Genomic DNA, 56,313 nt, shown 5'->3' with positions numbered 1-56,313 from the left:
AGCAGGTGCTCCATGAACACCGGCGAGTTGGCCCCAAGGGCAACCTGGGGTGCGGCAATCATCTGCGCGGCGTTCCAGGCCGGGGCAAACTGGTCCGGGGAGACCTCCAGATGCAGCTGGACCGAGGTGCAGGCGGCTTCGGGGGCAATGTTCTGGGCATAGAAGGACAGCGGCTCGGGCCCGGAGAGGTCCAGCAGCACGTCTTCGCCGCGCGCCTGCAGCACAGAGGTGTTCAGTGCGGCGTAGCGGCGGCCGCTGCTAAGCCACTCCCAGCCGTCCATAAAGCCGGGAGTGAGCGTGGGCAGGATGCCGACCATCATGATGTCGGCGGCCTCCTGCTCGGCCCGCCGGTCGGCGCGGTTCAGCTGCATCCGCAGGCTGTCCTCAAGCTCCTTCAAACCGAACTGTCCCACGGACATGGCCGGATGGTTCATCTCGATATTGAAGGCGCCGATTTCCGTCTGGAAGGCCGGATCGGCAATCCGCCCGAGGACAGCCTGGTTGCGCAGGGCAGGCGAGAAGTCACGGTTGGTCAGGTTCAGCTCAAGTTCCAGTCCGATGCTGGCCGTGTCCGCAAACTGTGCCGTGGACAGGAAATGGGCAAAATGATCAAGGTTCTCCAGCAGGCGCTGCCGGTATGCCGTTCGCTGCGCCCGGCTGAAGGTCCTGCTTGTGACTTCAGCACCCATGGCCGCTACTTCTTTTTCAGGCCCTCGTAGACATTGATGGGGCGCTGCAGTTCGCCGTGCTGGGCTCCCATCACTATGACGGCACCGGAGAGCGCAGGAATGCTCCACTGGAGGATCTTCAACTGGCGCTGGGCGCTTTTGAGCTCGTCCGAGGCGCCGGCCCGGGGCTCCGTGGCACCCTGGCTGCCCTGTTCAGCGAGCTTCTCCACCTTGCCGCCCAGCAGGCCGGAATACAGGGTTACTGCCGCAGCGATTGCAGTTACTGCGGTCTTGTAGATGGTCAGGCGGCCAACGCCCTCCTGTTCGGCGACACGGGTCTTATTGTCACCGATGAGGGCCAGGCCGGCCAGGAAATGCATGCCGATGGCGGCGGCTTGGACAGGCGCCCACTTCTTCCAGCCCAGCGCGGAAAGCCGGGTCCGTTCGGTGGGATCTTTTGCCTCGGCAGTTGCGCCGTTCAGGCCGACGGCGCCCATCAGGGAGCCGCCAAACCAGGCTGCGGCGGTGAGGTCGTGGACAGAGCGGGTCAGGGTTGCGGCCAATGTAGTGCTCCTGTGGGTTGTAGGTGCAAAAAAGACAACCACGCGCAGTAAGCATTAGCAAGGGCACTTATGATTCTAACACGCTAGGAATCGATAACTAAGTGTGCTTAGTATTGGTTCACCGGTACATCCGATCTTGATCAGTAGTTGGAATGACGAAAGAGAGCGATGATGACAGAGAATTACAGCCCGCGCGACGGAAGCCATGCGGCAAATCCGGCCGGAGGCAGCAATGATTCGGGCGCCGCATCGGCAAAGGCCGACGCCGCCAAGCAGCAGGCCGGTGACCTTGCCCAGCAGGCCAAGGGGAACGCCGCCCAGGTGGCGGACACCGCCAAGTCCGAGGCCGCCGAGGTTGCATCCGAAGTCAAAACCAATGCCAAGGACCTCTTCACCCAGGCTCGTTCAGACCTGACGGAACAGGCAGGTGCCCAGCAGCAGAAGGTGGCGGAGGGGCTGCGCTCCGTTGCCGATGAACTGCATTCCATGGCGCAGTCCGGTCAGTCCGGCGTCGCCACCGACCTCGTCGGCGAAGCCGCAAGCCGTGCCTCCTCCGTGGCCACTTGGCTGGACGGACGGGACCCGGGCTCGCTGCTTGATGAAGTGAAGGGCTTCGCCCGCCAGCGTCCCATGGCCTTCCTTGCCATCGCGGCAGGTGCAGGCTTCCTTGCCGGCCGCTTGAACAAGAGCCTCAGCGCCGGCCGGCCGGCCGAGGGCACGGCGACGGCGGGTTCCAGCGGACAGCACGTCGCACCCCCGGTGCCGCAGGCCCCGGCCACACAGCCGACGGTGGGCACCGGAACCACCGGAGCCACCGGTCCGGCCGCCGGGACGACGGGTGTGGATGATCCGTTCGGCACCGAGCCGGTCCGCCAGGCCGGCGCCGGCCCCGCCTCTTCGCAGACCCTGCCGCCAAGCCCTTCCACAGAGATCCCGGCAGCTGATCCCTACAGCGGTGGTCGGCACTGATGAGTACCGAAATGCCTCCCACCCCCGGACAGGCCAAGGCGGAATCCACGTCCCTGGGCGATCTGCTCGGGCAGGTGACGCAGGACATGTCCACCCTCATGCGCCAGGAAGTGGAGCTGGCCAAGGTCGAGCTGAAACAGTCGGCGTCCCGCGCGGGAAAGGGCGCGGGAATGTTCGGCGGAGCAGCTGTCGCCGGGTACTTTGTGCTCCTCTTCCTTTCGGTGGCTCTGTGGTACGCACTGGGCACCACCGTCATCGGCTTCGGCTGGTCCGCAGTGATCGTGGCCGTTATCTGGGCCATCATTGCCGCCGTTCTGGCAGCACGCGGACGCTCTGAAATGAAGAAGATCAAGGGCATGCCGCAAACGGCCGAAACCCTGCAGGAAATTCCCCCGACCATGAAACCAAGCGAGGAAACACGATGAGTGAAAACCCTGATGAGATCCGCGCCGATATCGAAGCGACCCGCAGGCGCCTGGGAACCAACGTTGACGCCGTCGCGGACAAGGTAACTCCCTCCCACATTGTCCAGCGCCAGACGGACAAGATGCGGGACAAGGTTTTCGGAGTGAAGGACAAGGTGATGGGTGTGGCGGATTCAGTAGGCAACAGCGCGTCAAACGCCGGCAGCAGCGTTTCCGGCAGCGTTTCGGACAGCGTGTCCGCAGCCGGTTCGGCGGTGCAGGATGCTCCGGGCCGTCTGGTGGACAAGGCACAGGGCAACCCGATGGCGGCCGGGCTGATTGCCTTCGGCGCCGGGCTGCTGGCTGCTTCCATCTTCCCGGCCAGCCAGAAGGAACGCCTCGCGGCCGACAACATCAAGACCGCAGCCCAGCCGATGACCGATGAGCTGGCAGGCGCAGCCAAGGAAATGGCGCAGGGACTCAAGGAGCCGGCCCAGGAAGCGATGGAAAACATCAAGTCCACCGCTACCGAGGCCGCGCAGAACGTGAAGTCCGAGGGCCAGGCAGCGGCGTCGGACGTCAAGGAATCTGCAACCGACGCTCCGCAGAACATCCGGAACGCCTAAGGGCATTCGGAACCAAAACAACGACGGCGGTGCCGCACCCGGCCAGGGTGCGGCACCGCCGTCGTGTTAAGGCGTTGCTGACGCAGTCGGGCAGAATCAGCGGAGAGAAATCAGCGGGGGAGGGCCGCTTCGTCATTGCTGTACAGCACGCCCATCTGTGCCCGCGCGGCGTCGAAGAGCCGCATGGTGCGCAGGGAATCTGCCCAGGTCATGGTGGGACTTTCCACCAGCCCGGACTGGATGCAGCGGGTGACTTCGCGCAGCTCGTAGGTATAGCCGTTGCCGACCTGCGGGAAACGCTCCACCCGTGCCTCTCCCATATGCGGAACCACGGTGATTTCCACCGGGTTGTGCAGCGGGGAACCCGTGCGCAGCCAGCCCTTGGTGCCGGAGATAACCGCCGTGCGCGGGCAGGAGGAGACCAGCGAAGAGGTCAGCTGCGCGAGGGCGCCGGAGGCGTAACCCAGGGTGAGGGCGTTCTGCGTATCCACGCCGTCGGCGTTGAGGCTGCCGACCGCATGCACCGTCTCGGGGTAACCGAGGGCGCCCAGGGCGAAGGTGAGCGGGTAGACCGTCAGGTCCAGCAGCGCCCCGCCGCCGGCCGCCGGATCCCAGAGCCGGCTGCCCGGATCGTAGGGGGCCGGGAAGCCGAGGTCCGCCTGGACCCAGTTGATCTCGCCCAGCTCGCCGGAGGCCACCAGTTCCCAGACCCGGTTGATGCAGGGCAGGAAGCGGGTCCAGACCGCTTCCATCAGGAACAGGTTGCGGCTGCGGGCCAGTTCAATGAGCTCCTCCGCCTCGCGGGCGTTGATGGTCATGGACTTCTCGCAGAGCACGTGTTTGCCGGCTTCGAGGGCCCGCCGGGCGATGGCGTAGTGCTGGGCGTGCGGCGAGGCGATGTAGACCACGTCTACGTCGCCGTCGGCAAACAGCCGGTCGTACCCCGCGACGCCCTCGTCGTCGTAGTAGCTGCGGGCGAAACCGAAACGGTTGGCAAAGTCTTCTGCGGAGCCCTGCCGGCGGGAACTGACTGCCTGCAGCACTGCATCTTCGAGCCGGGCAATGTCTTCGGTGACACGCTCGGCGATGTTGCCGGTGGCGACGACGCCCCAGCGCAGGGTACGGCCGGTGGACTGGACCGGACTGGGGGCGCCCGCCTGCACGCACGGCGGGGTGGGGATGTGTTGAAGGTCGGTCATGGTCCTCGTCTTCCGCGTCGTTGGGGGAGTACCCCCACTTTATGGGTGCCCGGTCCCGGAGCCTAGGCCCGGCAACCAAGCAGCTTCAGGAATCGGGCCCCACCGGAACAGCCCGGGTCCCCCACGAAGGGGAACCCGGGCTGTTCCGCCGCGAGGGGCGGATTACTTCAGCAGGCCGTGGGTGCTACTTGACCAGCTTGGAGAGCGTGGGATCGTTGGCGTAGGCCTCGGCAGCGTTTGCCTTGGTCACAATGACCGGCTCCAGCAGGTACGCCGGAACAACCTTGTTGCCGTTGTCGTAGCTCTCGTCGTCGTTGATTTCGATCTCTTCACCGGCGGCCAGGTCCTTGACCATCTCGATGCTGTGGTTCACCAGGTTGGGGGTGTCCTTGTTGATCGTGGAGTACTGCTTGCCTTCCATGATCAGCTTCACGGACTCAACCTCGGAGTCCTGGCCGGTGATGACAGGCAGCGGCTTGCCGGCAGCCTCGATGGAGGTCAGCGCGGCACGGGCCAGCGTGTCATTGGGGGAGAGGACGCCGTCCAGCTCCGCGGAGGCGTAGTTGGCCGAAAGCAGGGTGTCCATGCGCTTCTGGGCGTTTTCGGCCGTCCAGCCCTGGGTAACTACCTGGTTGAACTCGGTCTGGCCCGAGACCACGTTGAGGTTTCCGGATTCGATCTCCGGCTTCAGCACGTCCATGGCGCCGTCGAAGAAGACCTGCGCGTTGGCATCATCCGGGGAACCGGCGATCAGCTCGACGTTGTAGGGGCCCTCGGGCTTCTTTTCCTTCAGCCCGTCCAGCAGGGCCTGGCCCTGCAGCTGGCCGACCTTGAAGTTGTCGTAGGCCACGTAGTAGTCCACGTTCTCGGTGTTGGTCAGCAGGCGGTCATACGCGATGACGGTGATGCCGGCATCCTTGGCATCCTGCAGCTGGGAGCCGAGCTGGCTGCCGTCGATGGCGCCGACAATCAGGACCTCGACGCCGTTGGTGATCATGGAGCTGATCTGGTTCTGCTGTTCGGACACGCCGCCGTTGGCGAACTGCACCTGGCCTTCGAAGCCGGCTTCCTTGAGGCCGTCGTTGAACAGGGATTCCGCGAGGACCCAGTTTTCGGAGGTCTTCTGCGGCAGTGCGACGCCGATTGCGGCGCCTTCACCGAAACCGGATTCGGACTCGGAGGAGGTTTCCTCCGCGCGGCCGCAGGCGGACAGCGACAGTGCTGCGACCGTTGCGACAACGGCGAAGGACTTTGCGAATTTACGCATGGTGTTCTCTTTCTTGATAGCGGGGGTGTAAGTGGAGCGGGTCAGTGGAACGTTCAGGCGTCAGTGGAGATGACGGTTTTGGTGCCGGTGGGCATTTCCGGGGTGGCGTCGACGACGGCGGGAGCCGGCTTCGGCTTGTTGCCGCCGAAGTTGCGCATCAGCAGGCCGGTGATGGAGGGCTTCCCCTGGGTCTTGTTGTAGACATCCAGTGCTACGGCGAGCAGCAGGACCAGGCCCTTGATCATGGAAGTCAGATCCGCGCCTACGCCCAGCAGCTGCAGGCCGTTGTTCAGCACGGCCATCACCAGGCCGCCCACAATGGAGCCCACCACGGTGCCGACGCCGCCCGAGACGGCAGCCCCGCCGATGAAGACAGCGGCGATGGCGTCCAGTTCCCAGCTGGTGCCGTCGAACGGACCCGAAGCGGTGGAGCGGGCCACGAAGATCATGCCGGCCAGGGCAGCCAGGATGGACATGTTCATCATGACCATGAAGTTGACCTTTTTGCCCTGCACGCCGGAGAGCTCGGCTGCGTGCCGGTTGCCGCCCACGGCGTAGACGTGGCGGCCCAGGATGGTCTTGTTGGAGATGAAGCCATAGAACAGGACCAGCACGCCGAGGATGATGCCGGAGACCGGGAAGGACGTGCCGGGACGGCCCGTGGCGAAGAGGTACGTGGCGTAGAGGATGACGGCGCAGAGCAGGCCGATCTTGACCACGGGTACCCAGGCCGGCGGGTTGACGGTGCCCAGCTTGGCGTTGCGGGCGCGCTTGCGCATTTCACCGTAGATCACCGCGGCGCACAGGATCAGGCCGAGCAGCAGGGTGAGGTTGTTGTAGCCGGTGTCCGGGCCAATCTCCGGAAGGTAGCCGGCACCGATGAACCGGAACTCGGAGGGCACCGGTACGGTGTTGGACTGGCCGACCCACTGGTTCGCACCGCGGAAAATCAGCATGCCCGCCAGGGTCACGATAAAGGCCGGAATTCCGACGTAGGCGACCCACAGGCCCTGCCAGGCGCCGATCGCGGCACCCACCAGCAGGCCCAGCACGATGCCGGCGTACCAGGGCAGTCCCCAGTCCCGCATGGCGACCGCGACGACGATGCCGGAGAAGGCGGCCACGGAGCCGACGGAGAGGTCGATGTGGCCGGCAATGATCACGAAGACCATGCCCACGGCGAGGATCAGGATGTAGGAGTTGCCGTTGAACAGGTTGATCATGTTCGTGGACGTGAGTGTCTTGCCCCCGGTGAGGAACTGGAACAGGACAACGAGGATGCCCAGGGCGAAAATCATCCCGAATTGGCGGCCGTTGCCGCCCAGGAGCTGCTTGATGGCGTTCATGAAAGGGTTCCTTGTGCGGCGTAGGTTTTCTTGGCGGGTGAGGTCATGAGCCTCATGAGGCTCTCCTGGTCGGCTTCGCCCTTGGAGAGTTCTCCGGTGATGGCACCTTCGAAGATGGTGTAAATCCGGTCTGACAGGCCCAGCAGTTCGGGCAGCTCCGAGGAGATCACGATGACTCCCTTGCCCTGGTTGGCCAGCTGCTGGATGATCCCGTAGATCTCGTACTTGGCGCCCACGTCGATGCCGCGGGTGGGTTCGTCCAGGATCAGCAGGTCCGGGTCGGTGAACATCCACTTGGCCAGGACAACCTTCTGCTGGTTGCCGCCGGACAGCTTGGACACACCTTCGTCCACGGTCGGCGCCTTGGTGCGCAGGCTCTTTCGGTACTCTTCGGCGTGGCGGAACTCGGCGTCGTCGTCCACCACCAGGCCGTGCGTGATCTTCTTCAGGTCCGCGGAGACGGTGGTGGCCTTGATGTCATCCAGCAGGTTCAGGCCAAGGGTCTTGCGGTCCTCGGTCACGTAGGCCAAACCGTGGTTAATAGCGGAATGCACGTTCTTGAGCGTGATTTCCTTGCCGTCCTTGATGATCTGGCCGGAGATGAAGTTGCCGTAGGAGCGGCCGAAGATGGAACGGGCCAGCTCGGTACGCCCGGCTCCCATGAGTCCGGCGAACCCGACGATTTCGCCGCGCCGGACGTGGAAGTCGGAGCCCTTGCAGACCAGGCGGTCCGCGACGGCCGGGTGGCCCACGGTCCAGCCGCGGACCTCGAAGAAGGTTTCGCCGATGTTCGGGGTGTGGTCCGGGAAGCGGGACTCCAGTGAGCGTCCCACCATGCCGCGGATGATGCGGTCTTCGTCGGCGCCTTCGGCGGCGACGTCGATGCTCTCCACTGAGCGGCCGTCACGGATGATCGTGATGGAGTCGGCGATCTGCTCGATTTCGTTGAGCTTGTGCGAAATCATGATGCAGGAGATGCCCTTGTCGCGCAGCCCGGACATCAGGCCCAGCAGGTGCTGGGAATCGGTTTCGTTGAGCGCTGCGGTCGGCTCGTCCAGGATGAGCAGCTTCACGCTCTTGCTCAGGGCCTTGGCGATTTCCACCAGCTGCTGCTTGCCCACGCCCAGGTCCTTGATGGGGGTGGTGGGGTCTTCCTTCAGCCCCACGCGCTCCATCAGGTCCAGAGTGTCGAAGTTGACCTTGTCCCAGTCGATGACGCCGAACCGGGTGGGTTCGTTGCCCAGGAAGATGTTTTCCGCGATGGACAGTTCCGGGATCAGTGCCAGTTCCTGGTGGATGATCACGATTCCGGCGGCTTCGCTGGACCGGATATCGCGGAACTGGACGGTTTCACCCTGGAAAACAATGTCGCCGGTATACGTGCCGTGCGGGTACACACCGGACAGGACCTTCATCAGGGTGGACTTGCCGGCGCCGTTTTCACCGCAGATGGCGTGGATCTCTCCCGCACGGACCTTCAAGGACACATCCGAGAGCGCTTTGACTCCCGGGAATTCCTTGGTGATGGAGTGCATTTCCAGGATGAACGGGCTAGCCGACATGCGCGTTGTCCCCGCTGTCGGGGCAGTACGCGCTGTGCGCGTGGACTGCGGGAGCTGCTGCTGCTCGCATGAGTGCCTCCATGTGACCTCTTTGTCGTGACATGGCCCACAGGGTGAGCCGATAACGAAGTTAACAGGGTCACAGGCACTGTCGTCAAGTCTTGAACGCAAAGCCCCGGTTTTCCGCCACTTTTCCGAACGGCACCGCTTCGGAAGCCCGCCAGCAGGGGGGAGCTACCGGGCTGTGGCGCCCTGCTCCTGCAGCACAAGCGCCGCAGCACCGAGGGCTTCGGCGCGGTCGCCGAGGGAGGACATCTGCACTGCGGAGGTCTCATCCACCAGGGGGACCGCATGCCGCAGGAGTCCCCGGCGGATGGGGTCAAGGAAACAGTCCCCGAGATCGGTCAGGGAGCCGCCGATGATGATGGTCTCCGGGTTCAGGGTGTTGGCCAGGTTCGCTGCTGCACGGCCCACCGCTACCCCGGCGTCGTCAATGACCCGCAGGGTGGCCGGGTCCTTGGCGGCGGCCCGGTCAATGATGTCCGCGGTGGTCACGGCGCCCTGGGAGGCGCGGCTGAGCAGCTCGATCATGGTCGAGGTTGAAGCGATGGTTTCCAGGCAGCCGCGGTTGCCGCAACGGCAGATGACGCCCTGGTCGAAAATGGTGGCGTGGCCGATCTCCCCGGTGATGCCCACGTGGCCGTAGTACAGCGAGCCGTTGATGATCAGACCGGCGCCGATCCCCGAGGCCACCTTGATGAAAATCAGGTTCCCCGTGCCGCCGTGCGGACCCCAGGTCACTTCGGCCAGCGCGCCCAGGTTGGCGTCGTTGTCGATGAACACGGGCATGCCGAGCCGTTCGGCGAGGTCCTCGCGCATGTTGATGCCCACCCATTCGGGCAGGATGGCGCCCTGCACCACGGTGCCGGTCCGCCGGTCGATGGGGCCCGGGATCCCGACGCCGGCGCCCAGCACGGCATTGCGGCCCACACCCTGCCGGCGGAGCAGCTTGGCCAGCAGTGCGGCCGCGGCATCCATTCCCTCGGCCGCGGTGTGGCCCAGCGGAAGCTGGACGGACTCCTCCTGCAGGATCCGGTAGCCCAGGGAGGCCAGCACCACCCGCACGTGGCGCCGTCCGATGTCGATGCCGGCCGCCACGGCACCCGTGTCATTGAGCCGGACCGAGTGGGCCCGCCGTCCCGAACTGGTGGTGGGTTCGGTGATCACCAGCCGGTCCTCGTGCATCACCTTGACGATGTTGGAGACGGTGGCGCTGGAGAGCCCGGTGGTGCGCGCCAGTTCGGCCTGGGTCTGCGGTCCGGCCAGCAGCGCCGAGACGATGCGCTGGCGGTTCCGTTCGCGCAGAGCGCTCTGGGAACCGGGTTTGGAGCTTTCGGGACCCGTGGTCGGGACAGTCCTCAACGTTGAGGGAGGGTCGGCTGGCATGAATTAAGAGTGCTACATCACACTCTTGCCGTCAAGAATTGAACGCAAGGTCAGGGCTGGGTAGCCAGCGCCTCGCGGTGCGCCGCTGCCGTGCGCCGGTAGTTTTCCGCATTGGCCTGCACCGATGCAAACTCCTCATCCGTCAGTGTGCGGCGCACCTTGGCCGGCATCCCGGCCACGAGCGAGCGCGGCGGAACCACGGTGCCTTCCAGGACGAGCGCACCGGCGGCCACCAGCGACCCGGCTCCGATCACCGCGCCGTTCATGATGGTGGCGCTCATGCCGATCAGGCAGTCATCCTCCACGGTGCAGCCGTGGACCACCGCGTTGTGGCCGACACTGACCCGGTTCCCCACCGACGTCGGGAATCCGGGGTCCGCATGCAGCACCACGTTGTCCTGCAGGTTGGTGCCCTCGCCAACCCGGATGCTGTTGGAATCCCCGCGGACGCAGACGCCGTAGAACGCGCTGGAGTCCGGCCCCATCACTACGTCCCCGATCAGCGAGGCGGTGGGCGCAAGGAAAACACTGGGGTCAACGGAAGGGGCGGAGCCCCGCAGTTCAATGATGTGTGCCATGGCACCCAAGAGTAGTCCCGAACCCCTCCGGGGTCCGGGAAGGAACGGCTACGTGAAGACGATGGTGCGTTTGCCGTCCAGCAGTACCCGGTGCTCGGCGTGCCACTGCACTGCCTTGGACAGTGCCCGCCCCTCGACGTCGCTGCCCAGGGCGGCGAGCTGCGCGGCGGAGCGGGAGTGGTCCACCCGGATGACCTCCTGCTCGATGATCGGCCCCTCGTCCAGGTCCGCCGTGACGTAATGCGCGGTGGCGCCGATCAGTTTCACGCCGCGGGCGTGGGCCTGGTGGTAGGGCCGGGCGCCCTTGAAGGACGGCAGGAAGGAGTGGTGGATGTTGATGGCGCGTCCGGCCAGCTCGCTGCAGAGGCTGTCGCTGAGGATCTGCATGTACCGGGCCAGCACCACCAGTTCAATGTCCAGCTCCGCCATCAGCTCCCGCAGCCGGTCTTCGGCCTCCAGCTTGGTGTCGGGCGTGACCGGGATGTGGTGGAAGGGAACGCCGTAGAAATCCGCCAGCGATTCCAGCTCCCGGTGGTTGGACACGATGGCCGGGATCTCGATGGGCAGGGTCCCGGCCCGCTGCTGGAACAGCAGGTCATTGAGGCAGTGACCGGAGGTGGATGCCATGATCAGCGTGCGGACACGGCGGCCCGTCACGTGCAGCTCCCAGCTCATGGCAAACGCGTCCGCCACAGCCGCCAGCTCCGCGCGGACCTCGTTATAGGAGCGCGGCGACGTGAATTCCACCCGCATGAAAAAGGAGCCGGTTTCCGGGCTGCCGTACTGCGCGGACTCCGTGATGTTGCCCCCGGCGGCTACCAGCGAGGCGCTGACGGCGTGGACGATGCCCGGGCGGTCGGGGCAGGACAGCGTCAGTGTGTAGGTGGCGGTTTCCGGGCGGGGGCCGGCGTCTTCGGGAAGGCTGGGGATCAGGTGCGTCACCCTTGCTAGGTTACCGGTTAGGGCGCCCTGGCTTAGGGTTGGGCACATGGATGTGACGTTCCTGCCGCTTTCCGACAAAGACGAGGAAGAGCTTGTACGGTTCCTCACGACCAACAGGTTTCCGTACCACCGGATTACCGCGCCCTCGGAGGGCCTGGTGCGCCGGCTGCTGATCGAGGGCCGGTTCGACGGCGACGGGGTACGCACCTACTGGGTCTTCGGCGACAACCACCGTATGGGGCTGGTGATCCTGGAGGAACTGGACACCGACACCCCGGTCCTGGACCTTCGCCTGGTGGAGCGGTTCCGCGGCCGGGGGAACGCCGTGCCGGTGCTGAAGGCGCTGACCGCCAAGGTCTTTGAGGAATACCCCGGCGTCCACCGCTTTGCCGGCCGCACCCGCGAGGACAACATCGCGATGCGCAAGACCCTGCTGCGCTCCGGCTTCCTCAAGGAGGCCCATTACCGGGAGTCCTGGCCATTGGAGGACGGACGCCGGGTGGCCACGGTGGTGTACGCCATCCTGCGCCGGGACTTCGACCGCGGGGTAGTTACGCGTTTCGAGTGGGAAGAGCTGGAGCAACCCCGCTAGCCGTGACAGCAGCACCGGCGGCCTGCTCGCGGGCGGCAAGCAGCTGGACGGCCGCCAGCGCTGCTGCCCGTCCGGCCCGGGTGGCGCCCAGGGTGGAGGAAGACTCGCCGTAGCCCACCATCAGCAGCCGCGGTTCGCGCACCACCCGCACACCGTCCATCCGGATGCCGCCGCCGGGCTCGCGCAGGTGCAGCGGCGCAAGGTGGTCCAGGGCGGCACGGAAGCCGGTGGCCCACAGCACCGTGTCCACCTGCTCGGTGGAACCGTCGCTGAATACCGCCGCGTCCTCCCTCAGCGCGGACAGTGGTCCGCGGGACACCAGGACGCCGTCCTCGATGCCCCTGCGGTATTCCGGGGTCAGCGGCAGGCCGGTGGCCGAAACCACGCTCCGCGGCGGCAGACCGGCGCGGGTGCGTGCGCTGACCCGCGCTTCCACCGCCCGGCCCCACTCGGCGTCGAACGGGCGGCGGGTGAACTCCGGCGGGCGCCGCGTGGACCAGAGCGTCCGGACGCCGGCGCGGTCCAGCTGCAGCAGGAACTGCACTGCCGAGGTGCCCCCGCCCACCACGAGCACCCGCTGTCCGGCGAATTCGGCGACGCTGCGGAAGTCGCGGGTATGCAGCTGCCGTCCGCGGAAGAGTTCCCGGCCGGGGTAATAGGGCCAGTAGGGCCGGTCCCACGTTCCGGTGGCATTGATGACCGTCAGCCCCTGCCACGTCCGGCCGTCTGCCGCGTGCACGGCCAGCCGCCCGGCGTCGCCCTCCGTTACGGAGGCCACGGGTACCGGCCGGACGACGTCGAACCCGAACTGCTGTTCATAGCGTCCGTAATACCGGGTCACGACGGCGGAGGCAGGCTCCGCGGGGTCGGGCGAGCCCAGCGGCATGCCGGGCAGGTCATGCAGGGCGTGGGCGGCGCCGAAGGTCAGTGAATCCCAGCGGTGCCGCCACGCGCCGCCGGGCCCGGGGTTCGCGTCCAGGACGGTGAAGCCGCTCCCGGCGGCCAGGCCGCGCCGGCGCAGATGGAACGCGGCGCTGAGCCCGGCCTGTCCGGCCCCGATGACCACTACATCCGTCTGCACTGCTTCCGCTGCCTGCACTGCCTCACCGCCTTCACCGCTTCGCCCGGATTCCATTGAAGAACTCTAACCGTCCCCGGATGACGGCTATTCCTGCCGGCAGGGCCGCGGGGAGGCTAGGATGGGACAAGTCGCGACTGGCGTCGGGTGGGTTACCACCAGGGAGCGGCACGGCACCTCAGCCAACTGGGCGGAGGTGTTTGCACGACCACGGATCGCACGCCTGGGCCGCGGGTCACGTTGAGCTGTTTGCCATGCCCGGACCGGTTGTCATCCACGGTTTGCGGGCGTGCCGGACAGGTAGCCTGACCTATAGAGAACCCCGTCCCCAGGAGATCCACGTGAGAGTATCCACCCAGCCCGTCACCAACGCGCCCCTAGCGGATGTCGATCCCGAAATCGCGGCCGTCCTCCATGACGAGCTGTCCCGCCAGCGCAGCACGCTCGAAATGATTGCCTCGGAGAACTTCGCCCCGCGGGCAGTCCTGGAAACCCAGGGCTCCGTGCTCACCAACAAGTATGCCGAGGGGTACCCGGGACGCCGGTATTACGGCGGCTGCGAATACGTGGACGTGGCGGAGAACCTGGCCATCGACCGGGTGAAGGCGCTCTTCGGTGCCGAGTTCGCCAACGTCCAGCCGCACTCCGGCGCGCAGGCCAACGCCGCCGCGCTCGCCGCCCTGATGCAGCCGGGCGAAAAGCTGATGGGGCTGAACCTGGCCCACGGCGGGCACCTGACCCACGGCATGAAGCTGAACTTCTCCGGCAAGCTCTACGAGGTGGCCGCCTACGGGGTGGATGAGCAGAGCTACCGGGTGGACATGGACAAGGTACGGGAGCAGGCGCTCGCCGAACGTCCGCAGGTCATTGTCGCCGGCTGGTCCGCCTACCCCCGTCACCTGGACTTCGACGCGTTCCGGTCCATTGCAGACGAAGTGGGTGCCTACCTCTGGACGGACATGGCGCACTTCGCCGGCCTGGTGGCCGCCGGACTGCACCCGAACCCGGTGCCGGCGTCCGACGTCGTTACGTCCACCGTGCATAAGACCCTCGCCGGACCCCGCTCGGGCATGATCCTGGCCAAGCAGGACTACGCGAAGAAGCTCAACTCCGCGGTCTTCCCGGGCCAGCAGGGCGGCCCGCTGATGCACGTGATCGCGGCCAAGGCCGTGGCATTCAAGATCGCCGGATCCGAGGAATTCCGCGAACGGCAGGAGCGGGTGCTTGAGGGTGCCCGGATCATCGCGGACCGCCTGGCTGCCGCCGACGTCGCCGAACACGGCGTCTCCGTGCTGACCGGCGGCACCGACGTGCACCTGATCCTGGTGGACCTGCGGCACTCGGCGCTGGACGGCAAGCAGGCCGAAGACCTGCTGCACTCGGTGGGCATCACGGTGAACCGCAACTCCGTCCCGTTCGACCCGCGTCCGCCGATGGTCACCTCGGGGCTGCGGATCGGCACCCCGGCACTGGCCACCCGTGGTTTCGGTGCAGCCGAATTCACCGAAGTCGCCGAAATCATCGCCGCCGCGCTGAAGCCGGCCCCCGACGTCGACGCACTGCGCGCCCGGGTGGCCGCCCTGGCGGAGAACTTCCCGCTCTACCCCGGACAGGAGGAATGGTAACCATGGAGAAAGGAACCAACATGGAGGGCAGCGTGGCCAAGGCCGCCGTTTCCGAAACCCCCGAAGACGCCGGGGTGAACCTGGGCTGGGAGGTCAAGGACAAGACGGAATTCGGCACCCCGGTGGCCGCGAAGATCCTGGACGGCCGCGCCGCCGCGAAGGAAATCAAGGATGAGCTGCGCGAACGGGTGCAGGTGCTGAAGGACGAACACGGCATCACCCCCGGCCTGGGCACCGTGCTGGTGGGCGACGACCCGGCCAGCCACTCCTACGTGGGCGGCAAGCACAAGGACTGCAAGCAGGTGGGCATTAATTCCATCCGCCGCGACCTGCCCGCCGACATCAGCCAGGCCGACCTCGAAAAGGTCATTGACGAGCTGAACGAGGACCCGGCCACCACCGGATACATCGTGCAGCTGCCGCTGCCGGCCCACATCGACACCAACGCCGTGCTGGAGCGGATTGCGCCGGAAAAGGACGCAGACGGGCTGCACCCGGTCAACCTGGGCCGGTTGGTGCTCAACGTCAGCGAACCGATGGCCTCGCCGCTGCCGTGCACCCCGCACGGGATTGTGCAGCTGCTGGTCCGCAACGGAATCGCCCTGACCGGCAAGCGGGTGCTGGTGGTAGGCCGCGGCGTCACCGTCGGCCGACCCCTGGGGCTGCTGCTGACCCGCCGGCCGATCAACGCAACGGTCACCCTGGCCCACACCGGAACGGTGGACCTCTTCGAGCACCTGCGTGAAGCGGACGTGGTGGTTGCCGCCGCCGGGTTCCCCGAGATGATCAAGGCCGAGGATCTTAAGCCCGGCGCCATTGTGCTGGACGTCGGGGTCACCCGGGTCACCGATCCGGAAACAGGCAAAACCACACTGACCGGCGACGTGGATCCGGCAGCCGCAGATGTAGCCTCGTGGATTTCGCCCAACCCGGGCGGAGTGGGTCCGATGACCCGTGCCATGCTGCTGGCCAACGTGGTGGAAGCGGCCGAGCGGAAGGCCGGAATCCTGGCCTAGGGAGCGTTTCCTTCGCAATGAGACGGGCCGGCGCCGCAGATGGGCGCCGGCCCGCGGCGCGTCCACTACACTGTCTCAAGTGCCGCAGATCACAGTAAGCAAAACTGTCCCCGAAACCCGCTCCGATTTTGTTATATCCGCACGGGACCTGACCAAGTCCTACGGCGACTTCACCGCCGTCCGCGGCATCTCCTTCGACGTTCCGCCGGGGGAGTCCTTCGGCCTCCTGGGACCGAACGGCGCCGGCAAATCCACCACCATGAAAATGATCGGCGGAGTGTCCCAGCGCACCTCCGGCGAGCTGAGCATCATGGGACTGGACCCCAACAGCTACGGCCCGGAGGTCCGGGCACACCTGGGCGTGGTGCCGCAGCAGGACAACCTGGACGAGGATTTGCGGGTCCGGGACAACCTGCTGGCCTACGGCCGGTATTTCGGGCTGCCCAAAAGCTACCTGCAGCCCAAGGCCGACGAACTGCTCGAGTTTGCGCAGCTGACCGACAAGGCCAAGGCACGCGTGGACTCCCTCTCCGGCGGGATGAAGCGCCGGCTGACCATCGCCCGGTCCCTGATCAATGATCCGAAGATCCTGCTGCTGGATGAACCCACCACCGGCCTGGACCCGCAGGCCCGGCACATCCTCTGGGACCGGCTTTTCCGGCTCAAGGAGGCCGGAGTGACCCTGATCCTCACTACGCATTACATGGATGAAGCCGAACAGCTCTGCGACCGGCTGATTGTGGTGGACAAGGGCACGATCATGGCGGAGGGATCCCCGGCGGCCCTGATCCGGGAGCATTCCACCCGCGAAGTGGTGGAACTGCGCTTCGGCTCCGAACGCAACACCACCGTGGCGGCGGAACTGGAAGGCATCGGCGAGCGGCTCGAGACCCTTCCGGACCGGGTGCTGATCTACGCCAACGACGGCGAGGACGCCCTGGAAGCCGTGACGGCGCGTGGGCTGAGGCCCATCACCTCGCTGGTCCGCCGGTCCTCCCTGGAAGACGTTTTCCTGCGGCTTACCGGCAGGAGCCTCATTGACTAAGCTCCCAGCCGGAGAATCCCAGCACGCGGTACTGGGGCTGCGGTCCCCGCTGACGCCGCTGCAGACAGCGGCCAAGGCGCGCCGCTTCGGTGCCTTCTATTACGCGGACATGTGGATCCGTCGGATGCGCGGCTACCAGTGGACCGTGCTGATGACCGCCGTGGGCACCCCGCTGGTCTACCTGCTGGGCATGGGCACGGGCCTGGCGGTGTTGATTGATGGCAACTCGGATGCAGGTTTCCCCGGCGGTGACGGATCAACCGTTTCCTACCTGGTGTTCCTGGCTCCGGCGCTGGTGGCCACTGCCGCCCTGATGGTCTCCAGCGAGGAGAACACGTACACGGTGATGGGCGGGTTCAAATGGCACCGCACCTACTACGGTCCCAACGCCTCCCCGCTCTCCAGCGGGCAGATTGCGTCCGGACACGTCCTGGGCCTGATGTTCCGGCTCCTGCTGACCACCGGCATCTACTACGTCTTCCTGCTGCTGTTCGGGGCCGTCCCTCATCCGGGCACCGGCTGGCTGATGGTCTTTACCGCAATGCTGGCAGGCATGGCGTTCGGTATGCCGCTGCTGGCCTTCAGTGCCACGCTGAAGGAGGACAAGGGACAATTTGCCATGGTCCAGCGGTTCGTTGTGATGCCGTTGTTCCTCTTCTCCGGAACCTTCTTCCCGTTGGAGACCCTTCCCCTGGGCGTCCGGTGGATCGGCTGGGTTTCGCCGCTGTGGCATTCCACCGAGCTGGGCAGGGTCCTTAGCTACGGGCATCCCGAACCCGCGGGACTGACCGCCGTCCACCTGGTCTATCTGGTGGCGCTGGCCGTCATCGGCCTGGTCCTGGCCCGCCGCAACTTCACTCGGAGGCTGGACGGATGAGCACCCATAATGCGACGGCGCCCACGGCGCTGGTACCAAAGGACCGCTTCCTCGGCTCCCTCTACGGCCGCAATACCCGGTCCGTGATTGCCCGCGGATTGAAGGCCACGTGGGGCACCAACTGGAGCATCATGATCAGCGGGTTCGTGGAGCCCGTGCTCTACCTGGTGGCCATGGGCATCGGGCTGGGCGCACTGGTGGGAACCGTCGCCGGTCCCGGGGGAGCGGAGATGGGTTATGCGAATTACATCGCGCCCGCACTGCTGGCCGTGTCCGCCATGAACGGTGCGGTGTACGACTCCACCATGAACGTGTTCTTCAAGCTGAATTACGCCCGGCTGTACGAGGGGATGCTCTCCACTCCGCTGGGTCCGCTGGACGTTGCCATGGGGGAGATCTTCCTGGCCCTGCTGCGCGGGGCGATGTACGCCACCGGGTTTACCGCCGTTATGGGCGCGATGGGCCTGATCACCTCGCCCTGGGCGCTGCTGATGATCCCCGCCGCCGTGGTCATCGCCTTCGGGTTCGCGTCCTTCGGGATGGCCATCACCAGTTACATGAAGACCTTCCAGCAGTTGGACTGGGTGAACATGATCATGCTGCCCATGTTCCTGCTCTCGGCCACCTTCTACCCGCTCAGTGTGTACCCCGAAGCGGTGCAGTCCGTGATCCAGGCGCTGCCGCTGTGGCACGGCGTGGAAATGCTGCGGCAGATCAGCGTGGGGATCTTCAGCTGGGGGACCGCCGGGCACCTGCTGTACTTCGTGGTGATGATTGCCGTGGGCCTGACCGTGACCACCGGCCGGCTGCGGGCGCTCTTTCTGAAGTGACACCAAAATGAGGCAGGCCTAGGCGTCCAGCTGCTCCAGCCGGCGGCGGAAGATGTCCGTCAGGCGTTCGGAAAACAGCACGAACTCGGCGCGCTGCAGGCTGCCCGGGCTGTGCTCCAGGACCTCCTGCAGGCCGATGTCCGCGACGGTTTCCGGGTCCCAGCCGTAGATCCCTGCGCTGACCGCGGGGAAGGCGATGCTTTGCGCTCCCAGTTCCTCGGCGGCCGCCAGCGCGGTGCGGAAGCATGAGCGCAGCAGCTCGGGATCCGTTTCCCCGGCGCCTGCATTCGGGCCAACGGTGTGGACTACCCAGCGCGCGGGCAGCTCATAGCCCCCGGTGGCTACGGACTGTCCGGTGGGCAGGCCCTCCGGGAGCGAGGTGTTCCGCAGTTCCCGGCACGCTGCCAGCAGTTCCGGACCGGCCGCACGGTGGATGGCCCCGTCCACGCCCCCTCCGCCCAGGAGCGAGGAGTTGGCTGCGTTCACAATGACGTCGGTGTCCCGCTCCGTAATGTCGCCGGTACGGATCTCAATCTGCATCCGGCCAGTTTTGCACCGTACGGCGCCGGGCACCAGCGCGGGGTGCCCGCCCCGGTACCGTCTGCGCCGGGACCGTCCGTATTCCTTGTCCGTGCCGAGGCACGGGCAGAGGATGGGACCAGCCGCGCAAAAGCGCGGACCAGCAGAGGAAGAGGTACAGCCATGGCCGGAAGATTCGATGCGAAAACCGCCCTCGTGACGGGTGCAGGCTCCGGGATCGGCATGGCCGCGGCCATGGCCCTCGCTGCGGAAGGAGCCAACGTGGTGGTCAATGACCTCGACCTGCAGGCAGCCCGGGACGTAGTGGAGAAAATCACCGAAAAGGGCGGCAGCGCCGTCGCCTCCGCCGGCGATGTGGCCAACCCCGAAGACGTCGCCGGATCCGTCCAGCTGGCTGTCAGCGAATTCGGCGCACTGAACCTGGCCTTCAACAACGCAGGAATCTCCGGCCCGCTGGGCCCGCTCGCGGACATTGACCTCGAGGGGTACCGCCGCGTGATCGACGTCAACCTCAATTCCGTGTTCTACAGCATGTACTACGAGATCCCGCAGATGCTGCAGGCCGGCGGCGGCGCCATTGTGAACAACTCCTCCATCCTCGGACTGGTGGGGGACGCCAACGCGGTGCCGTATGTGACGGCGAAGCACGGCGTCGTCGGGATGACCAAGTCGGCGGCACTGGGCTACGCCGGGCAGGGCATCCGGATCAACTCGGTCCAGCCCGGCTATATTGACACCCCGCTGCTCGGGAACCTGCCGCGGGAGGTTTACGAGGGCCTGGTGGGCCTGCATCCGGCCGGACGGCTGGGCACCGTGGAGGAAGTTGCCGCCGTCGTCCTGTTCCTGCTCTCGGACGCGGCCGCCTTTGTTACCGGCTCGCAGTATGCGGTAGACGGGGCCTACACCACCCAGTAAACCGCTGCAGGCTTAACCGGCTCCGGGGACCGCGCGGAGTTTGAGAGAATAGATCCATGCAGTCGATCCGAAACGGCAAGACGCCGTCGTCCCCCTCCACGCCCGGCCGCGGCATCACCCGCAAGATGGGCACCACCGGCATTACCGTGATGCTGATTGTCTTCCTCGTGGCAGTGGTTTTTGCCGCCAACCAGAACGACGTGATCGGCTGGCTTGTGGTGATTGTCTCCCTGGGGTGGCTGCTGCTGGCTGCCTTCGTGGTGTTCTCGGTGCGCAGCGCCACGCGCAAGGCCACCGCGAAGCTCGCCGATGCCACTGCCCAGCGGGCTCCCCGCGGCGGCGTGCAGGTGGTGGACGAGAGCACCTCTGTCCGCGACCAGAAGCTGGACCACAGCTTCAAGATCATCCAGGTCCAGTCCAAAGTCATCCGCGAGAACCTGGACACAGACCGCGGCATGGTGGACCGGGCCCTGGAGACCATCGAGATCACCGCGCACAACGGCCGTGGCATGATCAAGAAGGACGACGGCGGCACGGTAGAGGGCACCGTCGTCGACTAACCTTGTCCGCACCGCTCCGGGACGCAGCCGACGCTTCGGCGTGCCCGGGGCACGGTTCGGGTTGGGCAACTACTGAGGAGTATGGTTATTCGCGTGAGTTCGGCATCAGAGGAAACAGCAGCCGTGGAAACGGCGCAGCGTCCCGGAACAGCACTGCGCATCGCGTCCGTGAACGTCAACGGCATCCGTGCGGCCTACAAGCGCGGCATGGCCGACTGGCTCGCGGAACGCGATGTAGACATCCTGTGCCTGCAGGAGGTCCGTGCCCCCGATGCCATCCTGCGTGAGCTGCTGGGGGAGACCTGGCACGTCCAGCACGCCGAGTGCATGGAGGCCAAGGGCCGGGCCGGTGTTGCGATCGCTTCACGCACCGCACCGGTTGCCGTCCGCGAGCACATCGGCGACGAATATTTCGCCCTCTCCGGCCGGTGGGTGGAAGCCGACTACAAGGTCAGCGTGGACGGGGCGGAGAAAATCCTTACCGTGGTGAGCGCCTACGTGCACTCCGGCGAGGTGGACACCCCCAAGCAGGTGGACAAATACCGGTTCCTCGACACGATGTGCGTCCGGCTCCCCGCCCTGGCACAGACCAGCGATTTTGTCCTGGTGGTGGGAGACCTGAATGTGGGCCACACGCCCCTGGACATCAAGAACTGGAAGGGCAACGTCAAGCGCGCCGGCTTCCTGCCGGAGGAGCGCGCCTACTTCGACCGGTTCTTCGGCGAGGAGATCGGCTACACCGACGTCCACCGCCGGCTCGCCGGAGACGTCAACGGCCCCTACACCTGGTGGTCCTGGCGCGGACAGGCCTTCGACAACGATTCCGGTTGGCGGATCGACTACCACATGGCCACCCCGGAGCTGGCAGCCCGTGCCGCCAACGCCGTCGTGGACCGTGCCGCCACCTACGATGCCCGCTTCTCAGACCACGCCCCCGTAGTGATCGACTACCACTTCTAAGGTTTCCCCATGAATTCGAACTCTTCCAGCGGCCGCCAGCGCATCCTTTCCGGGATGCAGCCCTCCGCCGACTCCCTCCACCTGGGCAACTATCTTGGCGCCCTGGTGAACTGGGTGCGGCTCCAGGACGAGTACGACGCCTACTTCTTTATCCCAGACCTGCATGCGATCACGGTTCCGCAGGATCCGTCGGATCTGCGCAAGCGCACCCGTGTGACCGCCGCGCAGTACATTGCCGGTGGCGTCGACGTCGAAAAGGCCACGCTGTTTGTGCAGTCGCAGGTGCCCGAGCACGCCCAGCTGGCCTGGGTGCTCAACTGCCTGACGGGCTTCGGCGAAGCGTCCCGCATGACCCAGTTCAAGGACAAGCAGCAGCGCTTCGGGGCCGATTCCGCCAGCGTGGGATTGTTCACCTATCCGATCCTGCAGGTGGCGGACATCCTGCTTTACCAGCCGCACGGCGTGCCCGTCGGTGAGGACCAGCGCCAGCACGTGGAACTCAGCCGGGACCTGGCCAAGCGCTTCAACAGCCGCTTCGGGGACACCTTCGTGATCCCCGAGGTGTTTGTGCAGAAGGAAGCCGCGAAGATCTACGACCTGCAGAACCCCGCGGCCAAGATGTCCAAGTCCGCCGCATCACCGGCAGGGCTCATCAACCTGCTTGATGAGGACAAAGTGATTGCCAAGCGCATCAAGTCGGCCGTGACCGACGACGGCAGCGAGATCCGCTTTGACCGCGAGGCCAAGCCCGGTGTCTCCAACCTGCTGTCGATATACTCCCTGATCAGCGGCCGCAGCGTCGAAACACTTGAAAAGGAGTACGAAGGCAAGATGTACGGACACCTGAAGGTGGACCTCGCAGAGGTGGTCACCGAGCACATCCGGCCCATCCGCGAACGTGCCCTGTACCTGCTGGATGATCCGGCGGAGCTGGACCGCCTCCTGGCCGTGGGAGCAGCCAAGGCACGCGAGATGGCCTCGGTCACCCTCGCGGACGTGTACAACAAGGTCGGCTTCCTGCCGCTGGGCAGCACTACGGCGTAGCCCATGGAAACCTCCGAATCCATCGACCAGGCCCGCTCCGGCGGAGCGGACACCCCCGGGGAGGGGTGCGACGCCCGCTGCGTGGGAATCGTCATTGCCGTTCCGGAGCCGATGGCCGGGGAACTGCAGGCCGCCCGTGCGTCCTTCGGAGACCCGATGGCTGCGGTGATCCCGGCCCACATCACGCTGGTGACCACCACCGAAACCAGTGATTGGGACGCCACCCTTCAGCACGTCCGCGAAGTAGCGGCCTCGCAGGCACCGTTCCGCGTGACGTTGGAAGGAACCTCGTCGTTCCGGCCCGTGTCGCCGGTGGTCTACCTCAACGTGGCCGACGGCTTTGACGAATGCATTGCCCTGCACAAGGAGTTCCAGAGCGGCCCGCTGGAACGGGACCTGGCATTCCCGTTCCACCCGCACGTCACCGTGGCCCACGACGTCAGCGAGCAAAGCATGGATGAGGCCGTCCGACGGCTCGAAAGCTACTCCGCCAGCTTCACCGTCGACTGTGTGGGGCTGTACGAACACGACGCCACCGGGCTCTGGAAGCTGCACGAGCACGTGCAGCTCGGCGGAGGCCGCTAGGGTCAGTCCGGCTGCGCGGGGCCGTCAGGCCGCCGGCTGCGAAGGTCAGGCCGGCTGCCCGGACCCGTCCAGGTCCAGGTAGGTTCCTGCCCACGCCGCGATAATTGCCGCCGCACGGCCGGTCTGTGCGCGCTCCACCATCAGGTGGTCGCTTCCCTCCAGCGAAATGAAATTACGCGGATGGCGGGCTGCGGAGAAGATCTCGCTCGCATTGTCGATCCCCACCGTGTTGTCCGTGGGGGAGTGCATCACCAGCAGCGGCAGGTGCAGGTTGTGAATGCTCTCCGTAAGGTCATGGGACTGCAGGTCCTCAATCAGGTGGCGCCGGATTTCCCGTTCCCCGCCGCCCAGGTCAACGGGCGCCGAACCCTCCTGCTCAATCCGGTCAAGCTCGGACTCGAACAGGTGGACCACGTGTGCGGGCCGGAAGGGCGCTGCAACGGTCACCACGGCCTTCAGCCCGTCCAGGCCGCCGGCAGCCGCGAGGACCGCGGCTCCGCCGAGTGAGTGGCCGATGAGCAGGGACACCGGGCGGCCGGAGCCGGCCATAAAAGCCGCAGCGCTGTGTACATCCGCCACCTTGGTGCTGAAGCTGCCGTCTTCCCAGTTGCCGGAGGAGCCGCCCAACCCGGCCGCGTCGTAGCGCAGCACTCCTATTCCATGGGCCGCCAGGGCCTTGGAGATCCTGGACGCCGCGGCACTGTTCTTGCCCAGCGTGAACCCGTGGCAGAAGAGCGCCCAGGCGCGGGCACCGCCGTCGGGCACGTCCAAGGTGCCGGCGAGCGTGGTTCCGTTAACGCCGGGGAAGGAGACGGATTCAAACGTGGGTGCGGACTCGACAGACATGGTTCCACTCTATCCAGAACGCAAAAGGCGCCTGCCCGGGCGGAATACCGCCGGACAGGCGCCTGTGGCGCAGGGCCTTAGAGGGAGCGGGCCAGGATGGCCTGCTTGACCTCGGAGATGGCCTTGGTGACCTGAATGCCGCGGGGGCAGGCTTCCGAGCAGTTGAAGGTGGTGCGGCAGCGCCACACGCCTTCCTTGTCATTCAGGATCTCCAGGCGCATGTCGCCGGCATCATCACGGGAATCGAAGATGAAGCGGTGGGCGTTCACGATGGCGGCCGGGCCGAAGTACTGGCCGTCGGTCCAGAACACCGGGCAGGAGGACGTGCACGCAGCGCACAGGATGCACTTGGTGGTGTCATCGAAACGCTCGCGGTCCTCGGCGGACTGCAGGCGCTCCTTGGTGGGCTCGTGGCCCTTGGTGACCAGGAACGGCATGATCTCGCGGTAGGACTGGAAGAACGGCTCCATGTCCACGATCAGGTCCTTTTCCACCGGCAGGCCCTTGATGGGCTCAACCAGGATGGGCTTGGACGTGTCCAGGTCCTTAAGCAGCGTCTTGCAGGCCAGGCGGTTGCGGCCGTTGATGCGCATGGCATCGGAGCCGCAGACACCGTGGGCGCAGGAACGGCGGAACGAAACCGAACCGTCGTGCTCCCACTTGACCTTGTGCAGGGCGTCCAGCACGCGGTCGGTGCCGTACATGGTCAGCTTCCACTCGTCCCAGTAGGCTTCGTCGGAAACCTCGGGGTTGTAGCGGCGGACCTTGAGGGTGATCTCAAAGGAGGGGATCTCTCCGCCGATCGACTCGGGGAGCTCCACCTTGGAGGCCGGCTCGGCGATTTCCGTTGTCATTAGTACTTCCTCACCATCGGCTCGTAGCGCGTGAAAATGACCGGCTTGGTGTCCAGCCGGATGCCGGCGGTGTGCTCGGCATTCTCGGCTTCATCGACCTTGTAGGCCATTGAATGCTTCATGAAGTTTTCGTCGTCGCGCTCCGGGAAGTCCTCGCGGAAGTGTCCGCCGCGGGATTCGGTGCGGTGCAGGGCGGCTACGCTCATGACCTTTGCCAGCTCCAGCAGGAAGCCCAGCTCCACGGCCTCAAGGAGGTCGAGGTTGAAGCGCTTGCCCTTGTCCTGGACGCTGATCTTCTGGTACCGCTCCTCGAAGGAAGCGATGTCCGTCAGGACCTTTTCGATGGTCTCGGCGGTGCGGAACACCTGCATGTTCATGTCCATGGTGTTCTGCAGATCCCGGCGGATTTCCGAGACGCGCTCGGTTCCTTCGGAGTTGCGGACGTGGTCCAGCAGGGCCACGGTGTCTGCCTCCGGGTTTTCCGGCAGGTCGACAAAGTCGGCGGTCAGCGCGTACTCGGCGGCGTAGATGCCGGCACGCTTGCCGAAGACGTTGATGTCCAGCAGGGAGTTGGTGCCCAGGCGGTTGGAACCGTGTACGGACACGCAGGCCACCTCGCCGGCTGCGTACAGGCCGGGGATCACGGTGTCGTTGTCCTGGAGGACCTCGCCCTTGATGTTGGTGGGGATGCCGCCCATGACGTAGTGCGCCGTGGGGAAGACGGGCACCGGTTCCGTGTACGGTTCCACACCCAGGTAGGTGCGGGCAAACTCGGTGATATCCGGCAGCTTGGCATCAATGTGTGCCGGCTCCAGGTGCGTCAGGTCCAGCAGCACGTAGTCCTTGTTCGGGCCGCAGCCGCGGCCTTCACGCACCTCGTTGGCCATGGAGCGGGCAACGATGTCACGCGGTGCAAGGTCCTTGATGGTGGGGGCGTAGCGCTCCATAAAGCGCTCACCCTCGGAGTTACGGAGGATGGCGCCTTCGCCGCGGGCCGCCTCGGACAGCAGGATGCCCAGGCCGGCCAGGCCGGTCGGGTGGAACTGGATGAACTCCATGTCCTCCAGGGGGATGCCCCGGCGGAACGCAATGCCCATGCCGTCGCCGGTCAGGGTATGTGCGTTGGAAGTGGTCTTGAAGACCTTGCCGGCACCGCCGGAAGCGAAGACCACGGACTTGGCCTGGAAGATGTGCAGTTCGCCGGTTGCCAGGTCATAGGAGATGACGCCGGAAACGCGCTTCTGGCCGTCGGGATCCACCACAACGATGAGGTCCAGGACGTAGTACTCGTTGTAGAACTCGACGTTGTGCTTGACGCAGTTTTGGTACAGCGTCTGCAGGATCATGTGGCCCGTACGGTCTGCTGCATAGCAGGCGCGGCGGACCGGAGCCTTGCCGTGGTCACGCGTGTGGCCGCCGAAGCGGCGCTGGTCGATGCGTCCTTCGGGTGTGCGGTTGAAGGGCAGGCCCATCTTTTCCAGGTCCAGCACGGCGTCAATGGCTTCCTTTGCCATGACCTCGGCTGCATCCTGGTCCACCAGGTAGTCACCGCCCTTGACGGTGTCAAAGGTGTGCCATTCCCAGTTGTCTTCCTCGACATTGGCCAGTGCCGCGCACATGCCGCCCTGCGCTGCACCCGTGTGGGAACGGGTGGGGTACAGCTTGGTCAGTACCGCCGTCCGCGCGCGCTGACCGGATTCGATGGCGGCACGCATACCGGCGCCGCCGGCGCCGACAATGACGACGTCGTACTTGTGGACCTGCATACCAGATGCTCTTTCTGTTGAAACTGCTAAAAAACTCTAGGACTGCGGTGCTTCCGCTAGACGGAGCAGTATTCCGCCAGCGTCTCGGCCGTAGCGCCGTCGAGGCAGGGATCGAAGGTGAAGATCACCAGGGTGCCCAGCAGGACGATGACGAAGGTGGCCACGTAGAGGACGCCCTTGAGCCACATGCGGGTGGACTTCTTGTCCGCGTAGTCGTTGATGATGGTGCGCACGCCGTTGGCGCCGTGGAGCATGGCCAGCCACAGCATGACCAGGTCCCAGACCTGCCACAGGGGATTTGCCCACTTGCCGGCGACAAAACCGAAATCGACGGCGTGGATGCCGTCGCCTACCACCAGGTTCACGAACAGGTGGGTGAAGATCAGCACCACAAGGATGACGCCGGAGACGCGCATAAAGAGCCAGGCGAACATTTCAAAGTTGCCGCGGCTGGAGCCGTTCCGGGTGTACTTGGGAGCGATGCGTCCCGAGCGGGGTGCTTCGAGGGCGTGGGCTTCGTTGGTTGATGTAGTCATTGCGTGCTAACCCCCGAAGACGTTGGGAATGTGGCGAATGGAGAAGCCGATGAGCGTCACGGCCCAAAGAGCTACTACGGCCCAGAGCATCTGACGCTGGTACTTGGGCCCCTTCTTCCAGAAGTCAATCAGGACAACGCGTATGCCGTTGAAGGCGTGGAACACGATGGCGGCAACAAGTCCAAGTTCACCGAGCCCCATAATCGGGTTCTTGTAGGCACCGATCACGACGTCGTAGGCCTCGGGCGAAACCCGCACCAACGAGGTATCCAGAACATGGACCAAAAGGAAGAAGAAGATCACCACGCCAGTGATGCGGTGGGCTACCCACGACCATTGGCCCTCGCGGCCACGGTAGAGAGTGCCTGCTGGTAACTTCGACACTGAATTTTCCTCCCTGCATCGCAGCGGCGTTAGCGCGTCTTCCACGCAGTGATGACGCCGGTGCGACAGCGCTATAAGCTCTACCATAATCTAGGCCGACGTGATGGGCGTTTCAATTTAGGTTGCCCTATGGTGTGACCCTCATTACATTGAATCCGTTGTCTGCAGGGTGTATGAAAAAGCGCGGAAATCCGCCGATCCGGGGGCGCTCCGGGCTCCCCTCGGCTAGTCTTGGCAGTGATGAGTACGCAAAAGGCACCCGCCACCTCCGAGTCCGCAGTCCTCGACCGTTTCTACGGGGTCATCCCGGCCGGCGGCGTCGGCACGCGGCTGTGGCCCCTGTCCCGGGCCGCTGCACCCAAGTTCCTGCACGACCTGACGGGGTCCGGATCCACGCTGATCCGCGCCACCTATGACCGGCTGCGCCCGCTCAGCGGGGACCGGGTCATGGTGGTGACCGGCGCGCTGCACCGCCAGGCGGTGCGCCAGCAGCTGCCGGAGATCTCCAACAAGAACCTGGTGCTGGAGCTTGAACCCAAGGACTCGGCGGCGGCCATCGGCCTTGCCGCCGCCATCCTCTATAAGAGGGATCCGCACATCATCATGGGTTCCTTTGCCGCGGACCAGGTGATTGCCCCCGTGGATGTCTTCCAGGCAGCGGTGCGGGAAGCGGTGCACACTGCGGCTCAGGGCTACATCGTGACCATCGGCATCCAGCCCACGCATCCCTCCACCGGTTTCGGCTATATCCGCGCCGGCGAACCGCTGAAGGTGGCCGGAGCTCCCAGCGCTGCCTCCGTGGTGGAGTTTGTCGAAAAGCCCTCCGCGGAAGTTGCACAGACGTACCTGGACAGTGGCAGCTACAGCTGGAACGCCGGTATGTTCGTGGCACCGGTGGACCTGATGCTCAAGCATCTGGAGGCCAATGAGCCGGCCCTCCACGCCGGGCTGATGGAAATCGCGGAGGCCTGGGACACCACCAGGCGCCGGGAAGTGGTGCGGCGTGTCTGGCCCACCCTGCCCAAGACGGCCATTGACTACGCCGTGGCGGAACCCGCGGCTGCCGCCGGCGACGTCGCCATGATTCCGGGCGCCTTCAGTTGGGATGACGTGGGGGACTTCGCCGCTATCGGGCGGCTGAATCCGGCCGAGGAAAACAGCGACCTCACGGTGATGGGTGAAGGCGCCCGCGTCTACTCCGAGAACGCCACCGGCATCGTGGTGTCGGACACCAAGCGTGTGATTGCGCTGATCGGCATCGAAGACGTCGTCGTTGTGGACACCCCGGATGCGCTGTTGGTCACCACCAAGGAGCACGCCCAGGAAGTCAAGAAGGCCGTGGAGCACCTGAGAGCCAGCGGCGACACAGACGTCCTCTAGGACGCCCTGCCGGAGCACCGCAAGCGGCCGCGGAGCTCCGGTGATGTCATGCGGGGTCGTTTACGCCCGCGCATTCCCGCAATCAAAGCGGAATTGGCTAACCTTGAAGTTGTGCAGACTATCCCACTGAGCAATTCACCGATCCCGTCGATACGGGGAAGCGTGGCTCCGCTCCTGGGCGAGTTGATCGATTTCCGGCGGGACCTCCACTCGCATCCCGAACTGTCCCTGAAGGAATTCCGAACCACCGACCGCATCGTGGAGTCCCTCGAGCACGCCGGCCTTGCGCCCAAACGGCTGGAAGGTACCGGCGCCGTCGTGGACATTGGTGACGGACCCCTCCGGCTGGCACTGCGCGCAGACATTGACGCCCTGCCGGTCCTGGAAGAGACGGGGCTGCCCTACGCCTCCGTGAACACCGGCATCGCCCATGCCTGCGGGCACGACATCCACACCACTGTCATGCTCGGCGTCGCCCGCGTGCTGGCGAAGTTCGACGCCGCCGGCCAGCTGGGCGGACGCGTGCGGGTGATCTTCCAGCCCGCGGAGGAAGTCATGCCCGGCGGCGCACTGTCCGTCATCGAGCAGGGCGCCCTGGACGGGGTGCCCCGTATCCTGGCGCTGCACTGCGATCCCCGAGTGGACGTGGGACAGGTGGGCACCCGGATCGGCGCCATCACCTCGGCATCGGACACCATCCGGATTGAACTCAGCGGACGCGGCGGCCACACCTCCCGCCCGCACCTGACCGAGGACCTGGTCTTCGCGCTGGCGGAAATTGCCGTCAGCGTGCCGGCCGTACTGTCCCGCCGCATCGATGTCCGCAGCGGCGTCTCCGTGGTGTGGGGCCAGATGCATGCCGGTTCTGCCCCGAACGCCATCCCCGGCCACGGGTTCATGGCCGGCACCATGCGCTGCCTCGACGCCGAGGCCTGGCATGCGGCCGGTGAACTGCTGGACAAGGTGGTCCGCGAGATCGCCGCGCCCTACGGCGTCGACGTGGCCCTCGAACACATCCGCGGCGTGCCGCCCGTTATCAATGCCGACGCCGAAATCAGCCTGATCGAAGCGGCTGCCCGCGCCGAACTGGGGGAGGACGCCGTGGTCCTGGCTCCGCAGTCAATGGGCGGCGAGGATTTCGCCTGGATGACCCAGGCCGTGCCCGGTGCCCTGATGCGCCTCGGGACCCGTGCCCCGGGCGGGGAAACCTACGACCTCCACCGGGGGGACTACAACCCCGACGAACGCGCCATCAACTGCGGCGTCAGCGTTATGGCGGCAGCCGCCCTGCGCGCGGCCCGCGGGCAGCGGCACTGACTCCGCACTAACTCCGCACTGACTCCCGGCACTGACCCGGAGTACTGCCGGCAACTCTGGGCCGCGGCACTGGCCGGCGGATCCACCGGACGCATCGGCTGCGCCCGCAATACCGCAAGGGCGCCCCACACGGAGCCGGACCCTATCAGCCCGTTACGTGCGGGGTGCCGTCATTTGATAACAACATGTAAACAATCCTTCCCCAGCCCCTGATTTGGCCGGAGTGTCGTCCGCGACACATTATGGTTATCTTGCTGCGGTCCAACGACGGACGGAGCGCTGCATCACACCGGGCACCGGTGCGTTCCTTCCCCGCCGGGGGCCGGGAGAAGCGCCGACTGCCTCCTTGAGGGTGAAACCCATTTCTTTTCTGGAGGAACATTGAAGAATTTCCCGCGCAGCTTTAAGCGCAACGCAGGCGTCTCCGCCGCCATGCTCGGCGTTTCGGCGCTCCTGCTCTCCGGCTGCGGCGCGGCCCCCGAGGAAGAAGGCGGCTCCGCTGACGGCGCCACTGATTTCCTCGGCTGCATGGTCTCCGACTCCGGTGGATTCGATGACAACTCGTTCAACGAGTCGACCTACAACGGCATGATGAAGGCTAAGGAAGACCTGGGCATCGAGGTCAAGACCGCCGAATCCCAGTCCGAGACCGACTTCACCCCGAACGTGGACAGCATGGTCCAGGCCGGCTGCGACATCACCGTCACCGTTGGCTTCCTGCTCGCCGACACCACCAAGGAAGCAGCTGCCGCCAACCCGGACAGTCACTTCGCCATTGTCGATGACCAGTCCATCGAGGCTGACAACGTCAAGCCGATCATCTACGACACGGCCCAGGCTGCGTTCCTGGCCGGCTATGTTGCCGCCGGTACCTCCCAGACCGGAAAGGTTGCCACCTACGGCGGCCTCGACATCCCCACGGTGACCATCTTCATGGACGGTTTCCAGCAGGGCGTTGAGTACTACAACGAAGAGAACGGCAAGGATGTCCAGGTCCTGGGCATGGATTCCTTCACCGGCGGCTTCGATGACGTCTCCGCAGGCAAGACCACCACGCAGAACTTCCTGAACGAAGGCGCCGACATCATCATGCCCGTCGCCGGCCCCGTTGGTGCAGGCACCATCGACGCCGTTGTGGCAGCCAACGCTGCCGGCAAGGACGCCAAGGTCATCTGGGTTGACTCCGACGGCTACGAGTCCGTGACCACGGGCAAGGAAGTTATCCTCACCTCCGTCATGAAGCTCATGGGCGAGGCAGTGGAAGACGTCGTGAAGAGCGACGTCGACGGCAACTTCGACAACTCCCCGTACGTGGGCACCCTCGAAAACGGCGGCGTGGCAATTGCCCCGTTCCACGACCAGGAAGCCAACGTTCCGGATGAGGTGAAGCAGGCCGTCGAGGACATCAAGGCCAAGATCATCTCCGGTGAAATCAAGGTCGAGTCCGCTTCGAGCCCGAAGTAGCCACCGGCCGCTAGTCCAGTGTCCGGACCGTTGTCCGGAGACTGAAAGCACCGAATGCACCACAACGACCGCCGTTTTCCCGGCAGCCTTGCGCGGCCGGGAAAACGGCGTTTGTTCTGTCATCGGTAGTGTTCTCCTTTATTTACCCAAGAACAGATTGGTTGGGGTTTTGAAACTCGAACTCAAGGGCATCACCAAGCGCTTTGGCACGCTGGTGGCCAATGACCACATTGATTTGGTGGTTGAACCGGGGCAGGTCCACAGCCTGCTGGGCGAAAACGGCGCCGGCAAGTCAACCCTGATGAACGTGCTGTACGGACTGTACGAGCCCACCGAGGGCGAAATCCTGGTTGACGACCGTCCGGTCACCTTCGCCGGTCCCGGTGACGCGATGGCCGCGGGCATCGGCATGGTGCACCAGCACTTTATGCTGGTCCCGGTCTTTACGGTCGCCGAAAACGTCGCGCTCGGCGATGAGAAAACCAAGTTCGCAGGCATGCTGAACCTGGACCAGACCCGCCGCCGCATCCGCGAGATCTCCGACCAGTACGGGTTCGACGTTGATCCCGACGCCGTCGTGGAGGACCTGCCGGTGGGTGTGCAGCAGCGCGTGGAGATCATCAAGGCGCTGATCCGGGATGCCCGGGTGCTGATCCTCGACGAGCCCACCGCCGTGCTGACCCCGCGGGAAACGGACGAGCTGCTGGGCATCATGCGCCAGCTCACCGAGGACGGGAAGTCCGTGGTCTTCATTTCGCACAAGCTGCGCGAAGTGAAGGCTGTCTCGGACGTCATCACGGTGATCCGCCGCGGCAAGGTGGTCGGTTCCGCCGAACCCAGCGCCTCCACCACGGAACTGGCGTCCCTTATGGTGGGCCGGTCCGTGAGCCTGAACCTGAACAAGGAACCGGCCAAGCCCGGCGAGGAAACGTTCGTGGTGGAAAACCTCACGGTCGCCTCCGCCAGCGGTCCGTCCGTCCTCGATTCGGTCAGCTTCGGCATCCGGCGCGGGGAGATCCTCGCCCTCGCCGGTGTCCAGGGCAACGGGCAGACCGAACTGACCGAGGCCATCATGGGGCTGCAGGAACACGTCACCGGCTCCATCCGCCTCAACGGCGAGGAACTGGTAGGCAGGAAAACCCGCGACATCATCAACAGCGGCGTCGGGTTCGTGCCCGAGGACCGCAACGTGGAGGGTCTCGTCGGCACCTTCTCCGTGGCCGAAAACCTGGTCCTTAACCGGTACGACACTGCTCCCTTCGCGCGGGGCCTGTCCATGCGTCCCGCGGTCGTCGAGGCCAACGCGGTGGAGAAGATCTCGGAGTTCGACATCCGCACGCAGTCCGCTTCCGCGGCTGCCGGCACGCTTTCGGGCGGAAACCAGCAGAAAGTGGTGATGGCCCGCGAGCTGTCCCGCCCGCTGCAGCTTTTTATTGCGTCCCAGCCCACGCGCGGCGTGGACGTGGGATCCATCGAGTTCCTGCACCGCCGGATCATTTCGGAGCGCGACGTCGGCACCCCGGTGCTGATTGTGTCCACCGAACTGGATGAAGTACTTGAACTGGCCGACCGGATTGCCGTGCTCTACGGCGGACGGCTCATGGGCATTGTCCCGGCCAACACCTCCCGCGACGTGCTCGGCCTGATGATGGCCGGCATGGACGCGGACGAAGCAATGCAGCACCACACAGATTCCAAGGGAGGGGCCCAGTGAGCCCGGACGACGCCACCAAGCAGGACCCGCCGGGGGAGGCCGGCATAGCCGCAGCCGAAGCCGTGCGGCTCGAGACTGCAGCAGATACGCCCGGCACGGCGGCAGCGCCGCCGACCATACCCCCGAAGGCCCCCGGCGCCGGGGGCCAGGACCAGTCTGCCCTGCGCCGGGTCATGTCCTCGCACGCCATGGTCTCGGTCCTGTCCGTCCTGCTGGCCCTCATTGTGGGCGGCATCCTGATTGCCGCCACGGACGAGGAAGTGGGCGCCGCGGCGTCGTACTTCTTCTCCCGGCCCACCGACCTCCTCTCGGCTGCATGGTCGGCTGCCTCGGGCGCCTACGTTGCCCTGTTCCAGGGCTCGGTCCTGAACTTCGAGGCTGAGACAACGGCACGCTTCTTCTACCCGCTGACCCAGACCCTCACGGTGGCGACACCGCTGATCCTGGCCGGCCTCGGCGTCGCCGTGGCGTTCCGCACCGGGCTGTTCAACATCGGTGCCCAGGGACAGATCCTCATCGGTGCGGCCATGGCCGCGTATGTCGGCTTCGCCGTCCACCTGCCGGCTGGGCTGCACCTGCTGCTGGTGATCATTGCGGGCATGCTGGGCGGAGCCATCTGGGCCGGCATTGCCGGCGCACTCAAGGCCAAGACCGGCGCGCACGAGGTCATCGTGACCATCATGCTCAACTACGTCGCCATCAACTTGGTGCTGTTCCTGCTGAGTACGCCGGCCTTCCAGCGCCCCGGTTCCTCAAACCCCATCAGCCCCGTGCTGGATGAGAGCGCCATGTTCCCACCCCTGCTGGGCAGCGGATTCCGCCTGCACTGGGGCTTTGTGCTGGCCGTCCTGGCCACCGTGTTCATCTGGTGGCTGATGAACCGCTCCACCATCGGCTTTGAGCTCAAGGCCGTGGGCGCCAATCCGTCCGCTGCCCGCAACGCCGGCATCAGCACCACCAAGGGCTACATCATCGTCATGCTTATCGCCGGTGCCCTCTCGGGCCTGGCCGGCGTGGCGCAGGTTTCCGGAACCGAGAAGGTACTCACTTCCGGTGTTGCCGCCAGCTTCGGTTTTGATGCCATCACCGTTGCACTGCTGGGCCGGTCCAGCCCCTGGGGGACCTTCGCGGCCGGCGTGCTGTTCGGCGCCTTCCGCGCCGGCGGCGTCACCATGCAGACCAACACCGGAACCAGCATCGACATTGTGCTGGTGGTGCAGTCCCTGATCGTCCTGTTTATCGCGGCCCCGCCGCTGGTGCGGTCCCTGTTCCGCATCCCCGCCCCCGGAGCGTTCAAGACCTCCCGAAAGCGCATGTCCAAGAACACCAAGCCCGCCGGAGGCGCAGCATGAGTACCGCAACAACGCTCCCGGCGCCGCAGGAGGCGGCTGCCGGCGTCGTCCGCAGCTGGAAGACCCCGGTCATCCTTATCGTCCTGGCCGTGCTGGGACTGGGTGTGTTTGCCCTGGGCGCCCCGTCCAATGAGGTGACCTTCCGCCTCTCGGACCCCGGGGAAGCCATTGTGCTGCCCTCCCTGGTGGTCTCCGCCCCGCTGGTCGGCTGGATCACCGCCGTCCTGATGATTGCCGCCGCGGCCTGGGCCTTTATGCTGGCCCGCCGCGGGGACCGGATCCCGGTATGGCTGATCGCCGTGTTCGGACTGTCCTTCGTCATCGGCTTCCTGACCTGGGTGGTGGGCAGCGCCAACACCCCCAACGTGGCCCTCTACGGCCTGCTGGCCGGTTCCTTTGCGCTGGCCATTCCGCTGATCTTCGGCTCGCTCTCCGGCGTGCTCTGCGAACGCTCCGGCGTGGTGAACATTGCCATTGAAGGGCAGCTGCTCTTCGGCGCCTTCGCCGCCGCAGTGGCCGGTTCCCTCTCCGGAAACGCGTTTGTGGGCCTGTTTGCCGCAGCCGTGGCAGGCGCCCTGGTCTCCCTGGTCCTGGCGGTCTTCAGCATCAAGTACCTGGTCAACCAGGTCATTGTGGGCGTGGTGCTCAACGTGCTGGTCTCCGGCCTCACCGGCTTCCTGTTCTCCACCCTGCTGTCCTCGGACGCCGCCAAGTGGAACAGCCCGCCGTCTCTGCCGAGCATCCGGATCCCGCTGCTGGCGGACATCCCCATCCTCGGGCCGATCCTGTTCAACCAGTCCGTGGTCGGGTACCTCATGTACATCGCACTGGCCGCCGTCTACTTCGGCCTGTTCCACTCCAAGTGGGGCCTGCGCACCCGGGCCGTGGGTGAACACCCCAAGGCCGCTGACACCCTTGGCGTCAACGTGAACCGCATGCGGTTCCTGAACGTCCTGCTGGCCGGCGTGGTTGCCGGCATCGGCGGCGCGTTCTTCACCCTGGTCTCCGTCTCCGCGTTCAGCCGGGACATGACCGGCGGGCAGGGCTACATTGCCCTCGCCGCGCTGATCCTGGGCCGCTGGAACCCGCTGGGCGCGCTGCTGGCGGCACTGCTGTTCGGCTTCGCCACCAACCTCCAGTACGTCCTGAGCCTGCTGGGAACCTCGGTCCCCAACCAGTTCCTCGCAATGCTGCCGTACGTGGTCACGATCTTCGCCGTGGCCGGGGTGGTCGGCAAGTCCCGGGCCCCCGCGGCCAGCGGCGTGCCGTACGTCAAGGAATAAGAAGAAAAGTGCGGGCGGCCCTCGGGCCGCCCGCTGCCAGTTAGGACCCGCAATGACGAATGAACAAACCCCGAAGATCGAGTGGGACGTGCTGCTCGATGCAGCCCGCGCGGCCCTGGCACACGCCTACGTGCCCTATTCCAAGTACCCGGTGGGCGCAGCCGCGCTGACCGACGACGGCCGGATCGTCTCCGGCTGCAACATTGAAAACGCCTCCTACGGGGTGACCCTCTGTGCTGAGTGCTCCATGGTCAGCCAGCTGCATATGACCGGCGGGGGGCGCCTGGCGGCGTTTGTCTGCGTGGACGGCTCCGGCAGTGTCCTGATGCCCTGCGGCCGCTGCCGCCAGCTGCTGTACGAATTCCGGGCACCGGGCATGGCATTGATGACAGTAAGCGGTATCCGCAGCATGGACGAGGTCCTGCCGGACGCCTTTGGACCGCAGCACCTGGAAGGGCAGGAAACAGCATGAGCAACAACAATTTCGACGCCGTGGACATCATCCGCACCAAGCGCGACCGCGGGGTGCTTTCGGCCGAACAGATCGACTGGACCATTGACGCCTACACCCGCGGCACCATTGCGGACGAACAGATGGCCGCGCTGAACATGGCCATCCTGCTCAACGGCATGAACCGCGAGGAAATCTTCCGCTGGACCAAGGCCATGATCGCTTCCGGAGAGCGGATGGACTTCTCCTCCCTGGGCAAGCCGACGGCGGACAAGCACTCCACCGGCGGCGTGGGGGACAAGATCACCCTCCCGCTGGCGCCCCTGGTTGCCGTGTTCGGCGTGGCCGTTCCCCAGCTCTCCGGCCGCGGACTCGGCCACACCGGAGGAACGCTGGACAAGCTGGAAGCCATTCCCGGCTGGCAGGCCGCACTGAGCAACGGTGCCCTGATGAACCAGCTGCGCGACGTCGGCGCCGTCATCTGTGCCGCCGGCGCCGGCCTGGCACCGGCGGACAAGAAGCTGTACGCCCTGCGCGATGTGACCGGGACCGTGGAAGCGATTCCGCTGATCGCCTCCTCGATCATGAGCAAGAAGATCGCCGAAGGCACCGACTCCCTGGTGCTGGACGTCAAGGTGGGCTCCGGCGCCTTCATGAAGGACGAAGCCATGGCCCGGGAACTGGCCGAAACCATGGTGGCCCTGGGCAAGGACGCCGGCGTCAACACCGTGGCGCTGCTCACCGACATGTCCACCCCGCTGGGCCTGACCGCGGGCAATGCCATTGAGGTGCAGGAGTCCGTGGACGTCCTGGCCGGAGGCGGCCCGGAAGACGTGGTGGAACTGACCGTCCGGCTGGCCGAGGAAATGCTCTCGGCAGCAGGAGTGCACGACGCCGATCCCGCCGCCGCATTGCGCGACGGGCGTGCCATGGACGTGTGGCGGAAGATGATCGCGGCCCAGGGCGGCGACCCGGACGCGAAGCTTCCGGCCGCGAAGGAGTCCGAGACCGTCTACGCGCCGGCCGACGGCGTGCTGGTGGAACTGGATGCGCTCTCCGTAGGCGTGGCCGCCTGGCGCCTGGGTGCCGGCCGTGCACGGAAGGAAGACGTGGTGCAGGCCGGAGCCGGCGTGGTGATGCACGCCAAGCCCGGCGCCGTCGTCCGCGCCGGCGAGCCGCTGATGACCCTGCTGACCGACACCCCGGAGAAGTTCGACCGGGCGAAGGAAGCACTGGAGGGGGCCGTCGTGATTGCTCCGGAAGGCTCCCGGCCGGCCCGGAAGCTGATCCTGGACCGGGTCAGCTAGGTTCCTCCCTAGCCTGACCGGGGCCTGCGGGGTCCGGAACGGCGGCAACGAAATTCCCTTGCTCGCAGAGCTCGCAGGAAATATTAAAGCCGCCTTCCTGCGGACCCCTCCGGTCCCGTTCGTCGGCCGACCGCCGGGACCCCGGCCCCGGACGGTGTATGGCACTGGCCTGACTGGAACCACCGTCCGTTGTCTGGAATGGGCCTCCCGGAATGCCCGGGCCGGGGCAGGCAAACGGACGTACCGACGTCGGCTGCTTTACTAATCCCTGCGCTGCCGGTAGGCGGGAAGATCGAGAAGGCACGAATTACCGTTTTCCGGCCGAAAATCGGTAAATCGTGCCTTCTCGATCCCGCCGACGGTAAATCGTGCCTTCTCGAACGCTAGGCCTGCGCCGTGCTGTTGCCGCTGGGGTCACAGCAGCCACATCTGTACCGAAGCGTGGGAAATTAGGCGCCAACCCCTACCTCCGACGCGCCTCCGGGACAGCAGCGACCCCTAGCTCGGCGGCGGGTTGCAGAGGAAGGCCGCTCTGCCCGGCGCCTGCCTGCCCCGCCGCAGGCATCCGTGCGTTCATGGCATGCTTGTAAGGGACACCGGACAGCGAACCCAAGGAGCGGCAGCTGTTGGATATTTTCAGTGCCACAGTGGACGGCATTAACAACTTCATCCTCTCCTCTGTGGGATCGCCCTGGGTTTACGTGGGGCTTTTCGCCTGCTGCCTCATTGACGGGTTCTTCCCTCCGGTGCCCAGCGAATCGCTGGTCGTGGCGCTGGCCTCCCTGGCCGCCGGCGGTGCCGGGGCCAACATCTGGCTGGTGATCCCGGCAGCTGCACTAGGTGCCTTCCTTGGCGACAACCTCGCGTATCTGCTGGGCCGCTGGATCGGCACGGAACGCTTCGCGTGGATGCAGAAGCCCAAAATGCGCCGCTCCTTTGCCTGGGCCCGCTATGAACTCGACAAACGGTCCGTCTCCCTGATCCTGGTGGCGCGCTTCATCCCGGTGGGGCGGGTGGTGGTCAACCTGACCGCGGGAGCCACAGGCTTCCCGCGGCGCCGGTTCGTGACCCTGACCGCAATTTCCGGTGTGGTCTGGGCGGCGTACAGCGTGGCCATCGGGGCAATTGCCGGTGTCTGGTTCAACGAGCACCACCTGCTGGGCGTGGTGGTGGGCGTCAGCGGGGCACTGGTCCTGGGCGTCATCGTGGACCGGATCATCAGCCTGGTCCGGGGGACAACCACGGACGTGCCACGTCCGGTCCGGGACGGCGGGGAAGCCGCCGGAGATGACGAAACAACGCAGAAAGCCGCCTGAGACACCGTAGAGTTGCCGTGTGACTGAACCTACAAATCTTCCTGCCAACGCCGCACGCCTCGACGTCCGAGCCCTGCCGAAGGTCTCGCTGCACGACCATCTGGACGGCGGACCGCGTCCGGCCACCATTGTTGAACTCGCTGCCGCCGTCGGGCATACCCTCCCCGCCACGGACCCGGCTGCCCTTGCCGCGTGGTTCCGCGATTCCGCAGACTCGGGGTCCCTGCCCCGGTACCTGGAAACGTTCGACCACACCATTGCCGTGATGCAGACCCGCGACGGGCTGGCCCGCGTGGCCCGCGAATTCGTTGAAGACCTGGTGGCCGACGGCGTGGTCTACGCCGAGGTGCGCTGGGCGCCGGAACAGCATGTGCAGGCCGGCCTGAGCCTGGACGAGGCAGTGGAGGCCGTGCAGGCCGGAATCGACGAGGCCGTCGCCAACGCCGAGGCAGCGGGCCGCTTCATCCAGGTCGGCCAGCTGGTCACCGCCATGCGGCACGGGGACCGTGCCATGGAAATCGCCGAGCTCGCGCTGCGCCACCGGGATTCCGGCGTGGTCGGCTTCGACATTGCCGGCGCCGAGGACGGGTTCCCGCCGTCGCGCTTCAAGGACGCCTTCACCATGCTGGCCGAACACCAGTTCCCCGTCACGGTGCACGCCGGCGAGGCAGCGGGAATCGCCAGCATCGTGGACGCACTGGTGCACGGCCGGGCGCTCCGGCTGGGCCACGGCGTGCGGATTGCCGAAGACATCGACGTCGAGTTCGACGTCGATGCCGCGTCCCCCGAGGAGCCCGAGGTTGGCCTGGTCAGCATGGGCAGGGTCGCGTCCTGGGTGCGGGACCGCGGCATTGCCCTGGAAGTCTGCCCGTCCTCCAATTTGCAGACCGGCGCCGTGGCGTCCTTCGGCGAGGACATCGAAACCCATCCCATCGATCTGCTCTACCAGACCGGCTTTGCCGTCACGGTGAACACCGATAACCGGCTGATGAGCGGGGTCACCCTCACCGGCGAATTCGAGCTGCTGATGGAGACCTTCGAGTATGACCTGGACGACATCCTGGAACTGACCATGAATGCCGTGAATGCGGCGTTCCTTCCGCTGGATGAGCGCGCCGCCCTCTCCGCCTACGTCACCGAGGGGTTCAACCGCGCCCGTGGCTGAAACTCCGCTTCCCGATGACCTCGGCCGGCGGTTCACCCGCCTCGCCGAGGTCATCGCCGCCCTGCGCGAGCGGTGCCCGTGGACGCGGGCCCTGACGCACGAATCGCTGCTTGAATACCTCGTGGAGGAAACCTACGAAGTCATCGAGGTGGTGGAGGGCGGCACCGCCGCACCGGACCGCGCCGCGGAACTGCGCGGTGAGCTCGGCGACGTCCTGCTGCAGGTGATGCTGCACGCCCGCCTGCAGCAGGAAGCCGGGAGTTTCTCCGTGGCGGACGTTGTGGACGGTCTCACCGCCAAGATGATCCGCCGCAACCCGCATGTTTTCCTCCCGGACGGCAGTCTCCGGCCGGACGGCGGCGAGCAATCGCTGGCGGAGATTGAGCGCGCCTGGGACCAGGCCAAAAAGGAGGAAGCACCGGGACGCAGCTCCGCCTATGAAGGCATACCGGCAGGGCTCCCGGCACTGGTGCTGGCCGGTAAGGCCCTCACACGCGCCCGCCGGGCGGAGCTTCCCCTGCCACCGCGCCCGCAGGAGGAGTTCTCCGACGAGGAGGAGCTGGGCGATGCCCTGCTGTCACTGGTTCGGCAGGCATCGGAGCAGGGACTGGACGCAGAAACCGCGTTGCGGGCTGCGGTCCGCCGCTACACGGCCCAAAACCCGGGCCGGCAGGACTGATCCGAGGGGCCGGACAGGGTCTATTCGCCGGGCGGGCCTTACCCGCGGCCGCGATTCTATTAGGCTAAGAGGCAGACACTGTCGCCTGCCGGTACGGCAGGCCCGCAGTTTTCTCCCCAATCGTTCCAATGAACAGGAGCAAATCAATGGCCGTCATCGATGCCATCCACGCACGCGAAATCCTCGACTCCCGCGGCAACCCCACCGTTGAGGTGGAGGTGCTGCTCGACGACGACACCTTCGGCCGGGCCGCTGTTCCCTCCGGTGCCTCCACAGGCGCCTTCGAGGCCAATGAACGCCGCGACGGAGAAAAGAACCGCTACCAGGGCAAGGGTGTGCTGCAGGCCGTCGAAGCCGTGATCGAGCAGATCCAGCCGGCGCTGCTGGGCTTCGACGCAGCAGACCAGCGTGCCATTGACCAGGCCATGATCGACCTGGACGGCACCGAGAACAAGTCCGGCCTGGGCGCCAACGCCATCCTGGGTGTGTCCCTGGCCGTGGCCCGCGCCGCCGCTGAATCAGCAGCCCTTCCGCTGTACCGCTACCTCGGCGGCCCCAACGCGCACATCCTGCCCGTGCCGCTGATGAACATCCTCAACGGCGGTTCGCACGCCGACTCCGACGTCGACATCCAGGAATTCATGATTGTTCCCCTGGGTGCCCAGACCTACTCCGAGGGCCTGCGCTGGGGCGTGGAGGTCTACCACAACCTCAAGTCCGTGCTGAAGGAAAAGAACCTCTCCACCGGCCTGGGTGACGAAGGCGGCTTCGCACCGAACCTGCCCTCCAACCGTGCGGCACTGGACCTGATCGTCGAAGCCATCGAGCGTGCCGGCTACGTGCCCGGCAACGACATCGCCCTGGCCCTGGACGTCGCCTCCTCCGAGTTCTACAAGGACGGTGCCTACGTCTTCGAGGGACAGAACCGCACCGCCGAGGAGATGTCCGCATACTACGAGGAACTGGTCCGGGACTACCCGCTGGTTTCCATCGAGGACCCGCTGGACGAAGAGGACTGGGACGGCTGGCAGACCCTGACGGCCCGCCTGGGCGATAAGGTGCAGCTGGTGGGCGACGACCTGTTCGTCACCAACCCCTCACGCCTGGAAACCGGCATCAAGAACCACGCCGCCAACTCGCTGCTGGTGAAGGTCAACCAGATCGGCACCCTGTCCGAAACCCTGGACGCCATCACCATGGCCCAGCGTGCCGGGTACACCACCATCACCTCGCACCGTTCCGGTGAAACCGAAGACACCACCATCGCCGACATCTGCGTAGCCACCAACGCCGGCCAGATCAAGACCGGCGCCCCGGCACGTTCCGAGCGGGTGGCCAAGTACAACCAGCTGCTGCGCATCGAAGAGGAACTCGACGACGCCGCCCGCTACGCCGGACGCAGCGCCTTCCCGCGCTTCAACGGCTAGCATCCGCACTGCCGGCGCCTGCGGCCCCTGATCGGGGGTCCGCAGGCGTTGCGTAACCGGCCCGGACGCCCCGGGTGGGTAACCTCGTAGGAGGAGCCCGCCCGCAGCGGTTTCCGGGCCGGTTTTGTATGCCGGACGCAATATCCGCAGCATCGAGATACCCAAGGACACAGAACGCATGTCAACGCGACGCCCCAAGGTGCCCAGGCCCCCGGCCCCCGTGAAGCCTGCCGCGGCGAAGCCTGCTGTGAAGTCCGCCCCCAAACCGGCAACAGCCAAGCCTGCCGCTGCAAAACCCGCTGCAAAGCCCTCAGCAACCCGGTCCGCCCGCCCGTCGGCCTCGGACACCCGGGCCGCCACCCGGATGCAGCTGTCCGGAGCCATCCACCGCGAGCCCGGCACCCGGCAGGAAACCAAGGCGACACCGGAGCCCGAGGGCGTCGACGAGCTGCGCCCCGTCCCGGCAAAGGCGTTCTCCGGCCGGCTGCTGGTCCTTGCCATGGTGATGGTCGCCATCACCGTGCTGCTGGCGCCCTCGGTCCGCACCTACCTGCAGCAGCGCTCCGACATTGCGGCCGCGAAGGCCGAAATTGCCCGGGCCCAGGAGCAGCAGTCGGATCTGGAACTGCAGTTGCGCCGCTGGGAGGACCCGGCGTACATCAAGCAGCAGGCACGGGACCGGATTTTCCTGGTGATGCCGGGGGAGAAGCGGTACCTGGTCAAGGGTGAAAACGGTGTCGAGGAAGCCGCGGCGCAGGCCGCCGAAGAAGAGCCCGAAGACCTGGAATGGGTTGATTCGCTGTGGGACTCGGTCAAGAGATCCGCCACGGCACAGTAATCTGGAGGCTGATAGAACTAGCAGCCCGGGACCCGCGCGGCCCCCACGGAAGGAACCACTGAGCATGACGCAGGACCAGCTCACCCCCACCCAGGAAGACCTGGAAACGCTGAGCAGGCAGCTCGGCCGGCCGGTGCGCGACGTCGTCGAGATCGGCGCCCGATGTGTCTGCGGAAACCCGCTGGTCGCCACCACGGCGCCCCGGCTGAGCAACGGCATTCCGTTCCCCACCACGTACTACCTCACCCACCCGGTGATCACCGCCGCCGTCTCCCGGCTGGAAGCGGCAGGGCTGATGACGGAGATGACCAGCCGGCTTGAGGAGGACCCGGACCTGGCACAGCGGTACCGCAGCGCCCACGAGCACTACCTCCGGGTCCGCAACGAAATCGGCGAACGCACCGGCACCGGCCCCGTGCCGGAAATCGACGGGGTTTCCGCCGGCGGCATGCCTACCCGGGTCAAATGCCTGCACGTCCTGGTGGGGCATTCCCTGGCCGCCGGTCCGGGCGTGAACCCGCTGGGCGACGAAGCCCTGGCCGCCATCGCCGAATGGTGGACAACGGACCGCTGCTACTGCGAAGGTGCTTGGGACACCACCGGGGCGGCACCCGCCCGGGACCTCAGCCGGCACACCAAAACGCAGGGACTGAGCCCCGAAGAGCTTGAAAGCAAGAAGGCAGCCCGCCGGCAGGGCAGCGACGCAGCAGGGCACGCTGCAACCAACGAGGGAGAACTGTGACAGACCAGGACACCACCGGAAGCGTGCGGGTTGCCGCCATCGACTGCGGCACCAACTCCATCCGCCTGCTGATCGCGGATATTGTCCGCGACGACGACGGCGCGGCCCGGCTGACCGACGTCGTCCGCCTGATGCGCGTGAACCGGCTGGGCCAGGGAGTGGATGCCACCGGACGGCTGGCCCCGGAAGCGCTGGAGCGCACCTTTGCCGCGGCGGACGAATACGCGGCCCTCATCCGTGAACACGGAGCATCCCGGGTCCGGTTTGTTGCCACCTCTGCCAGCCGCGACGCGGAAAACCGGCAGGAGTTTGCCGACGGCATCCGTGCACGCCTGGGCGTTGAACCCGAAGTCATCAGCGGCGATGAGGAAGCCGCGCTGTCCTTCGCCGGCGCAGCCAGTGTCTTCGCAGGCAGCAACGGCGCCAAGACCCTCGTGGTGGATCTGGGCGGCGGCAGCACCGAGTTCGTCCTCGGTGACAGCACCGGCGTGCTCGCTGCCAAGAGCACCAACATGGGCTGCGTCCGCTTCACCGAACGCTACCTGCACTCCGATCCCCCCACGGAAGCGGAAACCGCTGCCGCCACCTCGGAGATCCTGGACATGATCGCCTCCGCGCTGGACTCCGTCCCCCTGGCCGAAACCGACCGGCTGGTGGGCGTGGCCGGGACCATCACCACCGTCACCGCCGCCGCCCTGGACCTGGCCGAGTACTCCCCGGATGCCATCCACGGCACCGAGCTGAGCAGGGAACAGATCGACCGGACCGCCGATGCGCTGCTGCACCGGGACCGGGAGGCGCGGGCCGCGCTGCCCTACATGCATCCGGGCCGCGTGGACGTTATCGGTGCCGGCGCCCTGATCTGGCGCACCATCGTAGACCGCATCGAGGAACTGACGGACGGGCGGGTCACCTCGGCGTTTGCCAGCGAACACGACATCCTTGACGGCATCGCCCTGGGCGTCGCCGGGTGAAGGCCGCAGAACGGGCCCCCGGCCGTCCCGGGGGAGGAGCCGGGCGCCTTCGCGCCGCGGCTGCCGCACTGACCGCCGCCGTCGTGCTGCCGCTGTTGGCGCCCTCGGCCGCCTACGCCGACGAATGGCGGGACAAACAGTACTGGCTGGCCGACTACGGCATCACCGATGCGTGGAAGACCACGAAGGGCGCAGGCGTCAAAGTTGCCGTCATCGATACCGGTGTGGACGCCAGCCATCCGGACCTCGCAGGCGCGGTAACCGGCGGAGTGGACGTCTCCGGGGCCGGTGACCCCAAGGGCGCCAAGGGCCTGGGCAGCAACCCGGCGCACGGGACCCTGGTGGCCACCCTGCTCGCCGGGCGCGGCCATGCCAAGCCCGATGCCAAGGAAGGGGACACCGAGCGCCCCGACGGCATCATCGGCGTGGCACCTGAGGCCGAGATCCTGGCCGTATCGGCCTGGATCGGCGGCACCAACCCTGCCGGAGTGCCCATCGACGCCCAGATCCCCAACGCGGTGCGCTGGGCGGTCGACAACGGCGCCAAGGTGATCAACATGTCCCTGGGCAGCACGTCCACCGCGTGGCCGGAAAGCTGGGACGACGCGTTCCTGTATGCGGAACAGCATGACGTGGTGGTGGTCGCGGCTGCCGGCAACCGGGGCGTGGGAATGGTCCAGGTGGGGGCACCTGCCACCATTCCGGGCGTCCTGACCGTGGCCGGGCTGAACCGCCAGGGCGAAGCCAGCTTCGATTCCTCTTCCGAGGGCATCAGCATCGGCGTGGCCGCCCCGGCCGAAGACCTGATCGGCGGCCTGCCCGAAGGCACCTCCCGGTACGCCAAGTGGGAAGGGACCTCGGGAGCCGCTCCGCTGGTCTCCGGCGTCGCAGCGCTGATCCGCTCGGCGCACCCGGAAATGAGCGCAGCGAACGTGGTCAACCGGATAGTCAGCACCGCCCGCGACGCCGGAGCTCCCGGGACCGACACCATTTACGGGTACGGCATTCTGGACGCCAATGCCGCAGTCAACGCCGAGGTTCCCTCCGTCACAGCCAATCCGCTGGGCTCCATTGCCGAATGGATCCGGGTCCACCGGCGCGTGGCCGATGTCTCGCCGGGCACCGCCGACTTCCCTGCACCCACGGTCCCCGACCTGCCGGAGCCCACTGTGCCGGCAGCGGCCCCACCGCCGGCCGAAAGTACGGCCCTGCCCGCCGCGGTAGTGCTCGGCTTCGGGGGACTGCTGGTCCTGGTGGTTGCCGCCGGGACCGTGCACGTCGCCGTGGTGAGGCGCCGGAACGGGGCCGCGGGTGCCGCTGCCGCCAGCGAATCCGGATCGCTGGACGAGGCCGGAGTGAGGTAGCCGAACGCCCCATGTGTCCGTTGTCAAATGGTTCGTGAAGACTTTCACAAACTCGGGTAGCATTGGGGCTATGGCATCGAACAAGCAGTTTTCTGATCGTCCCCGCGTTCTGGTGGTCGGTGGTGGTTACGTTGGTCTGTACGTAGCCAAAGACCTCCAGAAGAAGGTAAAGGCACAGGGTGGCATTGTCACGGTAGTGGACCCGCTGCCGTACATGACGTACCAGCCTTTCCTTCCCGAGGTGGCCGCAGGCACCATTGAGGCCCGCGACGCCGTTGTATCCCACCGCATGCACCTGAAGAGCACCGAGCTGATCACCGGCAAGGTCACTTCCATCAACCACGCCGCCCGCACCGCCACGGTTGAACCGGGCGACGGCAGCGAACCGTTTGAACTGCCCTACCAGGACGTTGTCCTGGCCGCAGGCTCCATCACCCGCACCTTCCCGATCCCCGGCCTCGCCGAGGCAGGCATCGGCATGAAGAGCATCGAAGAAGCCGTGGCGATGCGAAACCACGTGCTCGAGCGGATTGAAACGGCCTCCCTGATGCCCGCCGGCCCGGAGCGCGAACGTGCCCTGACCTTCGTCGTCGTGGGCGGCGGCTTTGCCGGCATCGAGACCCTGACCGAAATCGAAGACATGGCCCGCGACGCCGTGCGCCTCAACGACCGGCTCCGCCGCGAGGACCTGCGCTTCGTGATGATCGAGGCCATGGGCCGCGTGATGCCCGAGGTCAAGCCGGACCAGGCCGAATGGGTTGTCTCCAGCATGCGTGAGCGCGGCATCGAGGTGCTGCTGAACACGTCCCTGGCTTCCGCCGAGGACGGCGTCCTGAAGCTCATCAACATGGCGGACAAGTCCCCGGCCGGTGAGTTCGGAGCCGACACCCTCATTTGGACTGCCGGTGTGCAGGCCAACCCGATGGTGCGCGCCACCGACTTCCCGATCGACGAGCGCGGCCGCGTCCGCGCCAACCCGGAACTGCGCATCACCGGCGATGACGGCCCCATCGACGGCGCCTGGGCTGCCGGCGACGTCTCCGCCGTTCCCGATCTCTCCGGCGGCGGCGTTGGCGGCTTCTGCGTCCCGAACGCACAGCACGCCGTCCGCCAGGCCAAGCTGCTGGCCAAGAACATCATGGCCGCCCGCTACGGCGTCGGCACGGTCGAGGAGTACAACCACAAGAGCCTGGGTGCCGTTGCAGGCCTGGGCCAGTACAAGGGCGTTGCCAACATCATGGGCTTCGGCATGAAGGGCTTCCCGGCCTGGCTGGCGCACCGCGGCTACCACGGCATGGCGATGCCGATGTTCGAACGCAAGTTCCGGATTATCTCGGGCTGGCTGCTGAACGTGGCCTACGGCCGCGACGTGACCGATCTGCGCAACCTGAAGCACCCGCGCAAGAGCTTCCAGGAAGCAGCAACCCCGGCCAAGAAGCCGGCTGCCAAGGCCTAGTTGCGGCCTTCACGGCGTAACTAAGCACACAGCGGCGGCGGTCCTCCCATGGGGAGGGCCGCCGCCGCTGTGTTTCCTGCGTTCCACGGCTTTCCAGTAGGCTTGGAAGGCAATTGTGCGCCCCAGTAGCCCAATTGGCAGAGGCAACCGACTTAAAATCGGTGTGTTGTCGGTTCGAGTCCGACCTGGGGTACTTTCACCTTTCCCGCCGGCGCTACAGCCGCGCGGGTTCCCGCCTGCTGGGCTTCCTAGCCGCGGCGGTTGCGGTGCCTGCGCAGGAGCGCACCGGCAAGCACGCCCAGGATCACGACGGCGGCTGCCGCAGGGAGCACCGTCTCCATCCCGGCCCGCTCCTCATCGGCTGCAGCGGAGGGTGTGGGACTTGGCGTCCGGGACGTGGCCGGCGGCGGCGACGGCGAGGACGTAGCAGCGGGTGCGGGGAGGACCGCAGTCCCGCCGGGAGCTGCCTCAGTCCGGGCCGGTTCCGCGGACGGAACGGCTGCCGGAACGGCGGGGGACTCGGCCGGTACGGGAACCGCAGGGACGGCTTCGGAATAGTGGCCGGTCTCCGGGTCATAATTGCTTTCCCCGGGATTGTAGAAGGGTGAGGGTTCCGGCTGGCCGGAGGGGGCGGGAATGCAGGCCTGCACGCCGTCCACCACGGCGGGAACCAGGCCCGGTGCACAGGACAGTGCCTGCGCGGGGCCTGCGGTACCCAGCAGCACCAGCAGCGCCGCAGCGGTAAGTGTGGAACCGGCGGCGGTGAGACGCTGTGCATGCATTGTTTTCCCCTGTTATTTCCCCAAAAGACCGTGTACCGCCATCGTATCGGGGTGGAACCGGCCCTCAGCGCAAGGGCGCGATGCCCAAAATGTGACGAGCGTTACAAGGCTGTAACCCCAAACTCTTATATTCGACACAATGTTCCATTAGCTTTTCTTCTAATCAGGAACACCTGGTATTCGCATCAAAGGCACCTGCCTTTCGATCGGGGAGATAACGTTTATGACTGCACTACGCAATGCCGGCCGTCCTGGCCTGGGCGAGGGATATGCCCGCTCGGCCAAGATAGCCGCCCTCGGTTTGGGCTTTGTCCTGTTTGCCAGCGGCTGCAGCGGCAACTCGGATTCGTCCGGAGGAGATAGCGCCAGCCCGTCAGAGACCGCGGCCGAAGCCGCGCTTCTGTCCTGCCCGGAGAACCAAGGAGGAACGGGAACCGACCCCGGTACCAAGGGTGATCCTGCGGCCGTACCCGCCTCCACGGGTACCACGGATGCACCGCTGAAGCTCGGCACGCTGCTGCCCACCACCGGCTCGCTTGCCTACCTTGGCCCGCCCGAAATCGCCGGCACCAACGTGGCCGTCAAGGAAATCAACGACGCCGGCGGCGTCCTGGGGAAGCCGGTCGAAATCGTGCACCGCGACTCCGGCGACACCACCACGGATATTGCCACGCAGTCGGTCAACGACCTGCTGGGCCAGGGCGTCAGCGCCATTGTCGGCGCGGCATCCTCCGGTGTGTCCAAGACGGTGATCGGCAACATCACCGGTGCCGGCGTCATCCAGTTCTCCCCGGCCAACACCTCGCCCGACTTCTCCACCTGGGATGACAACGGACTGTACTGGCGGACCGCTCCCTCGGATGTCCTGCAGGGCCGTATCCTGGGCAACTACATCATGTCCTGCGGCGCGCAGACCGTGGGCATGATCGTGCTCAATGACGCCTACGGCACGGGGCTGCAGAGCAACGTGAAGACCTCGGTCGAGGCTTCCGGCGGCCAGGTGGTTGTGGAGGAGATGTTCAACGAGGGTGACTCGCAGTTCAGCAGCCAGGTGGACTCCGTTGTCGCCGCAAAGCCCGACGCAATTGTGGTCATCAGCTTCGACCAGGCCAAGAGCATTGTGCCGCTGCTGAAGGCCAAGGGAGTTGACTCCAGCCAGCTGTTCTTCGTGGACGGCAATACTTCCGACTACAGCAAGGACCTGGACGCCGGAACCCTCGAGGGGGCGCAGGGAACCATTCCCGGCACCTTCGCATCGGAAAACTTCAAGGAATCCCTGCTTGCGGTTGACCCGGCGCTGAAGGACTGGTCCTACGCCGGTGAAAGCTATGACGCCGTTACCCTGCTGGCGCTGGCAGCCGAGGCTGCCGGCAGCACCGACGGCAAGGCCATCGCAGCCCAGCTGGAGAGCGTGTCCGGCGAGGGTGAGAAGTGCTTCGACTTCGCCGGCTGCGTGACGATCCTGCGCGGCGGCGGAGACATTGACTATGACGGCTACTCCGGACCGATCACGTTCGATGCGAACGGCGATCCCACGGAGGCATTCATCGGCATCTACCAGTACGACGCCGACAACGTGCCGCAGCCCAGCCGCTCCGAGGCGGGCAAGCTCTAGCCGAAACAGAACACCAAAGAAGGAAGCCCCCGCCGGCACCGGCGGGGGCTTCCTTCTTTGCTGCTGGGTGTGTTTGCTGCTGACTGTCCTTCCAGGGGTGCTGTCCCGGGTTCGGGGCCAGCTTCCTGGCCCCGGGCCGGCCCCTCCTCGCCCCGGCCAGCCCCGGGACGGCCCCGGGCCAGCCCCGGGGAGCCCGGGGCCAGGGACGGCCTAGGCTGTCTCTGCCAGCGTGCCCAGGTACAGCTGGATGACCTTGGGATCCTTCATCAGCTCGCGTCCGGTGCCGGTGTAGGCGTCCCGGCCCTGGTCCAGCACGTAGGCGCGGTCGCAGATCTGCAGGCAGCGGCGGGCATTCTGTTCCACCATGATCACCGAAACGCCGGCCCGGTTGATCTCATGCACCCTCAGGAACGCCTCGTCCTGCTTGACGGGGGAGAGCCCGGCAGAGGGTTCGTCCAACAGCAGTACGGCAGGATCCATCATCAGCGCACGGCCCATGGCAACCATCTGCCGCTCTCCGCCGGAGAGCGAGCCGGCACGCTGGGCCCGGCGCTTGGCCAGTTCCGGGAAAACCCCGGAGACAAACTCAAAGCGTTCCTTGAAAGTCTTGGGCGCCTGGAAGACACCCATCTGCAGGTTCTCTTCAATAGTCAGCGAGGGGAAGACATTGTTGTTCTGCGGGACAAATCCCACACCCCGGCTGACGAGTTTGTTGGCCTTGAGACCGGTCAGGTCCTGGCCGCGGACCACCACTGTGCCTGAATGCACCTTCACCAGGCCGAACATCGCCTTGAGCAGGGTGGACTTGCCCGCCCCGTTGGGGCCGATGATCCCGATCAGTTCCCCTCGGCGGGCCTCGATGCTGCAGCCGTTGAGGATGTTGACCCCGGGCAGGTAGCCCGCCACCAGGTCGGTCACTTTGACCACGGAATCGCCATCGAATGCCTCGGCGCTCATGCCTGGTCCTTCCGTTCGTTGGACAGCCGGGCGGACGCTCCGGCGGGTTCGGTGCCTACGGAGGACTCGGCGTCGTGCTCCAGTTCCGCCTCCAGCTTTTCGAAGCCTTCCGAGTCGCCGAGGTCCACATCGTGGTGGGCGCCCAGATAGGCGTCGATCACGGCCTGGTCCTTCATGACCTCCGCCGGCGGCCCTTCGGCCACTACCTTGCCCTCGGCCATCACGATGACCCAGTCGGCAATGTGGCGGACCATGTGCATGTCGTGTTCAACGAACAGGACGGTCATGCCTTCGGCCTTCAGGTTCTTGATATGGTCCAGCAGGGATTGCGTCAGCGCGGGGTTTACGCCGGCCATGGGCTCATCCAGCATCACCAGCTTGGGCCGGACCATCAGTGCCCGCGCCATTTCGAGCAGCTTGCGCTGCCCGCCGGAGAGCGACGCCGCGTAGTCGGCGCGCTTGGTGTCCAGCTTGAACTTGGCCAAAAGCACATCCGCCTGCTCGGTGATCTCGGCTTCCCGGTTACGCCACAGCGGGGGAATCAGGGCCCGCCAGAGGGATTCGCCCGGCTGCGAGGCTGCGCCCAGGCGCATGTTCTCCAGCACGGTCAGCTTGCCCATCACTTTGGTCAGCTGGAAGGTGCGGACCATGCCGAGCCGGGCCACCTTGTAGGCGGATACCCCGGCCAGGTCCTTGCCCTCGAACTGCCAGGTGCCCGACTGCGGGGTATCGAAACCGGTCAGGAGATTAAAGAGCGTGGTTTTCCCGGCACCGTTGGGTCCGATCAAAGCGGTGATCTTGTGCCGGGGAATTTCCACATGGTCCACGTCCACGGCGTTGATGCCGCCGTAGGTCCTGGTGACGTTTTCCGCCACCAGGATCGGATCCCGTTTGGCGCAGCCCGGCCCGACCTCACCGGCGGCAATGGGACGGGTGTCGGTTATGTGTCCGGCGTCCCCGGTTGCCACGGTGGCCGGGGCGGCCGGGGACACTGCCGGTTCGGCTGCGTGTGCCCCTGCGGTACGGGCCTGTGCCCGGGGTTCGTCTGCCTGGTGGCTCATGCGAACGACAGCTCCTTTTTATTGCCCAGGATGCCCTGGGGCCGGAAGATCATCAGCAGCATCAGGGCTACACCCACAAGGATGTAGCGGATCTGGCCTGCCTGGGACGTGGAGATGAAGGTGATGTACCCGGCCTCAATGGCGCCGTAAAGCACGCCCTGGGTCAGGGAAAGTATGGCCCAGAAGATCATGGACCCAAGGACCGGACCCAGGACCGTGGACATGCCGCCCAGCAGAAGCGCGGTGTAGAGATAGAAGGTCAGTTCCGTGCCGTAGTTGGCCGGCTGCACCGCATCGCGGGGGAGGGTGAAGATAATTCCCGCCACGGTACCCAGCAGGCCGCCGATGATCAGGGCCTGCATCTTGTAGGCGTACACGTTCTTGCCCAGCGCGCGGACGGCGTTCTCGTCCTCGCGGATGCCCTTGACCACACGCCCCCAAGGGCTGCGGATCAGCATCCAGACCAGGAGGCAGGCGAGGATCACCAGCGTCCAGGCCACCAGCCGGATCCACAGGTCCCGTTCGTTCATGGAGATGGGGCCGAAGCTGTACGTTCCCGCCGGAATCGGGTTGAGGCCGTAGAAGCTGCCGGTGAAGGCGGCCAGGCCGTTGGCGGATCCGGTCACCGGAGTCATGGAGTTGGTGGTGACGATGTACCGGATGATCTCGGCAGCGGCAATGGTGACGATTGCCAGGTAATCCGCACGCAGGCGGAGGGTGGGTATGCCCAGGATGACGGCAAACACCGCTGATGCCAGCAGGGCGATCAGCAGGGCCAGCGGCAGCGGGGCATTAAAGGACAGGATGGGTATGGCGAAACCGTAGGCACCGACGGCCATAAAGCCGGCCTGCCCGAAGTTCAGCAGCCCGGTGTAGCCGAAATGGACGGCGAGGCCGAGTGCGGCCAGCGCGTACGCGGCCGTGGTGGGGCTGATGATCTCGTTGAAGGCACCGAGAAGAATGTTGGCGAAATCCAAAACTAAGCCCCTAACCTATGCGCTCGCGGCGGCCGAGGAGTCCCTGCGGCCGGACCAGCAGGACAAGAATCATGATGACCAGGGCGCCGACGTATTTCAGGTCCGCCTCCAGCCAGAGGGTGGAGATCTCGACGAAGAGTCCCACCAGGACGGAGCCGACCAGTGCCCCGAAGACCGTGCCGAGACCGCCCAGGGTCACGCCGGCGAAGATCAGCAGCAGGATCTGCTGGCCCATGTTGAAGGACACACCGGGGCGGTAATACGCCCAGAGTATGCCGCCCATGGCGGCCAGTGCCCCGCCGATTACCCAGACGAGCCGGATGACCCGGTCCACGTCAATGCCGGACGCCGCGGCCAGTGCCGGGTTGTCCGCGACCGCCCGCGTGGCCTTGCCGATCCGGGTGCGCAGCAGCAGGAGCGCCACCACCAGGATGACCGCCAGGCTGACGATCAGGGACACCAAGGTGTTGCGGGGGATGGATACGGGACCAAGTTCCAGCACCGGACTCTGGGCACCCGGCAGTTGCTGGGTACCGCCGCCGAAGAAGAACAGGACGGTGTAGCGCACGGCCACGGCCAGGCCGATGCTGACGATCATCATGGGCACCAGGCCGGTGCCGCGGCGCCGCAGCGGTTTCCAGATGCCGGCGTCCTGCGCGTACCCGAAGGCGCCGCCGCCCAGCACCGCCAGTGGAAGGGCCACCCAGAGCGGCATGCCCATGGCGGCGAAGGTGAAGGCGAGGACGGCGCCCAGGGTCACCATCTCGCCGTGGGCGAAGTTGGTCAGCCCGGTGGTGCCGAAGATCAGTGAGAGGCCGACGGCGCTCAGTGCCAGCAGCAGGCCGAAACTGAGGCCAGCCACGGCACGTTCCAGCAGCAGGGAACCAAAGTTTTCCTCCTGCAGCACAATGCCTTCACCCAGCAGGAACAGTGTGCTGATGTTGGTGGTGTTGGCGAAGGTGACGGTGCGTGGATTCTGCTGGCCCTCGGCCAGGGCGACACCCTCGGGGAGGGTGGACTCGTCCAGTTCCACTTCATAGGCGCCCTGCTCCGGGACGCCGATGGACCAGGACCCGTTGGCTCCGGTGACGGCCTCGGCCTCGTATCCGTTGCCGGTGGCGGTGATCTTCACCCCTTCCAGCGGGGTGCCCTCGTTTTTGATGACGCCGCTGATCCTGTCAGGGTAGTCGGCGCCGTCGGTGGCTGCCGGACTGGTGGCCGGGGCGGAAGCGCCGTCCGACGGGCTGGTTGTAGTCGCTTGCGCGGCAGGGGCGGACAGGAGCAGGGCGGCGAACATCGCCGCCACCGCTGCCAGCATCCCCAGATACCGGGTCAGCGCCGATGTTCTTGCCAAGTTCCAAAACCTCCACGCAGGGCTGCGGCACCGGATCATGCGGTCCGCAGGCGGGTAGATGTGACTCAGGTCACCGATTGGGGAACATGCTACCCACTGAATGTTTCAGGCAGTGACGTTTGTCCCGGTGCGAATGTCGCGATCGGGTAACGACTTTGCTGCCGCCGGCGCAAGAGCAGCACTCCCCGCGGGCCGCCGCCTGTATCAAACCGTTACCGTTTGGCGCATATTCGCGGGAATCCGCACGCTTCGCCGTTCGTTGGACTTGGTAGGCTGGGCTGAAACAGCCCCCCCAGATGGAGGACATATTTCAATGGCACTTGGTGGAAACCCGGTTTTCAACGGAAAGAATTTCCGTTCCCAGACCCGAGGCGGCGCTGCCCAGGGCACGCTGGCAACGGACCACAGCAACATGACGCCCCAGCAGCTGCAGGATCTGTACACAGCTCCGTCAGCCAAGGCTTCGGACATGGGTCGGATGACCTACGACGACGTGATCATGAAGACGGTCTTCTGCCTTGCCGCAGTGCTGGTTGGCGCAGCCATCCCGACCTTCATCCTGCCGGGCCTCGGCGCCGGGCTGATGATCCTGGGCGCATTGGGCGGATTTGTCCTGGGCCTGGTCAACTCCTTCAAGCGCGAGCCGGTGCCGGCCCTGATCCTGGCGTACGCCGTCCTGGAGGGCATGTTCCTCGGCGGACTGACCGCCGTCCTGGACAATGCCTACCCGGGCGTCGGCCTGCAGGCCGTGCTGGGCACGCTCGCCGTGTTCGCCGTGACCCTGGTCCTGTTCCGCAGCGGCAAGGTACGCGCAACGCCCAAGGCCGTGCGCTTCTTTATGATCGCCATCATCGGTTACGCGGTCTTCTCGCTGATCAACGTGGGCCTGATGATCTTCGGCGGCGTCCAGGATCCCTGGGGCCTGCGCGGTGTTGAAATCTTCGGCATCCCCATGGGCGTGTTCATCGGCCTCCTGGCCATCGGCCTCGCCGCGTTCTCGCTGGTCATGGACTTCACGTCCATTGAGCAGGGAGTCAAGGCAGGCGCCCCCGAGCGCTACTCCTGGACCGCAGCCTTCGGCCTGACGGTCACCCTGGTCTGGCTGTACGTGGAGATCATCCGCCTCCTGGCTATCCTCCGCGGCGACGACTGACACTACGCCCCGGCAGCATCCTCAGAAGACCCGCAGGCACGGCGCCTGCGGGTCTTCTGTTGTTTAAGCGGCAGGGGCACCGGCTGTTTAAGCGGCGGGGGCACCGGCGCCGGACGGAACGACCAGTCCCGGTTGCTTCCGCCGATTGACGTCCGTGCGGGGATCCGGCCCAAAACCGGCCGTTACGCTGGGCAGCCCCTGGCCCGGTACGTAGCATGCAGGACGTGGGGAGCGGTCCCTGCATGGGGAGCAGCGGGAGCAGGCAAAGGCCACGTAAGCGGCCGGCGCCCGGCACCTGCTGGAAAAGGAGTCTTCGGTGGCGAACGACCGGCAGTCCGTGGTGGAGGAACTTGTTGACATCCTGCTGGCCGCGCCGGAACCGGAGGTGTTCCTGGCCCGGACGGCGGAGACTGCGGCCCGCCGGCTGGGACTGACAGCCCCCGGGGGCTGTTCGCTCGGGGTGAGCCGCAGCCGCCGGCCCCTGGTATCGGCGGCATCTGCGGGACTGGACCCGGAAGCGGCCGGATTCGGGCCGGGCAGCCCGGCCGGAACCGTGCTCGGC

Annotated in this window: 55 protein-coding genes and 1 tRNA gene (1 of these 56 only partly in view); 35 read left to right on the top strand and 21 right to left on the bottom strand. The window is 66.0% G+C overall.

All coding sequences use genetic code 11. The features are described from left to right. Together AC5RUF_RS08335 and AC5RUF_RS08330 are read right to left on the bottom strand one after the other, a co-directional pair. Positions 1-689, bottom strand: partial view of a glutamate-cysteine ligase family protein gene (locus AC5RUF_RS08335; protein ID WP_494130251.1) — the start only. The gene continues 778 nt to the left of window position 1, outside the view; the window shows 689 of its 1,467 coding nt (coding positions 1-689); its start codon is at positions 687-689; its stop codon lies off the left edge, out of view. Between the two features lie 5 nt (positions 690-694). Further along, positions 695-1,231: a hypothetical protein gene (locus AC5RUF_RS08330; protein WP_493996458.1), complete on the bottom strand. Its 537-nt coding sequence runs from the start codon at positions 1,229-1,231 to the stop codon at positions 695-697. A 171-nt stretch (positions 1,232-1,402) separates the two neighbouring features. On the opposite strand from AC5RUF_RS08330, the gene AC5RUF_RS08325 reads away from it, so the two are divergent. Genes AC5RUF_RS08325 through AC5RUF_RS08315 form a run of 3 tightly spaced genes read left to right on the top strand, consistent with a single transcriptional unit; the run spans position 1,403 to position 3,230 of the window. Further along, positions 1,403-2,200, top strand: a complete 798-nt coding sequence (locus tag AC5RUF_RS08325) for a hypothetical protein (RefSeq protein ID WP_494130250.1) — start codon at positions 1,403-1,405, stop codon at positions 2,198-2,200. Continuing rightward, positions 2,200-2,625, top strand: coding sequence for a phage holin family protein (locus tag AC5RUF_RS08320; protein WP_494130249.1), 426 nt, complete (start codon positions 2,200-2,202; stop codon positions 2,623-2,625). The genes AC5RUF_RS08325 and AC5RUF_RS08320 overlap by 1 nt, the downstream gene beginning before the upstream one ends. Continuing rightward, positions 2,622-3,230, top strand: coding sequence for a DUF3618 domain-containing protein (locus AC5RUF_RS08315; protein WP_494130248.1), 609 nt, complete (start codon positions 2,622-2,624; stop codon positions 3,228-3,230). The genes AC5RUF_RS08320 and AC5RUF_RS08315 overlap by 4 nt, the downstream gene beginning before the upstream one ends. A gap of 110 nt (positions 3,231-3,340) precedes the next feature. Here AC5RUF_RS08315 and AC5RUF_RS08310 read toward each other — a convergent pair whose 3' ends face one another. The 7 genes from AC5RUF_RS08310 to purU form a co-directional block, all read right to left on the bottom strand. Then, a complete protein-coding gene (locus AC5RUF_RS08310; RefSeq protein WP_493996462.1) occupies positions 3,341-4,429 on the bottom strand; it encodes a Gfo/Idh/MocA family protein in 1,089 nt (362 codons plus the stop codon). Between the two features lie 184 nt (positions 4,430-4,613). Beyond that, positions 4,614-5,696: a substrate-binding domain-containing protein gene (locus tag AC5RUF_RS08305; protein ID WP_494130247.1), complete on the bottom strand. Its 1,083-nt coding sequence runs from the start codon at positions 5,694-5,696 to the stop codon at positions 4,614-4,616. 53 nt (positions 5,697-5,749) lie between these two features. Next, entirely contained in the window at positions 5,750-7,042 is a 1,293-nt protein-coding gene (mmsB, locus tag AC5RUF_RS08300) for a multiple monosaccharide ABC transporter permease (RefSeq protein ID WP_493996464.1), read from the bottom strand. After that, positions 7,039-8,604, bottom strand: a complete 1,566-nt coding sequence (mmsA, locus tag AC5RUF_RS08295; protein ID WP_493996465.1) for a multiple monosaccharide ABC transporter ATP-binding protein — start codon at positions 8,602-8,604, stop codon at positions 7,039-7,041. The genes mmsB and mmsA overlap by 4 nt, the downstream gene beginning before the upstream one ends. A 234-nt stretch (positions 8,605-8,838) precedes the next feature. Further along, positions 8,839-10,050, bottom strand: coding sequence for an ROK family transcriptional regulator (locus tag AC5RUF_RS08290; RefSeq protein WP_494130246.1), 1,212 nt, complete (start codon positions 10,048-10,050; stop codon positions 8,839-8,841). Positions 10,051-10,100: 50 nt separating this feature from the next. Next, positions 10,101-10,628 carry a gamma carbonic anhydrase family protein gene (locus AC5RUF_RS08285; RefSeq protein WP_493998334.1) on the bottom strand — a complete coding sequence of 176 codons (528 nt, stop codon included), beginning with the start codon at positions 10,626-10,628 and terminating at the stop codon, positions 10,101-10,103. A 48-nt stretch (positions 10,629-10,676) separates the two neighbouring features. Beyond that, positions 10,677-11,570 (bottom strand): formyltetrahydrofolate deformylase, encoded by an 894-nt coding sequence (gene purU, locus AC5RUF_RS08280; RefSeq protein ID WP_493998333.1) that lies wholly within the window; start codon positions 11,568-11,570, stop codon positions 10,677-10,679. A gap of 46 nt (positions 11,571-11,616) precedes the next feature. Between purU and AC5RUF_RS08275 the strand changes: the two genes are divergently transcribed. After that, entirely contained in the window at positions 11,617-12,162 is a 546-nt protein-coding gene (locus tag AC5RUF_RS08275) for a GNAT family N-acetyltransferase (protein ID WP_493998332.1), read from the top strand. Here AC5RUF_RS08275 and AC5RUF_RS08270 read toward each other — a convergent pair. Continuing rightward, entirely contained in the window at positions 12,122-13,297 is a 1,176-nt protein-coding gene (locus AC5RUF_RS08270) for an NAD(P)-binding domain-containing protein (RefSeq protein WP_494130245.1), read from the bottom strand. The two genes, AC5RUF_RS08275 and AC5RUF_RS08270, sit on opposite strands and share 41 nt — an antisense overlap. 284 nt (positions 13,298-13,581) lie before the next feature. Here AC5RUF_RS08270 and glyA point away from each other — a divergent pair, with 284 nt between their 5' ends. The 5 genes from glyA to AC5RUF_RS08245 all read left to right on the top strand — a co-directional run bounded on the left by glyA (position 13,582) and on the right by AC5RUF_RS08245 (position 18,633). Then, positions 13,582-14,865, top strand: a complete 1,284-nt coding sequence (gene glyA / locus AC5RUF_RS08265) for a serine hydroxymethyltransferase (RefSeq protein WP_494130244.1) — start codon at positions 13,582-13,584, stop codon at positions 14,863-14,865. 122 nt (positions 14,866-14,987) lie between these two features. After that, positions 14,988-15,881 (top strand): bifunctional methylenetetrahydrofolate dehydrogenase/methenyltetrahydrofolate cyclohydrolase, encoded by an 894-nt coding sequence (locus tag AC5RUF_RS08260; RefSeq protein ID WP_493996169.1) that lies wholly within the window; start codon positions 14,988-14,990, stop codon positions 15,879-15,881. Positions 15,882-15,960: 79 nt separating this feature from the next. Further along, a complete protein-coding gene (locus AC5RUF_RS08255) occupies positions 15,961-16,926 on the top strand; it encodes an ABC transporter ATP-binding protein (protein WP_494130243.1) in 966 nt (321 codons plus the stop codon). Next, entirely contained in the window at positions 16,919-17,803 is an 885-nt protein-coding gene (locus AC5RUF_RS08250) for an ABC transporter permease (protein WP_494130242.1), read from the top strand. The genes AC5RUF_RS08255 and AC5RUF_RS08250 overlap by 8 nt, the downstream gene beginning before the upstream one ends. Next, complete coding sequence (locus AC5RUF_RS08245; protein ID WP_493996165.1) at positions 17,800-18,633, top strand: ABC transporter permease; 834 nt, start codon at positions 17,800-17,802, stop codon at positions 18,631-18,633. Before AC5RUF_RS08250 ends, AC5RUF_RS08245 begins: the two co-directional genes overlap by 4 nt. Before the next feature lie 18 nt (positions 18,634-18,651). Here AC5RUF_RS08245 and AC5RUF_RS08240 read toward each other — a convergent pair whose 3' ends face one another. Then, positions 18,652-19,173, bottom strand: a complete 522-nt coding sequence (locus tag AC5RUF_RS08240; protein WP_493996164.1) for an O-acetyl-ADP-ribose deacetylase — start codon at positions 19,171-19,173, stop codon at positions 18,652-18,654. A 162-nt stretch (positions 19,174-19,335) separates the two neighbouring features. Here AC5RUF_RS08240 and AC5RUF_RS08235 point away from each other — a divergent pair, with 162 nt between their 5' ends. The 5 genes from AC5RUF_RS08235 (at position 19,336) to AC5RUF_RS08215 (ending at position 23,237) form a co-directional block, all read left to right on the top strand. Further along, a complete protein-coding gene (locus AC5RUF_RS08235; RefSeq protein ID WP_494130241.1) occupies positions 19,336-20,088 on the top strand; it encodes an SDR family NAD(P)-dependent oxidoreductase in 753 nt (250 codons plus the stop codon). Between the two features lie 56 nt (positions 20,089-20,144). Next, the gene (locus AC5RUF_RS08230; RefSeq protein WP_493996162.1) at positions 20,145-20,648 is read left to right on the top strand and encodes a hypothetical protein; all 504 of its coding nucleotides are present in this window, start codon (positions 20,145-20,147) and stop codon (positions 20,646-20,648) included. Positions 20,649-20,729: 81 nt separating this feature from the next. Further along, complete coding sequence (locus tag AC5RUF_RS08225; RefSeq protein WP_493996161.1) at positions 20,730-21,608, top strand: exodeoxyribonuclease III; 879 nt, start codon at positions 20,730-20,732, stop codon at positions 21,606-21,608. A 9-nt stretch (positions 21,609-21,617) separates the two neighbouring features. Continuing rightward, positions 21,618-22,652: a tryptophan--tRNA ligase gene (gene trpS / locus AC5RUF_RS08220; protein ID WP_493996160.1), complete on the top strand. Its 1,035-nt coding sequence runs from the start codon at positions 21,618-21,620 to the stop codon at positions 22,650-22,652. A gap of 3 nt (positions 22,653-22,655) precedes the next feature. Then, positions 22,656-23,237, top strand: a complete 582-nt coding sequence (locus AC5RUF_RS08215) for a 2'-5' RNA ligase family protein (protein WP_493996159.1) — start codon at positions 22,656-22,658, stop codon at positions 23,235-23,237. A 45-nt stretch (positions 23,238-23,282) separates the two neighbouring features. Here AC5RUF_RS08215 and AC5RUF_RS08210 read toward each other — a convergent pair whose 3' ends face one another. The 5 genes from AC5RUF_RS08210 to sdhC form a co-directional block, all read right to left on the bottom strand. Next, on the bottom strand, positions 23,283-24,083 hold the full coding sequence (locus tag AC5RUF_RS08210) for an alpha/beta hydrolase family protein (protein ID WP_494130240.1): 801 nt from the start codon (positions 24,081-24,083) through the stop codon (positions 23,283-23,285). A 77-nt stretch (positions 24,084-24,160) separates the two neighbouring features. After that, entirely contained in the window at positions 24,161-24,937 is a 777-nt protein-coding gene (locus AC5RUF_RS08205; protein WP_227914227.1) for a succinate dehydrogenase iron-sulfur subunit, read from the bottom strand. After that, positions 24,937-26,703: a succinate dehydrogenase flavoprotein subunit gene (gene sdhA, locus AC5RUF_RS08200; protein ID WP_493996157.1), complete on the bottom strand. Its 1,767-nt coding sequence runs from the start codon at positions 26,701-26,703 to the stop codon at positions 24,937-24,939. Before sdhA ends, AC5RUF_RS08205 begins: the two co-directional genes overlap by 1 nt. Positions 26,704-26,759: 56 nt before the next feature. Next, the gene (locus AC5RUF_RS08195; RefSeq protein WP_493996156.1) at positions 26,760-27,239 is read right to left on the bottom strand and encodes a succinate dehydrogenase hydrophobic membrane anchor subunit; all 480 of its coding nucleotides are present in this window, start codon (positions 27,237-27,239) and stop codon (positions 26,760-26,762) included. Between the two features lie 6 nt (positions 27,240-27,245). Further along, positions 27,246-27,623, bottom strand: coding sequence for a succinate dehydrogenase, cytochrome b556 subunit (gene sdhC, locus AC5RUF_RS08190; RefSeq protein ID WP_493996155.1), 378 nt, complete (start codon positions 27,621-27,623; stop codon positions 27,246-27,248). 240 nt (positions 27,624-27,863) lie between these two features. Here sdhC and AC5RUF_RS08185 point away from each other — a divergent pair, with 240 nt between their 5' ends. The 18 genes from AC5RUF_RS08185 to AC5RUF_RS08100 all read left to right on the top strand — a co-directional run bounded on the left by AC5RUF_RS08185 (position 27,864) and on the right by AC5RUF_RS08100 (position 48,045). After that, the gene (locus AC5RUF_RS08185) at positions 27,864-29,003 is read left to right on the top strand and encodes a mannose-1-phosphate guanylyltransferase (RefSeq protein WP_493996154.1); all 1,140 of its coding nucleotides are present in this window, start codon (positions 27,864-27,866) and stop codon (positions 29,001-29,003) included. 111 nt (positions 29,004-29,114) lie between these two features. Beyond that, positions 29,115-30,320 carry an amidohydrolase gene (locus tag AC5RUF_RS08180; protein WP_494130239.1) on the top strand — a complete coding sequence of 402 codons (1,206 nt, stop codon included), beginning with the start codon at positions 29,115-29,117 and terminating at the stop codon, positions 30,318-30,320. Between the two features lie 381 nt (positions 30,321-30,701). Continuing rightward, positions 30,702-31,784 (top strand): BMP family lipoprotein, encoded by a 1,083-nt coding sequence (locus AC5RUF_RS08175; RefSeq protein ID WP_493996211.1) that lies wholly within the window; start codon positions 30,702-30,704, stop codon positions 31,782-31,784. Between the two features lie 169 nt (positions 31,785-31,953). Next, positions 31,954-33,498, top strand: a complete 1,545-nt coding sequence (locus AC5RUF_RS08170; RefSeq protein ID WP_494130238.1) for an ABC transporter ATP-binding protein — start codon at positions 31,954-31,956, stop codon at positions 33,496-33,498. Beyond that, positions 33,495-34,850, top strand: a complete 1,356-nt coding sequence (locus tag AC5RUF_RS08165) for an ABC transporter permease (protein ID WP_494130237.1) — start codon at positions 33,495-33,497, stop codon at positions 34,848-34,850. The genes AC5RUF_RS08170 and AC5RUF_RS08165 overlap by 4 nt, the downstream gene beginning before the upstream one ends. Further along, positions 34,847-36,133, top strand: a complete 1,287-nt coding sequence (locus tag AC5RUF_RS08160) for an ABC transporter permease (protein ID WP_494130236.1) — start codon at positions 34,847-34,849, stop codon at positions 36,131-36,133. Before AC5RUF_RS08165 ends, AC5RUF_RS08160 begins: the two co-directional genes overlap by 4 nt. A 52-nt stretch (positions 36,134-36,185) precedes the next feature. Next, complete coding sequence (locus AC5RUF_RS08155; protein WP_493996208.1) at positions 36,186-36,605, top strand: cytidine deaminase; 420 nt, start codon at positions 36,186-36,188, stop codon at positions 36,603-36,605. After that, entirely contained in the window at positions 36,602-37,891 is a 1,290-nt protein-coding gene (locus tag AC5RUF_RS08150; protein WP_494130235.1) for a thymidine phosphorylase, read from the top strand. The genes AC5RUF_RS08155 and AC5RUF_RS08150 overlap by 4 nt, the downstream gene beginning before the upstream one ends. Positions 37,892-38,538: 647 nt before the next feature. Next, a complete protein-coding gene (locus AC5RUF_RS08145; protein WP_494130294.1) occupies positions 38,539-39,207 on the top strand; it encodes a DedA family protein in 669 nt (222 codons plus the stop codon). A 19-nt stretch (positions 39,208-39,226) separates the two neighbouring features. Beyond that, positions 39,227-40,372 (top strand): adenosine deaminase, encoded by a 1,146-nt coding sequence (locus tag AC5RUF_RS08140; protein ID WP_494130234.1) that lies wholly within the window; start codon positions 39,227-39,229, stop codon positions 40,370-40,372. Continuing rightward, on the top strand, positions 40,365-41,051 hold the full coding sequence (locus AC5RUF_RS08135; RefSeq protein ID WP_493996205.1) for a nucleoside triphosphate pyrophosphohydrolase: 687 nt from the start codon (positions 40,365-40,367) through the stop codon (positions 41,049-41,051). Before AC5RUF_RS08140 ends, AC5RUF_RS08135 begins: the two co-directional genes overlap by 8 nt. 146 nt (positions 41,052-41,197) lie before the next feature. Continuing rightward, positions 41,198-42,478, top strand: coding sequence for a phosphopyruvate hydratase (gene eno, locus AC5RUF_RS08130; protein ID WP_493996204.1), 1,281 nt, complete (start codon positions 41,198-41,200; stop codon positions 42,476-42,478). Positions 42,479-42,656: 178 nt separating this feature from the next. After that, positions 42,657-43,316: an FtsB family cell division protein gene (locus AC5RUF_RS08125; protein ID WP_494130233.1), complete on the top strand. Its 660-nt coding sequence runs from the start codon at positions 42,657-42,659 to the stop codon at positions 43,314-43,316. Between the two features lie 64 nt (positions 43,317-43,380). Next, a complete protein-coding gene (locus AC5RUF_RS08120; RefSeq protein ID WP_493996202.1) occupies positions 43,381-44,058 on the top strand; it encodes a DUF501 domain-containing protein in 678 nt (225 codons plus the stop codon). Beyond that, a complete protein-coding gene (locus tag AC5RUF_RS08115; RefSeq protein WP_493996201.1) occupies positions 44,055-45,032 on the top strand; it encodes a Ppx/GppA phosphatase family protein in 978 nt (325 codons plus the stop codon). The genes AC5RUF_RS08120 and AC5RUF_RS08115 overlap by 4 nt, the downstream gene beginning before the upstream one ends. Beyond that, complete coding sequence (locus tag AC5RUF_RS08110; protein ID WP_494130232.1) at positions 45,029-46,396, top strand: S8 family serine peptidase; 1,368 nt, start codon at positions 45,029-45,031, stop codon at positions 46,394-46,396. The genes AC5RUF_RS08115 and AC5RUF_RS08110 overlap by 4 nt, the downstream gene beginning before the upstream one ends. A 70-nt stretch (positions 46,397-46,466) precedes the next feature. After that, positions 46,467-47,852, top strand: coding sequence for an NAD(P)/FAD-dependent oxidoreductase (locus tag AC5RUF_RS08105; RefSeq protein WP_494130231.1), 1,386 nt, complete (start codon positions 46,467-46,469; stop codon positions 47,850-47,852). 119 nt (positions 47,853-47,971) lie between these two features. Further along, positions 47,972-48,045: transfer RNA gene (locus AC5RUF_RS08100), tRNA-Leu, on the top strand. Positions 48,046-48,100: 55 nt separating this feature from the next. On the opposite strand, the gene AC5RUF_RS08095 is transcribed toward AC5RUF_RS08100, so the two are convergent. Beyond that, positions 48,101-48,634 carry a hypothetical protein gene (locus tag AC5RUF_RS08095; protein ID WP_494130230.1) on the bottom strand — a complete coding sequence of 178 codons (534 nt, stop codon included), beginning with the start codon at positions 48,632-48,634 and terminating at the stop codon, positions 48,101-48,103. A 223-nt stretch (positions 48,635-48,857) separates the two neighbouring features. Between AC5RUF_RS08095 and AC5RUF_RS08090 the strand changes: the two genes are divergently transcribed. Further along, positions 48,858-50,249 carry an ABC transporter substrate-binding protein gene (locus AC5RUF_RS08090; RefSeq protein WP_493998225.1) on the top strand — a complete coding sequence of 464 codons (1,392 nt, stop codon included), beginning with the start codon at positions 48,858-48,860 and terminating at the stop codon, positions 50,247-50,249. Positions 50,250-50,459: 210 nt separating this feature from the next. Here the strand turns inward: AC5RUF_RS08090 and AC5RUF_RS08085 are convergent, their stop codons facing one another. Genes AC5RUF_RS08085 through AC5RUF_RS08070 form a run of 4 tightly spaced genes read right to left on the bottom strand, consistent with a single transcriptional unit; the run spans position 50,460 to position 54,562 of the window. After that, a complete protein-coding gene (locus AC5RUF_RS08085) occupies positions 50,460-51,206 on the bottom strand; it encodes an ABC transporter ATP-binding protein (protein ID WP_493997282.1) in 747 nt (248 codons plus the stop codon). Beyond that, positions 51,203-52,267, bottom strand: a complete 1,065-nt coding sequence (locus AC5RUF_RS08080) for an ABC transporter ATP-binding protein (RefSeq protein ID WP_493997283.1) — start codon at positions 52,265-52,267, stop codon at positions 51,203-51,205. Before AC5RUF_RS08080 ends, AC5RUF_RS08085 begins: the two co-directional genes overlap by 4 nt. Beyond that, the gene (locus AC5RUF_RS08075) at positions 52,264-53,244 is read right to left on the bottom strand and encodes a branched-chain amino acid ABC transporter permease (RefSeq protein WP_493997284.1); all 981 of its coding nucleotides are present in this window, start codon (positions 53,242-53,244) and stop codon (positions 52,264-52,266) included. Before AC5RUF_RS08075 ends, AC5RUF_RS08080 begins: the two co-directional genes overlap by 4 nt. Before the next feature lie 10 nt (positions 53,245-53,254). Next, on the bottom strand, positions 53,255-54,562 hold the full coding sequence (locus AC5RUF_RS08070; protein ID WP_493997287.1) for a branched-chain amino acid ABC transporter permease: 1,308 nt from the start codon (positions 54,560-54,562) through the stop codon (positions 53,255-53,257). Positions 54,563-54,911: 349 nt separating this feature from the next. Here AC5RUF_RS08070 and AC5RUF_RS08065 point away from each other — a divergent pair, with 349 nt between their 5' ends. Together AC5RUF_RS08065 and AC5RUF_RS08060 are read left to right on the top strand one after the other, a co-directional pair. Then, positions 54,912-55,751 carry a Bax inhibitor-1/YccA family protein gene (locus AC5RUF_RS08065; RefSeq protein ID WP_494130229.1) on the top strand — a complete coding sequence of 280 codons (840 nt, stop codon included), beginning with the start codon at positions 54,912-54,914 and terminating at the stop codon, positions 55,749-55,751. A 316-nt stretch (positions 55,752-56,067) separates the two neighbouring features. Then, a partial coding sequence (locus tag AC5RUF_RS08060; RefSeq protein WP_494130228.1) for a hypothetical protein occupies positions 56,068-56,313 on the top strand: 246 nt, incomplete at its 3' end.

The organism is Arthrobacter sp. Y3224198 (assembly GCF_059090025.1).
Note: the sequence above shows the minus strand (reverse complement) of the source record. Positions and strands in the feature narration are given on the sequence as shown.

What these genes read in the sequence shown, in the direction of transcription:
- mmsB (WP_493996464.1), bottom strand. Translation starts at nt 7,042, where the DNA reads ATGAACGCCATCAAGCAGCTCCTGGGCGGCAACGGCCGCCAATTCGGG.
- AC5RUF_RS08305 (WP_494130247.1), bottom strand. Translation starts at nt 5,696, where the DNA reads ATGCGTAAATTCGCAAAGTCCTTCGCCGTTGTCGCAACGGTCGCAGCA.
- AC5RUF_RS08245 (WP_493996165.1), top strand. Translation starts at nt 17,800, where the DNA reads ATGAGCACCCATAATGCGACGGCGCCCACGGCGCTGGTACCAAAGGAC.
- AC5RUF_RS08290 (WP_494130246.1), bottom strand. Translation starts at nt 10,050, where the DNA reads ATGCCAGCCGACCCTCCCTCAACGTTGAGGACTGTCCCGACCACGGGT.
- AC5RUF_RS08230 (WP_493996162.1), top strand. Translation starts at nt 20,145, where the DNA reads ATGCAGTCGATCCGAAACGGCAAGACGCCGTCGTCCCCCTCCACGCCC.
- AC5RUF_RS08105 (WP_494130231.1), top strand. Translation starts at nt 46,467, where the DNA reads ATGGCATCGAACAAGCAGTTTTCTGATCGTCCCCGCGTTCTGGTGGTC.
- AC5RUF_RS08155 (WP_493996208.1), top strand. Translation starts at nt 36,186, where the DNA reads ATGACGAATGAACAAACCCCGAAGATCGAGTGGGACGTGCTGCTCGAT.
- AC5RUF_RS08325 (WP_494130250.1), top strand. Translation starts at nt 1,403, where the DNA reads ATGACAGAGAATTACAGCCCGCGCGACGGAAGCCATGCGGCAAATCCG.
- AC5RUF_RS08160 (WP_494130236.1), top strand. Translation starts at nt 34,847, where the DNA reads ATGAGTACCGCAACAACGCTCCCGGCGCCGCAGGAGGCGGCTGCCGGC.
- AC5RUF_RS08125 (WP_494130233.1), top strand. Translation starts at nt 42,657, where the DNA reads ATGTCAACGCGACGCCCCAAGGTGCCCAGGCCCCCGGCCCCCGTGAAG.
- trpS (WP_493996160.1), top strand. Translation starts at nt 21,618, where the DNA reads ATGAATTCGAACTCTTCCAGCGGCCGCCAGCGCATCCTTTCCGGGATG.
- AC5RUF_RS08090 (WP_493998225.1), top strand. Translation starts at nt 48,858, where the DNA reads ATGACTGCACTACGCAATGCCGGCCGTCCTGGCCTGGGCGAGGGATAT.
- AC5RUF_RS08315 (WP_494130248.1), top strand. Translation starts at nt 2,622, where the DNA reads ATGAGTGAAAACCCTGATGAGATCCGCGCCGATATCGAAGCGACCCGC.
- AC5RUF_RS08195 (WP_493996156.1), bottom strand. Translation starts at nt 27,239, where the DNA reads ATGACTACATCAACCAACGAAGCCCACGCCCTCGAAGCACCCCGCTCG.
- AC5RUF_RS08225 (WP_493996161.1), top strand. Translation starts at nt 20,730, where the DNA reads ATGGTTATTCGCGTGAGTTCGGCATCAGAGGAAACAGCAGCCGTGGAA.
- AC5RUF_RS08205 (WP_227914227.1), bottom strand. Translation starts at nt 24,937, where the DNA reads ATGACAACGGAAATCGCCGAGCCGGCCTCCAAGGTGGAGCTCCCCGAG.
- AC5RUF_RS08070 (WP_493997287.1), bottom strand. Translation starts at nt 54,562, where the DNA reads ATGCTGGCAGCGGTGGCGGCGATGTTCGCCGCCCTGCTCCTGTCCGCC.
- AC5RUF_RS08240 (WP_493996164.1), bottom strand. Translation starts at nt 19,173, where the DNA reads ATGCAGATTGAGATCCGTACCGGCGACATTACGGAGCGGGACACCGAC.
- AC5RUF_RS08185 (WP_493996154.1), top strand. Translation starts at nt 27,864, where the DNA reads ATGAGTACGCAAAAGGCACCCGCCACCTCCGAGTCCGCAGTCCTCGAC.
- AC5RUF_RS08065 (WP_494130229.1), top strand. Translation starts at nt 54,912, where the DNA reads ATGGCACTTGGTGGAAACCCGGTTTTCAACGGAAAGAATTTCCGTTCC.
- AC5RUF_RS08150 (WP_494130235.1), top strand. Translation starts at nt 36,602, where the DNA reads ATGAGCAACAACAATTTCGACGCCGTGGACATCATCCGCACCAAGCGC.
- AC5RUF_RS08320 (WP_494130249.1), top strand. Translation starts at nt 2,200, where the DNA reads ATGAGTACCGAAATGCCTCCCACCCCCGGACAGGCCAAGGCGGAATCC.
- AC5RUF_RS08235 (WP_494130241.1), top strand. Translation starts at nt 19,336, where the DNA reads ATGGCCGGAAGATTCGATGCGAAAACCGCCCTCGTGACGGGTGCAGGC.
- AC5RUF_RS08095 (WP_494130230.1), bottom strand. Translation starts at nt 48,634, where the DNA reads ATGCATGCACAGCGTCTCACCGCCGCCGGTTCCACACTTACCGCTGCG.
- mmsA (WP_493996465.1), bottom strand. Translation starts at nt 8,604, where the DNA reads ATGTCGGCTAGCCCGTTCATCCTGGAAATGCACTCCATCACCAAGGAA.
- sdhA (WP_493996157.1), bottom strand. Translation starts at nt 26,703, where the DNA reads ATGCAGGTCCACAAGTACGACGTCGTCATTGTCGGCGCCGGCGGCGCC.
- AC5RUF_RS08080 (WP_493997283.1), bottom strand. Translation starts at nt 52,267, where the DNA reads ATGAGCCACCAGGCAGACGAACCCCGGGCACAGGCCCGTACCGCAGGG.
- AC5RUF_RS08215 (WP_493996159.1), top strand. Translation starts at nt 22,656, where the DNA reads ATGGAAACCTCCGAATCCATCGACCAGGCCCGCTCCGGCGGAGCGGAC.
- AC5RUF_RS08085 (WP_493997282.1), bottom strand. Translation starts at nt 51,206, where the DNA reads ATGAGCGCCGAGGCATTCGATGGCGATTCCGTGGTCAAAGTGACCGAC.
- AC5RUF_RS08120 (WP_493996202.1), top strand. Translation starts at nt 43,381, where the DNA reads ATGACGCAGGACCAGCTCACCCCCACCCAGGAAGACCTGGAAACGCTG.
- AC5RUF_RS08285 (WP_493998334.1), bottom strand. Translation starts at nt 10,628, where the DNA reads ATGGCACACATCATTGAACTGCGGGGCTCCGCCCCTTCCGTTGACCCC.
- AC5RUF_RS08310 (WP_493996462.1), bottom strand. Translation starts at nt 4,429, where the DNA reads ATGACCGACCTTCAACACATCCCCACCCCGCCGTGCGTGCAGGCGGGC.
- eno (WP_493996204.1), top strand. Translation starts at nt 41,198, where the DNA reads ATGGCCGTCATCGATGCCATCCACGCACGCGAAATCCTCGACTCCCGC.
- AC5RUF_RS08210 (WP_494130240.1), bottom strand. Translation starts at nt 24,083, where the DNA reads ATGTCTGTCGAGTCCGCACCCACGTTTGAATCCGTCTCCTTCCCCGGC.
- AC5RUF_RS08275 (WP_493998332.1), top strand. Translation starts at nt 11,617, where the DNA reads ATGGATGTGACGTTCCTGCCGCTTTCCGACAAAGACGAGGAAGAGCTT.
- AC5RUF_RS08270 (WP_494130245.1), bottom strand. Translation starts at nt 13,297, where the DNA reads ATGGAATCCGGGCGAAGCGGTGAAGGCGGTGAGGCAGTGCAGGCAGCG.